The sequence below is a fragment of the Isachenkonia alkalipeptolytica genome (assembly GCF_009910325.1).
GTDB classification, from domain to species: domain Bacteria; phylum Bacillota; class Clostridia; order Peptostreptococcales; family T1SED10-28; genus Isachenkonia; species Isachenkonia alkalipeptolytica.
In genome coordinates, this window is sequence record NZ_SUMG01000006.1 from 1 (window position 1) to 57,671 (window position 57,671).

The 57,671-nt window shown below is 36.8% G+C and carries 36 protein-coding genes (1 of these 36 running past the window's edge); 4 read left to right on the forward strand and 32 right to left on the reverse strand.

Annotated features, from left to right (window positions below):
* Positions 1-158 precede the first annotated feature (158 nt).
* On the forward strand, positions 159-1,523 hold the full coding sequence (locus tag ISALK_RS06310; protein ID WP_160720295.1) for a sigma-54 interaction domain-containing protein: 1,365 nt from the start codon (positions 159-161) through the stop codon (positions 1,521-1,523).
* A gap of 574 nt (positions 1,524-2,097) precedes the next feature.
* Here the strand turns inward: ISALK_RS06310 and ISALK_RS06315 are convergent.
* The gene (locus ISALK_RS06315; RefSeq protein WP_160720297.1) at positions 2,098-2,841 is read right to left on the reverse strand and encodes a hypothetical protein; all 744 of its coding nucleotides are present in this window, start codon (positions 2,839-2,841) and stop codon (positions 2,098-2,100) included.
* A gap of 74 nt (positions 2,842-2,915) precedes the next feature.
* A complete protein-coding gene (locus tag ISALK_RS06320; RefSeq protein ID WP_160720299.1) occupies positions 2,916-3,587 on the reverse strand; it encodes an ImmA/IrrE family metallo-endopeptidase in 672 nt (223 codons plus the stop codon).
* Positions 3,588-3,714: 127 nt separating this feature from the next.
* Here ISALK_RS06320 and ISALK_RS06325 point away from each other — a divergent pair, with 127 nt between their 5' ends.
* Entirely contained in the window at positions 3,715-3,981 is a 267-nt protein-coding gene (locus tag ISALK_RS06325; RefSeq protein ID WP_160720301.1) for a hypothetical protein, read from the forward strand.
* Positions 3,982-4,137: 156 nt separating this feature from the next.
* Here ISALK_RS06325 and ISALK_RS06330 read toward each other — a convergent pair whose 3' ends face one another.
* Genes ISALK_RS06330 through ISALK_RS06340 form a run of 3 tightly spaced genes read right to left on the reverse strand, consistent with a single transcriptional unit; the run spans position 4,138 to position 10,329 of the window.
* Positions 4,138-7,371: a C-terminal helicase domain-containing protein gene (locus ISALK_RS06330; RefSeq protein WP_236660295.1), complete on the reverse strand. Its 3,234-nt coding sequence runs from the start codon at positions 7,369-7,371 to the stop codon at positions 4,138-4,140.
* Positions 7,368-9,146, reverse strand: a complete 1,779-nt coding sequence (locus ISALK_RS06335) for a phospholipase D family protein (protein WP_160720303.1) — start codon at positions 9,144-9,146, stop codon at positions 7,368-7,370. Before ISALK_RS06335 ends, ISALK_RS06330 begins: the two co-directional genes overlap by 4 nt.
* Positions 9,139-10,329 carry a DUF6361 family protein gene (locus tag ISALK_RS06340; RefSeq protein WP_160720305.1) on the reverse strand — a complete coding sequence of 397 codons (1,191 nt, stop codon included), beginning with the start codon at positions 10,327-10,329 and terminating at the stop codon, positions 9,139-9,141. The genes ISALK_RS06335 and ISALK_RS06340 overlap by 8 nt, the downstream gene beginning before the upstream one ends.
* Before the next feature lie 362 nt (positions 10,330-10,691).
* On the opposite strand from ISALK_RS06340, the gene ISALK_RS06345 reads away from it, so the two are divergent.
* Positions 10,692-10,979, forward strand: a complete 288-nt coding sequence (locus ISALK_RS06345) for a helix-turn-helix domain-containing protein (RefSeq protein WP_160720307.1) — start codon at positions 10,692-10,694, stop codon at positions 10,977-10,979.
* Positions 10,980-10,996: 17 nt separating this feature from the next.
* Positions 10,997-11,287, forward strand: coding sequence for a hypothetical protein (locus tag ISALK_RS06350; protein ID WP_160720309.1), 291 nt, complete (start codon positions 10,997-10,999; stop codon positions 11,285-11,287).
* 163 nt (positions 11,288-11,450) lie between these two features.
* Here the strand turns inward: ISALK_RS06350 and ISALK_RS06355 are convergent, their stop codons facing one another.
* From ISALK_RS06355 to ISALK_RS06480, 27 genes are all read right to left on the reverse strand, one after another.
* Positions 11,451-11,825 carry an HIT family protein gene (locus ISALK_RS06355; RefSeq protein ID WP_160720311.1) on the reverse strand — a complete coding sequence of 125 codons (375 nt, stop codon included), beginning with the start codon at positions 11,823-11,825 and terminating at the stop codon, positions 11,451-11,453.
* Entirely contained in the window at positions 11,825-14,272 is a 2,448-nt protein-coding gene (locus tag ISALK_RS06360; protein ID WP_160720313.1) for a DEAD/DEAH box helicase family protein, read from the reverse strand. Before ISALK_RS06360 ends, ISALK_RS06355 begins: the two co-directional genes overlap by 1 nt.
* A gap of 83 nt (positions 14,273-14,355) precedes the next feature.
* Positions 14,356-16,623 (reverse strand): SNF2-related protein, encoded by a 2,268-nt coding sequence (locus tag ISALK_RS06365; protein WP_160720315.1) that lies wholly within the window; start codon positions 16,621-16,623, stop codon positions 14,356-14,358.
* Positions 16,624-16,748: 125 nt separating this feature from the next.
* Positions 16,749-17,231: a hypothetical protein gene (locus tag ISALK_RS06370; protein WP_160720317.1), complete on the reverse strand. Its 483-nt coding sequence runs from the start codon at positions 17,229-17,231 to the stop codon at positions 16,749-16,751.
* 502 nt (positions 17,232-17,733) lie between these two features.
* Complete coding sequence (locus ISALK_RS15330) at positions 17,734-17,856, reverse strand: hypothetical protein (protein WP_306770708.1); 123 nt, start codon at positions 17,854-17,856, stop codon at positions 17,734-17,736.
* A gap of 64 nt (positions 17,857-17,920) precedes the next feature.
* The gene (locus ISALK_RS06375; protein ID WP_160720319.1) at positions 17,921-19,090 is read right to left on the reverse strand and encodes a PDDEXK-like family protein; all 1,170 of its coding nucleotides are present in this window, start codon (positions 19,088-19,090) and stop codon (positions 17,921-17,923) included.
* A gap of 49 nt (positions 19,091-19,139) precedes the next feature.
* Entirely contained in the window at positions 19,140-20,546 is a 1,407-nt protein-coding gene (locus ISALK_RS06380; protein ID WP_201756852.1) for a DUF6884 domain-containing protein, read from the reverse strand.
* 1 nt (position 20,547) lies between these two features.
* Entirely contained in the window at positions 20,548-21,348 is an 801-nt protein-coding gene (locus tag ISALK_RS06385) for a hypothetical protein (protein WP_160720321.1), read from the reverse strand.
* A gap of 33 nt (positions 21,349-21,381) precedes the next feature.
* Positions 21,382-22,530, reverse strand: coding sequence for a competence protein CoiA family protein (locus tag ISALK_RS06390; RefSeq protein ID WP_160720323.1), 1,149 nt, complete (start codon positions 22,528-22,530; stop codon positions 21,382-21,384).
* A gap of 104 nt (positions 22,531-22,634) precedes the next feature.
* Positions 22,635-23,117: a hypothetical protein gene (locus tag ISALK_RS06395; RefSeq protein ID WP_160720325.1), complete on the reverse strand. Its 483-nt coding sequence runs from the start codon at positions 23,115-23,117 to the stop codon at positions 22,635-22,637.
* A 159-nt stretch (positions 23,118-23,276) separates the two neighbouring features.
* The gene (locus ISALK_RS06400) at positions 23,277-26,561 is read right to left on the reverse strand and encodes an AAA family ATPase (protein WP_160720327.1); all 3,285 of its coding nucleotides are present in this window, start codon (positions 26,559-26,561) and stop codon (positions 23,277-23,279) included.
* Positions 26,562-26,604: 43 nt separating this feature from the next.
* A complete protein-coding gene (locus tag ISALK_RS15535) occupies positions 26,605-26,709 on the reverse strand; it encodes a putative endonuclease domain-containing protein (RefSeq protein ID WP_160720329.1) in 105 nt (34 codons plus the stop codon).
* Between the two features lie 19 nt (positions 26,710-26,728).
* Positions 26,729-28,315 (reverse strand): AAA family ATPase, encoded by a 1,587-nt coding sequence (locus ISALK_RS06410; RefSeq protein WP_160720331.1) that lies wholly within the window; start codon positions 28,313-28,315, stop codon positions 26,729-26,731.
* Between the two features lie 324 nt (positions 28,316-28,639).
* Positions 28,640-30,730 carry a UvrD-helicase domain-containing protein gene (locus tag ISALK_RS06415; RefSeq protein ID WP_160720333.1) on the reverse strand — a complete coding sequence of 697 codons (2,091 nt, stop codon included), beginning with the start codon at positions 30,728-30,730 and terminating at the stop codon, positions 28,640-28,642.
* Between the two features lies 1 nt (position 30,731).
* Positions 30,732-37,076: a DEAD/DEAH box helicase family protein gene (locus ISALK_RS06420; RefSeq protein WP_160720335.1), complete on the reverse strand. Its 6,345-nt coding sequence runs from the start codon at positions 37,074-37,076 to the stop codon at positions 30,732-30,734.
* A 17-nt stretch (positions 37,077-37,093) separates the two neighbouring features.
* Complete coding sequence (locus ISALK_RS06425) at positions 37,094-41,818, reverse strand: Eco57I restriction-modification methylase domain-containing protein (RefSeq protein ID WP_160720337.1); 4,725 nt, start codon at positions 41,816-41,818, stop codon at positions 37,094-37,096.
* A gap of 1 nt (position 41,819) precedes the next feature.
* The gene (locus ISALK_RS06430; protein WP_160720339.1) at positions 41,820-44,645 is read right to left on the reverse strand and encodes a DEAD/DEAH box helicase; all 2,826 of its coding nucleotides are present in this window, start codon (positions 44,643-44,645) and stop codon (positions 41,820-41,822) included.
* A 33-nt stretch (positions 44,646-44,678) separates the two neighbouring features.
* Positions 44,679-45,515, reverse strand: a complete 837-nt coding sequence (locus tag ISALK_RS06435; protein WP_160720341.1) for a DNA adenine methylase — start codon at positions 45,513-45,515, stop codon at positions 44,679-44,681.
* 68 nt (positions 45,516-45,583) lie between these two features.
* Positions 45,584-47,014 carry a DNA double-strand break repair nuclease NurA gene (locus tag ISALK_RS06440; RefSeq protein ID WP_160720343.1) on the reverse strand — a complete coding sequence of 477 codons (1,431 nt, stop codon included), beginning with the start codon at positions 47,012-47,014 and terminating at the stop codon, positions 45,584-45,586.
* A gap of 10 nt (positions 47,015-47,024) precedes the next feature.
* On the reverse strand, positions 47,025-49,004 hold the full coding sequence (locus tag ISALK_RS06445) for an ATP-binding protein (RefSeq protein ID WP_160720345.1): 1,980 nt from the start codon (positions 49,002-49,004) through the stop codon (positions 47,025-47,027).
* Positions 49,005-49,783: 779 nt separating this feature from the next.
* A complete protein-coding gene (locus tag ISALK_RS06450; RefSeq protein ID WP_160720347.1) occupies positions 49,784-50,875 on the reverse strand; it encodes an HRDC domain-containing protein in 1,092 nt (363 codons plus the stop codon).
* A gap of 179 nt (positions 50,876-51,054) precedes the next feature.
* Positions 51,055-51,405 carry a hypothetical protein gene (locus ISALK_RS06455; RefSeq protein WP_160720349.1) on the reverse strand — a complete coding sequence of 117 codons (351 nt, stop codon included), beginning with the start codon at positions 51,403-51,405 and terminating at the stop codon, positions 51,055-51,057.
* Positions 51,406-51,789: 384 nt separating this feature from the next.
* Positions 51,790-52,089 carry a hypothetical protein gene (locus ISALK_RS06460; RefSeq protein WP_160720351.1) on the reverse strand — a complete coding sequence of 100 codons (300 nt, stop codon included), beginning with the start codon at positions 52,087-52,089 and terminating at the stop codon, positions 51,790-51,792.
* A 589-nt stretch (positions 52,090-52,678) separates the two neighbouring features.
* Positions 52,679-54,430 (reverse strand): ABC transporter ATP-binding protein, encoded by a 1,752-nt coding sequence (locus tag ISALK_RS06465; RefSeq protein WP_160720353.1) that lies wholly within the window; start codon positions 54,428-54,430, stop codon positions 52,679-52,681.
* Between the two features lie 4 nt (positions 54,431-54,434).
* Complete coding sequence (locus ISALK_RS06470; RefSeq protein ID WP_160720355.1) at positions 54,435-55,268, reverse strand: ABC transporter permease; 834 nt, start codon at positions 55,266-55,268, stop codon at positions 54,435-54,437.
* Positions 55,269-56,249, reverse strand: a complete 981-nt coding sequence (locus ISALK_RS06475) for an ABC transporter permease (protein WP_160720357.1) — start codon at positions 56,247-56,249, stop codon at positions 55,269-55,271.
* Positions 56,250-56,266: 17 nt separating this feature from the next.
* A protein-coding gene (locus tag ISALK_RS06480; RefSeq protein ID WP_160720359.1) for an ABC transporter substrate-binding protein crosses the window boundary here: on the reverse strand, positions 56,267-57,671 show its 3' portion. Its footprint extends 149 nt past the window's final position; only the last 1,405 of its 1,554 coding nucleotides appear in the window; the start codon falls outside the window, past its right edge; it ends in the stop codon at positions 56,267-56,269.

Genomic DNA, 57,671 nt, shown 5'->3' on the forward strand with positions numbered 1-57,671 from the left:
TTGGAAATTGCCCGACTATGTAACACTGAATCCAATGAACGAAGAAGAGTTGATTGAACATTCGCAAAATATTTAAATATTATACATAGATAAAAACTTTATGCGACAACTATGTTGACAAACACCGCACACCGGAAATCTATGAACCACGAGAGCTTATGAATATTTTCGCCTCCATGACCTCTTTACTCTTTGACCAGCTACCCATTCCCATTAATTTCATCGATAAAGACGGACGGGTGATCATCATGAATGATGCCTTTCTCCAATACCTGAATCTGGACTTGGATGACGTTAAGGGAAAACATCTTTCCGATATTGATCCCTCCGTACGCCTGCCCATCGTGGTAAAAACCGGTGTGGCGGAAATTGGAGAGAAACACCGTTTTCACAACGGCAAATCTTCCCTTGTCCACCGAATTCCTCTTTTTCATCAGAAGGAGGTGATTGGGGGAGTGGGAATCATTTTAATCGAGGACCTTAACTTCTTTTATGAACTGAAGGAACATCAGGAGCGGGAAAACAGGGTTTCTTATCAACATAGCAGGAAAGCCGCGGATATCTACCGGGCGAAGTATTCCTTTCAACATATTTTGACCCAGTCCCCGCTGAAAAAGCAGGCAAAAGAATCGGCTAAAAAATACTCCGCCAACAATCTCCCGGTGTTAATTACCGGAGAAAGCGGGGTAGGAAAAGAACTGTTCGCCCACGCCATTCATCAATCCAGCACAAGATCCCATCGCCCCTTTATTCGGGTGAACTGCGGAAGCATTCCCGACAATCTGATGGAATCGGAACTGTTCGGATATACGAAGGGGTCTTTTACCGGGGCTAACAAAGAAGGAAAGGTGGGAAAATTTGAATTGGCCAATGGGGGAACCATCTTTTTGGACGAGGTGGGGGAACTCCCGGTACACCTTCAGCCTAAGCTTCTTAGGGTTTTACAGGAGGAAGAATTTGAACGGGTGGGCAGCAACGATATTTTGAAGCTGGATGTAAAAGTAATCGCCGCCACTAATGTGGATCTGGGGGAAGCCGTGGGGGAAAACAGCTTTCGGGAGGATCTTTATTATCGTCTCAATGTTCTCAATCTCCATGTTCCAAACCTAAGGGACACCCCGGAGGACATCCCCCTGCTGGTCAATCACTTTAGCACCCTCATGTACCAGCAATTGGGAAGCCTAAGGCTTTTCTCCCCGGAAGTAATGGAAATTTTCCGGGGGCACCACTGGCCGGGAAACATTCGGGAACTGAAAAACGTGGTTGAGCGCATGATTGTTAATTCCGAGGATGATACCCTGGGACGAGGCCATGTGCCCGATTATCTCCTTAAGGATCACACGAAGAAAAACCCCCCGGTCCAAGGAGATCAGTCTTTAAGAGAGGTGTTATATCAAACGGAAAAAAGGATGATTCTAGACACCTTAGAAAAGTGCGGCGGAAACAAGGCTAAGGCCGCAGAAAAATTGGGCATCCCACGAATGACCCTGTACCGAAAACTTAACGCCTATTATGACAAATAAATGAAAATGGGTTCTTCAAAAACGGATTTGCCACGGTTTCCACGGAAACCGAGCATCACACCCTGAATCCCGAGGGCGAGGTCCTCTTCCAGTGGGAAAAGTCCCTTGCCGACCCTCCTCGGATTCAGCACTTTCCCGAGGAAGGAATTTACCGGGGAGACTTATGGCTCTACTTCAACGAAGAGGGGGAAGTGATTTACTCCGGATTGCACTAGACAATGAAAAGACCTGTGAACTACAACAGCCGCTCGAAATTTTCGGGCGGCTGTTTTCTTTACATTAACCATCGTCTTCAAAAGCACCAAATCCAAGATCGAAAAAACAAAGGAATTTTACAGCTATGGCAGTTACCTCGGATAATAAGACAAACAAATTGGATGGAAACATGAAGAGACTACTTAGTAGCAAGAAAGCCGTACTTGGACCGGTGCAGGGAAAAACTAAAAATAGAGTAAGAAAAAGATAACCGCCTGAAGGGTCGAAATTCGATATTTTCAGGCGGTTCGTTGTTTTTTTGTTTTATGCAAAACCCTGTCTATCGGTTTTATGACCATAGTTGTTATATTAAACAATATTACTTCTCCTTCACCAGGCCCATAAAAGGTTCGAAAACCTTCTCCACAATTTCTTCAAAATCGATCAGATCATTGTGCTCCGTCTGGTCTACAGTTTTTAAATATACCAAAGGAACCTGCACATAGACTTCAAAATCAATCCAGTACCAGTCAAGGTCCGGAAGTTGTTTGATTTTCTCCCCCAACTCCTCTAGGTTTGTAGTTTTGTCGAAGCCTTTAAATATGCTTCCTTTCAACTCTTGAGCTTCAACCTCCTGTTCGCTCTTTAATAAGTACTTCACTCTGTGCCCTTCCTCATGTCTGACCTTCTTGGCATAGGGTTCAAAATCTCCTGTAACATAATGAGCACTGAGCTGAATATAAACAGGCAGCTTCGTTTGATTCCTCACTTCCAATAATCGTTTTTCAAACTTTCCATTTATCAACTCCTCCATCACATGATGCCAACGCCAATGATCATCGATCTTTAATAGGTTTACGGTTTTCGGCTTTAACATAGTAAGCACCGACCCTTTTATGCCTTTTTCCACCCAAAAACCGATAGATGCATGCTGAGGTTCTTTTGAAATCCTGTATTTTCCGTATGGGTATGCAGGCCAATCAGTAGATGGCACCAGCCACCACAGGGTGGTATCAGGCCTTCGATAATTCCAGGGCCTTGAAGTAAAGTGTTTTCCCTGATGATTCAGTTCTTTTAAGACGCCATGAGCCAAGGTTTGATTTGAAAGGTTTCGTAGTTTCATAGGACCTCCTTATCCTAAACGTATAGTATTATCCAAACACGTATTAAAAACTAAGACAACGAATCCTATCTTTATTATTGTAATATGATCTCTTTTTTCGGTTCTATCTTATTGCGGAGCATGCTCTCGATGATGCCTACAGCTTTAAGTACTGAATCAATACTTATGGCTGGTATTTCTTCATTCTTACTTAAGTAACCGCTCAAGTACTCAGCTGAGGGATTATGTATCCCTAATCTCTCACAAATAATCCAGCAAACGCTTTCTGCCTCAAACTCAATTGAACTGCAAGATAAACCCCTTCTATCCTTCCACCATTTATCATATGGTGCTCCCAGATGTCCACAATAAAGGTGTCCTAATTCATGTAACATAGTTGCGAATTTTGTAGTAGAAGGATGATTTTTGTTAATCACCATATTATAAAGAGTTTTTACCGTGATTTCTTTTTTTGTTCTCTTAATTATTAACTTTCTGCCACTGTTTACCCTTTGTATCCATCCAGCACCCGCTGTGCCTAGATCGGCTTCGGTGTAAAAAACACCATAGCTTTTCAGGTTTTCTTCAAGGGCACTACGCTTTTGATTAGAAATTTCACCCTTTGTTTGAAACGGGTTAATTAATTCCGACGGAAATTCTTTATCACCGAAGGTATTCGATAAACAAGCTGGAAATCCCTTTAAAATATCTTGATTTTTTATAAATATATTCCTTTTCCCTCCACCCTTGGACCGAGAAATAACCACCCCCAGGATGGACTAAGAAATAGCCCTCCGACCGTTATCAAGACTTGGGATTCATCCTATAATGTATTTAAAGATAAAGGATTTATAAAAACCAACCACCAAATATAAAAAAAAGGAGCGGATCACAGTGGAAAATATTATAGCCATGGGAAACGGATATGAAATGGTAGAAAATAAACTGGAAAGCCTAAAAGGAGGAAATAAAATGGAACGAGCGATGAAACTTAACAACGATTCTTTTGAACTAAGCATCCCCGAAGAAAATTCCAACAAATTAACGATTATCTTCAAAAGTGCCAAGTCCAAGATCGAAAAAACTTTACTACTACAGGAAGTTGAACGGGACATCGAAAAAACAAAGGAATTTTACAGCTATGGCAGCTACATCGGGTAAGCGGACAAACAAATTGGATGGAAACATGGAAAGACTACTTAGTAGCCAGAAAGCCGTACTTGGACCGGTGCAGAGAAAAACTAAAAATAGAGTAAGAAAAAGATAACCGCCTGAAGAATCGGAGATACCGATGCTTTGAGGCGGTTTTGTATTTCTTTAACTATTTTCCCCCAGGTTTGCACCTTTATCAAATGGACAAAGGTTTACAAATAAATCTTTCAGCTGTTCATCGTTATCACTATTTTTTAATATGTGCTCCAGTAATTCCTCCTGTCTTGCCTGACCTAAGGTTAAACGGTATAATGAAAGAATTTTTATTAACCGTTCATATCGTATAACGTCTTTACTCATTGGATACTGCGGCACCATTCGTTCGATTTTCACTTCAGGATTTCCGGCCAAACTCCAAAAAGGAATTAACTCACTGGATCCATCATGATTTTCAACTTCTTCTTCCCTGGCAGCATCAAATATTTCCTTCCATAAATCCTCTTTCACTGTTAGGTCCCGGTAATTTTGCGCAAGGTTTTGCCGAATGGCAAGACACTTGAAACGATTAATTCTTCCTTCTCTTTGCTCTAAATCCACAGGATTCGACGGGAGATTCCAATGAACAATTCTGCGGCAGTAATAATGAAAGTCCAGCCCTTCTTGACCAATAGAGGTGGTTGCCAACACAAAGGGTCTAAATGGTGAATTAAACGCATTTCGAATACTGTCTTTACGATTCGTTACTTTTCGGTCGCCTTCCCCTTTATAAAATCCTACGGCAAAATTCGATCTGATCCTAGCCACCTTTACCTTCTTACCCGATCCCTTTAGTATTTTCTTTTTGAAAGTATTATAGGTATCTATGGGATAACTGGCGGTATGGGCCACCATGGACTCCACCATAAGATCATTCAGTCTTTTCCAATCATTCGGCGTACTCTTCAAACCGTAGGATTCAGTTAACATATGGGTATATTCATCTATGACCGATTGAAAGTTTCCGTCTTTGAAATATCTTAGCACATTTTTCCAATGGGCCTCCGTAGAACTATCCTTATAGGATAATTCAATAATTGCTGTAGATTCTTGTATATTTAATCGATTGATCATTACTTTTGCTACCCGGGTTGCATATATAGGGTTCTTACGATTTGCACGATAGGCACAAATAGCCGGTGATCCGATAGTCATGTTCACCAGCACCTGTGCCAAATCATCAGGCATCCTTCCAAGGGATCGTTCACTGTTTTCCGTAAATTCTTTCTCAAGCTGCTCCATATGTCCATGGAACCCTTTTTGGCCGCCATCTTTCTCGTCTTCTCCTTCTTTAGTGATCAATTGCTCTTTATTATCCAGCCACTCTTTAACGTACTCCGGCGGATCCAAAAATATTGGAGCAAGGTAATACCAACGCTGATCTACCCGATCTTCCATCTCTTTGTTTTTTAAGTTGTTTAAATCCTTCGAGATATTCATTTTAAGCTGACGTTCAATTTCATCCAGAGACATTTTTTGATTCATGCAGTCTATGGGATCATAAAGGGATGCCAAATATTTTGATGGATAAAGCAATGCAAATAGGTTCATTGCATTCGGCTTCCCATCGGTTAAACTCAGCCTAAGCCTTGGTGTTGGAAATCGACTGTTCCCGGAGGAAAAATAATTTGTGTTCTTATGATTTTTATTCTTCTTGGCCAAACGTCCCACGGTTTTCCTTTCTGATTCATAGGACAATAGGGAAGCAACCATTCTCGGCACCATTTCCCAAGCCGAAAAGATCAAGGTCTTCGAAAAGTTCTTTGTATCGGCAAAAGGGCCTTGTAATTCATAGTAAGGCATCGAAGGCGGTACCCACAAAAGAAGCATGGCGTTATTATCAAAAACCCGTTCTTTAACTTTCTCTAATCTGGCATTAGTAGCTTCGATAGGACGGTAGTTCTTGATATCAGCACGTTTTAACCAAAGGTGCTTTTTATTGGCTTTAGGCAGTTCATCGGGGTTTTTCTCAAAGTATTGCTGAACTTTTTTCTTTACCATATACTGATCCATAAAAGAAAAAAGATATGGAGATGATTTAACATATTCGGAGGGAATCCCGTGGCGTTGCCCGGTTTCCTGCATGAGTTTTTCCCCGTTTATATAAGACAACACGTCCTTTTCTGTAACTTTCAGCATTTGATCCATGGACTGGTCGTCAATATAGTTAGCGCTGCTTTCATTCATCAATCTTTCAGTTCTGCAAATCCCACGGTACAAAGCGTCCTCTGCCTGCTTTTTCACTTCCAGTATACTGGTGTTTTCCAGCGCCAACTCCTTTAGCTTTACAGAGAAGTTATTCCACACTTCCCGAAATTCTTTTTGCTGTTTTTCCTTCAATAAAAAATCAATCACTCTATAGAACTCTTCATAATGTTCATCCGTATCATACTCACTGATCTCTTCCAAAGTGGAATAGAGTTTATAAGGTGTAGCCGATAGTAATAACACCTTCACTTCTCTGGAATTTAAGAACCGATCTACAAGAATGCCGGTTTCCGTGGCCTCGTCAGCACTGATTAATGATCGAAAACGCTGAAACTCATCCATTATCACTAAATCCGGCTTTAGCATCTCCACACTGATCCGAGCAAAAATCAATCGCAATCTGTGGATGAGCGTACTCGGCTTTATTGGCTGCTCCAACTGATAGCGATACGCCACAAAGAAATCTATCATATCTTGAACTATTGTTGATTTGGCAAACATCGCCCGTAGTTTTTGATCCATGATTTTAATATATTCACCATTATTCTTTTCATCACATTGCTTGACTTTATCCTCATAGCTTTCCCTTCCCCAAGCTGTCCATCCCTTTTTCGCACTGTGCTGTAATAATCGTTCCAGTTCTTTTTCATAGGGGGCGAAGAGATCCATACGTTTTAATACTGCGAACATCAATGCACGTTCTTCCATATTTCCCTGCCCCCCGGTTAAATTAAAGGAGGTGGAGGGGGTCAATGGAATCAACTGAATGTAGCGTTCTTTTATTGTACTATCATTTTCCTGTTCAAAGATCTTTAAATGCTGCATCGATAGTCTTGTATCAGTCACACCATCCACCGTGATATCCGATGAAACTTTTAACTTTTGTATATTCTGTGCAGCGATCGACTGATTAGAACAAATATAAACTACTTTAAATATTTCATTTTCCTGTTGATCAAGGGTCTCCTGATAAAGCTTTGCAGCCTTCGCCACCACCCCCTTTGCCACTAAGGTTTTCCCGAGGCCGACTTCATCAGCAATCAACACCCGGTTCTGGCCATTGCGGTATAAATGGTCCACCCGTTCTACGGTGGCCCGCTGAAAATCTTTTAAACCTTCCATTATTTCATTTTCGATATTCTGCAAATCCATCATTCTTTCCCCACCGCCTTTAAAAACGCTCCATATAGTTCCCTAAACTCCTGTGGAATAATTTTCTCATCGGAAATCATATCCATCAATCTTTGTATATCATCCAGCTTTTTCGGATCCGTCGCTACAGTTTTCAGCATTTTCTCGTAGATCGCCGGGACGGAATTTTGCATCCCAAATATTAATTGGTTCGTATTAAAGGTTTTATTCTCTAAGAAGGAAAGAAAGTAATCCTCTCCCAGCATGAAGGTAATGTACTGTAAAAATCGTTCCTTGTTATCAATGATTCGATTAACAATCGCTTTATCTCTTTCTTCCGGTATTCCCTCCACATGAATTTTCACTACCCGCTTTAAGGTTTCCCTTTCTCCATAAATGATCACTACAAAAAACATCGATAAATGATTCATTTTTAAGCCTTCAAATAATACCTCCTCTTTCAGCGGTTCCTCCCTATTCCCAAGGAGTGGGCGAATAAATATTGCCTCCTCTGTTTTTTTGTAATCTTTAAAAACCAACTTAAGCAAATAGTAATCCTCTTCTTTTATACATTCTCCGTTGACTGTTAAATACATCAGATCCTTGATGCGTTTTTCCAGATCCTCTTTTTTGTCTTCCTCTTCTTCTATTTCCGGCAGTGTCGTAATCCGTTCAAAGGGATTTTCTTTTTCCTCCTTACCGAATATATCATTTTTCAGATCTTCTACTTTCAGCCGGCCCCGTTTTGTTTCCAATTTCAATAAGAATTCTACATTTTTTACACAAGCCTGATGCGAAGCATTTAGGGAACCAATAAACAGGTCGGTGTTGGCCCCCTTGGTTTTAAGATATAGTTTCGCATGAATGTCCTGTTTTTGATACAATTCCTTTTCAGCATCCTCATCACTGTCTTCACTGATCGCATCCTCTCCATCAATAATAATTTCTTTCAGCGCATATACCCCGTAGGCCTCCAGATGTTCCGGTTTTAAAGCGGCTAATTCATCTCGCCGTGTAATCAGCGTACGGTCCGGTCTGATGAGTGCTTGATCTTTAAACTGATCCACCGTGGTTTTTGACAAAAATGGAGAAATCACAAACAGTTGATGATAACGATCAAACAAACCGGTATTACTAATCGAATAATTCGGTATGCCGATGGGATGGAAAGAGTAATCCTTGAACTTGTTATCAATGGAAAAGGCAACATGTTCCAACTCCTTTGCAACATCTCTCAGTAATTTTCGGTTTTGTTCATTTCCCGTAGCTTTTTTCACTGATTTTCTTAAGTAAATTAAAAAATCACTTAAGGCTTTGTTTTTTGTCTGTTCCTCTTCACTATAGTATCCATCTAAAGCGACGGCAAAGTCCCAGCTTCTGTCAAAGGTCAGGTTCCTACTGAGTACCATCAATCGATAAACCGCATTTTGGTCATCATCTTCATATTTCACAAACCAAAACTTCGGATGAAAGGAACCGCGGTTTTTTAGATTTACTTCAAATACCATTTTTTCTAATAAAGCGTATAGTGCATTGGACTTATTCGGAGCTTTGATCTGTCCGCCTTCACAAAATACCAGTACTTTATCGGAAATTTTTCTTAGCGCTTCCAATACATATAAGGGATCTTTACTCAGCTCATTATCAACACTATCGGAAAGCCCAAGGGCTATAGATGCACCGAGAAGGGTATCAAGGTCTAATGAGTAGGTGGTGCCAATGGCATAGGTCGTCTCATACCCTGCAGGCGGCTCTAACTTTTTTGAGTAATCCATCCGGTTTTGTGTCGGTTTAAACATTTAACACACCTGTCCCTTCGAATATATCCCGAATAATAACCTGGGTATTGGGCAAACGATATTCAAGCTTTCTTATCCCCACCCATTCTTTATAATTGAAATTACCGGGGTCTTCCGTCTTAGCTCTTTTTTTACCTTTCAGTTGGATTTCCCTCTGTTTTATGATTTCATCCATATTCTCGTAATCACGATTTTGCATGGCACTTTTTAAATCCAGTAAGAACTTGCGCTGCCCCATGTTTTTGACCTGTAAAAGAGAAAACATCCGTTCCAAATCATAGCTGCCGTGAAGGTGAATATCTTCTACCCAACGCTCCCAGGCTTCATGAACCTTCGGTTCGTTATAAGCTGACAGTATCAGATTATAACGAATATGGGCCCCTTCGATAAAGTCCGCGAAGGCTTTTGCCATCAGATAATCTGACTGTATCGAGGGCGGCATTTTGGAGAGGTAATCCATCAGATCTTCAAAAAACTTATATTCCAAAAAATCGGTATTCTGGGCTTTCAGCACATGACCCAGTAGACTTTTCCCTACCGTGCTAAGGATACGTTCTTTCAAAAATTCCGCTTCTTCCTTCGTCAACGCCATAGTTAGATTCTCCCGAAAATTTTCATGCCACAGAGGAAAATTCCAGAATTCAAAAAATTCACCAACATAAGCGTTGGCGTCGTCTCCGCTATTGGGATCCTCCTCCGTCTCCATCTTACCCATAGCCCTTGTCCTCTTTTTATTGAGTTTAAGCTTATGGACTATTCTAAAATAATTATTGATAGATAGTTGGTTTTCTTTGAATATAGAATACTTTCGAATTACGCTCCAGTAAATATCTGAAGGTTTTCGTTTCAAGTTCTTTCCGGAAATTTCACCGATTACACCCTTTACACCGGGGCCTTTTAACTGGTCAATAAGGCTTAACTCCTTCTGATGAAGTTTTTCCATCATTTTTTCCGGGGTTGCCAGCGGCTCTTTTTCTATTTCCATCATTAAATAGGGTACCAGCAAAAAGTACTTCGCCCGTGTCTGTATGGTAGAAGTTCCGGGGAAAAACAGATCTGCAAATCCATCTCTGATGGTCCCTATTCCCAACTCGTCCACGGCGCCGGGTTCTGAAAGTAAATTAATCACATTCAAGACTTTATTTTTATGACTTTTCGAAAAGTCTATCCATCCCAATTCCATTGCAATCCTCCTATCCAATTAGTTCACAGTCCCTTAGTATAGTTGCTTATATCTTACTATAATCTTTAAATTTATGTTATGGTATCTTTCCCATTACTCACAAATTCTACAAAAATGATAAAAGTCCTTCTATATTTTACGGTTTAATTAATTCAAGAGCCTTTCTAATTAACTGTTTAGAAAGCAACTTGTCATTTCGTTAACTTTTTGTATTTATTTTTTACATTTTGTATTTATCTAATGCTTTTCCTATGCTATAATAAATGTATAGCAACAATTATAAAATCGAATAAAGAGGGTGATGATTTATCGAGGATATTGTTGATTTTCGCAAACTTAATGCAACTCAAAAAGAGCATATTATGAAACAATTAGCTGCCAACCTGCCCACATTAAGAAAAACCTTAGGCTTTACACAAAGCGAATTGGCTGAACAAATCGGTACAACCCGACAGTCAATTGCAGTTTATGAATCCGGCAAAAGGATCCCCGGCTGGACAGTCACAGTGGCTTTATTGACTGTTTTTATCTTCAGTCAAAAGACTTTAGTCTTGCTATTCCCCTTAGATATATTAAGCAATGATATTTTTGATGCTATCCCGACATTAAATAATTATGTAGAAAAAAACATTCAAAATCGCAATCTGTAAAAATGAGGTGAAAAATAATGTCCGGACAAACTGTACAGGCAATTATTACCGAAAAGATACAACGCGACCTTACTAAGGTGACCTATGCTGTTTTGTTTTACGATACAAATGAGGAACAACAAGGTCTTATCCGAAAATGGATCGAAGATCGGGAAGATTACCATGAAGAAATTGAAGATAACGACGGGTTTATCAATTGGCTGATCGATAAAAGCAAAGCTATGGGAGTGAGCGCAGACATAAAGAGTTTGGATAAAATCGGAAAAGAACCCGTTATTTCTACTGTTGAAATTGATGACAACGAGTAGAAATAAGGATTCACCTATGAAATTGCTTTATTTTTATTAGTATGTAAATGTACTTGTATATTAGATGAGAAATGTACTATTAAAAGTTTTAGATAACGCTCTATAAAAAGCCGCTGACGGATTGCAATCATCAACCCGTCAGTGGCTCTAATTATATAATAATCTACCCTTTGTAGGGTACCAACTGCTCCTTTAAGTGCCGAATTCCACCCCGTGGATCCTCAACATCCCCTTTATACCGGGGAATTAAATGAATATGAAGATGCATGATGGTTTGTCCTGCGTCTTCGCCGATATTAATTCCAATATTGTAGCCGTCGGCATTGAACTTTTCATCCAAGTATTTTTTTCCCTCATGAAGTAAATCGTAAAGCGCCACTACTTCTTCTTTAGTTGCTTCAAAGTATGTTTTAAAATGCCGTTTTGGGATAAAGAGCATATGCCCTTCGTTTACAGGAAACTTGTCCATAATGGCAACGGCAAGATCATTTTCCAAGATGATTTGATCTTTGTTGAGATTACAAAACAAACAGCTCATTAATCTTCCTCCTTAAATCTTCTCGCAAAATACTCGTGTTTTCGTAGTTTTAAAATATCTTTCATATGACTCTTCAGTGTTTCATTCAAAAATGGCTCAAGCTCCTTCTTCAAACTGAACACCTTATTTACTTCATCATAGCTGAAAAAAGAGCTTTTCGAAAGAAAGTGGACAGGATTCTTTACCGCCAACTTCTTAAAGTCTTCGATGTCCCAGGTTTCCCAATTTTTATGATTCTTATTATTCAAGTCTTTCTGATGGAGCTTATGGTTTTTATAAAATTTCATAAAGCTCTCCGCCACTTCCTCGATTGAAACCTGGCGGCGCATCTCATCTTTTTGAGTAAATGGCTCAATTGTCGGTATTTTATAAGATTTAGACATTGAAGTTTTTTCCAACTCGCGAAGAAATTTCTCCGCCTCGGTCCTTAGGAATGCCTCTTCTTCAGCACTTAGTTCATTTATTTCCTGTAAAAAGTCCAAGTAACTTTTTTTCAGATAATGCTTATGATTAAGATCCGTACCTTCCATTAAGTCCATCCTTTTCGGTCTTCTTCCAAGCTCCGCTTTTAGTCGATAGTATTCATCTTTCATTCGGATTCTTAACGGGTCTCGTTTTTTCATTTCTTGAAACAGATCAATTAATCGAAAATCAAATTGTACATTGCAGCCCTCCGGATATTCCAAGTCTTCCGGTGTAATATAACTTTTTTTCCGTTCATTAACTGCCTCCATGGGATTCTTTCCAGCCAACAAAAGAGGAATATAGTGGGCGCTCTTAAAATTCCCGATAAAATCCAGTACAGTTAAATACTCTTTCCCTTGAAATTTTCTAAGCCCCCGACCAAGTTGTTGTAAAAAGACGGTATAGGACTCTGTGGGCCGAAGGAACATAACACAATCCAATGAGGGAACATCCACCCCTTCGTTAAAGACATCCACCGCAAACACAACTCTAATTTCACCGCGCTCCAGTGCTTTTAGGGCATCATCCCGGTCCATTACAAAGTCTTCTTCACTTCCACGACTGTGTACCGCCGCAGAAGGTATGCCTCTTTCATTAAAATATCCTGCCATAAACTCTGCATGATTGATCGAAGAGCAAAATCCAATGGTTCTTTTCTTGCCAAGGGTTTGATAATGCTTTAAAACCAGGTCTGCTCTTCTCCCTTTGCTTAAGGCCTTTTCCAAGTCTTCCGTTTTATACTTCCCTCCAACTCGCTCAATATTATCATAATCCGTATCATCATAAACTCCATAATACTTAAAGGGAACTAAGAGATCCCTATCGATTGCAGATTTTACATCTACTTCGTAGATAATGTTATCATCACAGTATTGGAAAATATCCTGGTTATCCATTCGGTACGGTGTAGCCGTAAGCCCCAGCAAGAACTCCGGTTGGAAGTATTCAATAATCTTTCGATAACTGTTCGCCGCAGCATGATGAAATTCGTCCACGACAATATAATCAAAAGTGTCTTTTTTGAAGTACTTTTCATTTAAGTATTCATCTTTACCAAGGGTCTGAACACTACCTAAAACCAGATCCTTTTCTGTTTCTTTTTCCGACTGATTAAAATACCCCACACTGATTTCCGGTCGAAGGCTTCTAAAAGTTATTTCCGTTTGGTTTAAAATCTCTTTTCGATGAGCGATAAAAAGAACCCGTTTAAAATCCATGGTATCAAAAGCCGCTAAATAAGTTTTCCCTACACCAGTGGCAGCAACAACTAAACCTCGATCAATACCTTCTTCTCTCGCAAGACCCAGTTCATATAGTGCTTCTATTTGTGCTCCCCGGGGTTCCGGAAGATTTTCATTAACCAATACACCGTAGCCTTCTCCTTCTTCTGCGATCTTATCATTTTGCTCTTCTACTTTAATTTCCGATAAGTGTCCTTTTTCACTGAAAATGGTTTTCTTCCAATTGGATGCGTACTTACGGAGAAACTCATCCGTCAGAGGTATACTGTCATTTTGATATAACTCGTCAAAATTCTCTTCAAACGACTGAAAGTCTTCGTTGTTTTTTTCTTTTTGCAATCGGTAATTCCATTCCAACCCGTTAGTTAATGCAGAGCGTGACATATTGGATGAACCCACAAAAATAACCCCTTCCTTATCCCATTTTAAAAAATAAGCCTTAGGATGAAAGGAAATACTGGTGTCATTAAATATTCGAATATCTACCTGATTTCCCAGTTCCTTTTTTAATAAATAGAGTGCTTGAGGTTCTGTGATCCCGAGATAGGTACCCGTTAGTATTTTTATATTCACGCCTTCTAATGCTTTTTTCTTTAAATCTTTAATAAGAAGTTTCACGCCGGACTCCATTACAAAAGAGACAAGGAATTTAATTTCTGTTGCATGGAATAAATCCAGCTTTAATTGGGTGTATAAATCATTGCTTCTTCCGGTGATCGCATTTTCTGAATATGTAGACATAGAAACTTCCTTTCTTGAGTAGATTGTTCTACTAAATAAGATACAGCCATAAGGAAATAAGCTGCGCTATCACAGTATTTATTTTAACCTATTTCACTACCGATCCTTTCTTTCTCCAATTTAATTATTGTATTGATTTTTTCTTCATGAATACTATTCTCATCCTGTGTGTTGAGTTCTGCAGCATCCGAATGTTTTGCATAGGAATCAAATACTTCTTGTTTTTCAGTTAAAATATCCATGATTCTCTCGTCTACACTATTTTCTGTTAAAAGTCTATGCACCATTACTTTCCTTGTTTGACCCATACGGTAAACACGACTTATTGCCTGTTCTTCAATGGATGGTTTTAATTGGGGCTCGCATAAAATAACCACACTTGCTGCTTGTATATTCAATCCAATACCTCCAGCTTCCACTTGCGAGATTAGTATATTTCGTTCCTTATTCTCACTGAATGCATCAATAATCTCTTGTCTTTTCTTTGATGACACATCTCCTGTTATAGGCGTATAGGTATTATCTTTCAGCGTTTCATGAATAATATTTATTACATCTCTAAAATACGAGAAGATAACGATCTTTCTTTCATTATTTTCTGCTTCTTTACAGATTTCCAATAACCGCTTTAGTTTATTTGATTCACTGCTACTCCAAGCTGCTCGTCTCATACTCATAAATTTGGATGAGTTAACCGCAGCAAAGTAATCTTTTTTAGCATAAACATCAAAATGGGACCATTCATTTATCTCCTGTTTATCTGGAAGTTCTTTTAATACATCGTTTCTATTTCTTCTTAAATACACTTCTGCTATTTTACTTTTAAATGTATCAACCTGGATAATTGTTTCGAAACTATTTAAGTTATTTATAATTCTAGGGTTCAGAATTCCAATCAAATTTTTCATTTCTTCTAGATTATTTTCTAAAGGTGTTCCAGACATGAACATAATGTAATCGCAATTGTCTATAACTCCCATCACTGCTTTAGTACGCTTTGTATCTGAATTTTTTATATAATGAGCTTCATCAACAACCAGACAGTCAATGCTAATATCATGGGGTATACCGAGACTTCCAAGCGTGCCGTAGGTTGTGATACCGACCCCGCCATTATCTATCCATTGTCGCAGTTTTCGTTTACGTTCATTTCCATGCAACTTATACGTTTCTAATTTACTATGTTGAGCAACCTCTCTTTCCCAATTTATCAATACACTTGTTGGAACCACCGCTAGAAAGTGGGTATGCTTATTTGAAGATAGATGAGCCATTACTGCAATTGCTTCTATGGTTTTTCCTAGACCCATCTCATCTCCAATTAAAACTTTCTTTTGAGTTAAGCTGTACTTCACTCCAAAAGTTTGGTATTGTCTTAATTCTACTTTTAGTTTTGAAATATCCAGCACGATATTCTCAATTTTTTTACTCAGACTATCTGGAATACCCCCAGTATTTTCTACATTAGCAACGGCATTTCCTGTGATTTTTTCTATAGTCGAATAATATGCTATTGAGTTTTTTTCAAAATCATCCCAAACACTTTCCATTTCAATATCCCCGTCATACAAATATTGAGCATTCTCATGATTCCATTCCCGGTATTCCATAGATTGTCTAAAAACATGTACTTTGTTATATTCACAAAAAAGTACAGATCCTTCCGTTTCCATTTCATCTTCCCAAACTTGTGGGTTTTGAATCTTTCTGCAATAAGTAATACTTGTTGTAATCTTATTTCTTTTCTTAGCAATTCTATCTCTAATTTTCTCTATCATTTTATCATTTTTTCGGATTAAAAATATTAATCTAACAAGTTCACGCGTATAATATCTATCATCTCTTAAATTGATAACAAGATGGGTTTCATTATGTATTGTTTCTTTGATTTTATTAGCAGCATTTAATATTTTTCTTTTATTATCCTCTCCTATCCCATGTATCTGACGTATGCCATAGGTGGTTTCTCTTATAAGTTGATCTAAATTAGTAAAAGAAGCCTTTTTAAGCGCAGAAATTCTTATACCTTTTTCTATATCGCTAAGTTTTTCTATTGGTATTTTTTTTAACTTCTGTCTAACTTGATCGTTAAGATTGCCTTCATAATTGCTTTTTATTTTTCTTTTGTTATTTTGATGATTTCCCATTATTTCCAGTGATTTATCAAATAATTTTTCTACCTCATCTAATTCATTTATCCTTTCTTGAAATTCTCTCTCTCTTTTAATTCTTTTTTGTTCTCGTTCAGCTGCTAATCTTCTGATCTCTTCTTCTCTTAACCTTTTTGCTTCTGCTCGCTCATGAAAAAATTGCATTATTATATTTTTTACCTTAGAGAAAACATTAAACATAACATCCTCCTTCTGCAAATATCCAGGTTATGCAACTCTATTTCAGTCTTCGGATCTATGACAATACACTCTACCAGGTGCGTGCTGTACCCTCCTTATTAAAGAAACCTTTTAACCATACAGTTCTACTCTAGTTTTGAATTCCAATACTCAACATAGGTATCAAACCCCTCACAGATAAAATCAATATGCTGCTCCATAGGGATAAGGTATGCTTTAAGGTGTTCTTGACCTTCTTGCTTTGCCTTAGCCAATCGATGATGCCCATCAATTAAATTATAGCCTCTTGAGAAATAGTCTTTCGATACAGAAGGATATCCATGATATAATCGATCCGGAGCAATTTCCGCTAATAGTACCGGCCTCTTTAAATTAGCTGATTTTATGTAATCAGGATTCATATCTCCATTACAATAATACTTATGGTACTCATGAACATCAATTTCCACTACTTGAAACTTTTCCGGGAACTGATCAATAAACTCATTAAGCTTGGTGATATGAAATATAAATATACCGTTCTGAAGATACTCATCCCCAGGTTCTACTACGTAGTTCTTTCTATTAGCACTGACCTTTAGCTTTCTACTAACTTTCTTATCAACCATATTATCACCACTTTCTAAGAGTTTAGACCTTTTTACATCAGTGCTATTAAATCATAAAAAAAATGATTCAGTTAGTTGATATAAATTCTCGTATTGCTAACTTACAAAAGAACCGTTCACTATTTAGTTATTCTTTATATTCCTCTGATCTATCAAATAAATCAGGTGAATAATAATATTTTCCATCTTTTATAATTATCTGAACGTCATTATTGTGGACCGTTTCTGATTCGTTTATTCTGTTCAGTTTGCTCTGCGTTTGAGAATTAATTTTTTCCAACCAGTCCTGGATCTAATAATTGTACTTTAATCTATCATCGATCATCCCAGGGATATGAACAACAAAACCTATAAATCCACTTATAGACCTTCTGTTGTTGTTCAAGTCTATTTTTAATGTCTCAACCTGATTTTTATGCCACCCTTCCAATTTTATTATAGTTAAAAGGATACGGTTTGAAAATTAAGAATACGATCCTAAAAAGCATTTTCCTAAATTTCTTTAAAAGTACTTATCGGTTACCTCTCCAAGTTTTAGATGTTTGCAGTTTACCTCACATACGAACCGTCCCATTGTGAGGCCTAAAGACTTTACATCAATATTATTTACATTGTAGTTTGACATGTTATCTCTCCCTATTGAATTAATCTTAATTGGTTACCTATAAGTTCAGTTTTAGCAGTAAAAACTAATAATTACTTAGAGCTTTTTCAATGGCCTCCTCAATAATTTTCCAGTTGCTTAATTCTTCAATCATTTTATTTTCATCCTCAGAATCCAGCCTAAAGGGATTCCCAATTTCTTTATAAATTATTGCAATGCCTCGTTTATCTGGTCGATATTTAAAACCATTTTCATAATAACTATCCCATATTTTCTCATATTCTTCATGAAACAGAGCGAAAAATTTCTCTTTATCCTTTCCTTCCACATCGATCATATATTGGAGATTATTTTCCGTTAAAATATTTTTACTAGATATAAGGAACTCATGGTGTATAAAAAGACCCTTTCGATTCCAATGTTTCTTATATATTTGTTGATAGCCTCTATCATGTTTCAAATTATAGACCCATGTTTCATCATCCTTAAATAATTGTTCAACCAACTCTTCGAATTCTTCAAAAACTACCTTCGCGTCTTCATCATGTGCACTTTTGAGTTTATTAATCGTATCTTCATACTCCAAGTATAGTTTAGTATGTTCTGAAATCTTATCTCGACTTTTGCCCATTATATATTCCTCCACATGTAAGATAAATTCTTGAAAAATCACATTCTCTCTGATACCTTCTCTATAATCAAAAGTTACCCTCTTTAGAACATCAGCTAATTGACTGTAAGAAATTGGCTGAAAATCCTTTGAAGCTGGTATTTTTCCAGCAGGTGTCAAATACAGAAATAGATACTTATGCTCCGGAAATTTCTCATGAATACTATTCGTATAACTTAAGGTTTGATTCTCTGATTCATTAGAGAACACTTTGTTTTCAATTGCGATAATTAGTTCATTATTGATTTGAATTAAAATATCTAAACGTCTTTTATTTCGAAATGTAAACTCTCTTGTTACTTCTATGGTATTACATTCTTTTAAATCCAGAATTTTCAAGAGTTCTTCATCATCGCCACAATAGTTTTCTATCAACTTTACTAAAGGGTCATTACCTATCCCATTTATATTGGGATCTAAAATATAAGCCAGAAAATCACTAATAAAATTTTCATCATAGCTTTTGCTAAAAATACTAGGAATAGTTTTGGTTTTTTTCTTCCTTTCGGGTAAATAGCCAACTATTTTGTCCAATACTTTCATCGAGCTTTCAAGGCTATTGATTCCCTCTATTTCTACTGCCATAGATTATCACTCCCCATTGCTTTCTATCAAATTGATCCTTCCTAAAAAGTTAAACAAAGTACCGAATTTTTATCGTTGAGCTATAACCACTGGGTGTCCTATGAAGTATTTCATCCCCGTCCTTTATCTTTTGATACATCACGCTACACACTGAAGGCATGCTATCTTTCATATTAAGTTGTTTATGAATGTCCCCAGATACAAGATCTAAATAAGGATAGCCACTTTCCCTCGCCTCATCAAATAGTTTCTCAATATATTCCCTGATATCATGGGCGGTTACTTTTGTGTCTGTTTTCTTTTTTTGTTTCATACTTTTATTTTCCTCTACAACTACTACTTTCTCCGGTTCATCTATAGTTTTTATCAAGGGCTCTTTAGATGGATACCCTGGTTCTTCGGACTGGCTATTGAATAACCATTGGATCCTTTTCATTTCTTCATCCGTTAATAATGCTCCGTTCAATCCATTACAGTTCCATAACCCGCTGGATTTTATCTCTTCTACCGGACTACTTAGGCCTAACCAGCTAGTGGAAGGTTGAAAATCCTCGGTATGATTTAGTACCGAAATCATCCCCTCTTCTAAACGAAGTCGCTCTTTTTCCGTATTTACTGGAAAACAAACAAAGGTTATGTTGTTTTTTAAATAATCACTAATGATCTCTTCTAGTTCTTTTTCTTTTTTCTTATCAATTAAGTGATTATACTCCTCTTTTATCTCTTTATCGGAAGTATTCTTATCCCATATTTTTAAATAAGGATCCTCCTTTTTATGAAGCAAGGCTCTACCAATGTTTTTTCTAAATATACTTCCATTGGCGTTTTTATTGATGGAATGATTTTTCAGTCGTTTAATTAACCGATCCGGCCTTAGATGGGTTCCGATCCTAACAATACGATTACGTCCCTTGTAAAGCTCTCCTCGCTCAAACATAATATAAATACCATTGTTATAGGGAAGCTTATCAATCTCATTCCAGTGTAATGGAACCGCTTCATTAAACATTCTGTGAAGCTCTTCGCCTTGACTACTTATCTCATCATCTTTTATCAGCCGTTTCAGTTCCGGAATCCAATTACCTAGAGATTTTCCTTTCAGCGGCAAATGATAATTTTTAATATAAGGCGTGAGATATTCGTGGTATTTGGTACCGGCAACGATGAAAAACTCATCCCTTTCTACATCTGAAACCTTTTCTAAGTCAAGCAAAACATTTTTCGCCCAATCTCGTCTTTCTTGGCTGCTTTTTTCTGTTAGCGTTTCATTATAGGGTTCAATAATTTCGTCTTCCGCGATCAATCCATGTTTTGCAGAAAAAATGAACACACTGTCTGCAATATTTTTAGCGTATTCATATGCTAACTTAAATCGTGGGCTTTCGGAATACATTTCAGCTGCTCTACAGCTATAATCCTTTTTCATGCTAGTACAGGATAGTAAGGCGATTTTCATGTTAAAATTCACCCTCCTTTGATTTCTCGATAAGATCCTCATACGCAAATAGGGGTATATCATACAAATCTCCAAAGTTATCATAAATGGTTTCAGAGGACTTAATAATATTAATCAAAGTATTATTTTTCAGTTCATTCATTCCCATTTTCTTCGCAGCGTCAATCACTCTCTTATCTGTTACACAACAAAACTCTCCAGGAATATGTTTATAGACCCCTTGGCATCTTAATTCTCTAAGGATTAATGGTATTTTAATTTTCATCTTGTTTTCCCTTGCACCCAGTCCTTTTACGTTACTGATGTACTCTATAAAAATCCGGTAATCATTACTTAATTCAGACCTTTCTAGATGTTCTTCAATTCGATTCCAATTCTTTGCCAGTACCATACAACTATCATAAAAATCTACTCTGAATGATATCTTCCTCCTGCTAACAATACCCTCATAATGAGCAGTAGCATATTTCGCTGCGTTTTTACTGTTCTTCTTCTCTTCTTCTACAAACTTCTCATCAAGCCAATGTTCAACATGGTGTTTCTTTTGTTCTTTAAGATAAGTCACAAAAAAAGTAGCATTTTCCCACTGTCCGGTTCTTGACCAGGATGAGGCTAAAACAAAAAGGAGGAATCGATCTGATGTATCATGCAGGTTCAGTTCCATTTTTTTCTTATCCGGTAGCACGAGACCAAAATCATGAGTCCAGCCTTGATATTTGTTATCTTCATCCAGATTAATATATGAAAGTTGGTTTTTCTTTTCAATAACTGCATTTTTTAGAGATTCAACGGATACTTTCATAAAGCACCTCCATTTATCTTTCCTCAGAGTAACTTATCTTTTAATTCCACAAGCATTACAGACGCCCGCTTTACTTCCAAAAGAGTACGTATACATCTCCTTTTCTTTTTTCAGCTCGCCGCACCGTCTACAATGGAACCATTTGCTTTCTACTTCTTTTTTTAACTCTTCTTTACTCTTCTCTGCATGGATATTATGAACTCCCTCATTCTCTTTCCATTTTCCATTCCATTTACCGTTCGTGTGATCTTTTAATCGCTGATTATTATGTAAATTTACTTCATCTTTCTCAAAGGTCATTCTTCTTATCTCTTCATCTCTTTTGCGTTGCAGTTTCCTCGCGTCCTCTAACTCTTGAAGCTTAACTTTCGCTTTTTTAAATGCCAATCCTAATTCTATTTCTTCTTCGAAGTAAAAAGTTTCTTGATCAGTTGTAATTCTAGCATCCGAAAGACTTCCTTCTATTATTTTGCGGGGATAGAATAATCCGGTGTGATGAGTATCCGAAAGGGCTCGGGAAATACTAACTTTAACTTCCTCTGCATTGAAATAAATTATAGTACCGGATGCCATATCTTTATTAGGGAGCTCTGAAATGAGTCCTTCTTCTAGTATTAAAGTTCTCCAGCTTCCAATATAAAACTTGTCAACTTCATTTATTTTCTTCATTTTTCTAAAGATTGGTTTGAGTTTTATACAATCATCTATGTATTCCAAGTAGTCTGAATCGATGACCCAGATAATCTGTATATTGTTTTTTTCATAATAGTCATTTCTTTTCTTTATCTCTTTTTTCTTAAGGTGACCACCATAGTACTCAATGATTAACCGTTTCCCATTTCTAAATTCAAGTTCAAGATCCGCAACAAATTGCTCCTCTTCAAAAACGCGATTCACACTGACGTGACTTAATCCATATTGATCAATATTGGTAAGGAAGTTTTGATACAACAAACCTACACCTTTCATATGCTTTTCAGTGTCGTTGATGCTGGGACAATTCCCTTTTTGACTATGGGCAAAGTGATGGATCTTCTCATCTCCAAATTTACAGATTACCGGTTCTTTACATAGAGGACATACTGCTTTATTGTTTAGAAGCTTTCGCATTTCTTCCTTACGACCATGCCAATCCTCATCAAGGGAGTAGTATTGTTCGTTTTTGAAATTAGCCGTTAACACTTGATCACCTCGTTATCATTGTTTTGGTTGGTTATAATGCAACTTCTGTTATGATCCCGCTTTCTCTTGGTAGACAAATTCATTGACGTCTATACCGTACAGTTCTACTTTAGATTTGAATTCCAATATTCAACATAGGTATCAAACCCCTCACACATAAAATCAATATGCTGCTCCATAGGGATGAGATATGCTTTAAGGTGCACTAGACCCTCTTCTTTTGCTTTAGCCAATCTATGATGCCCATCTATCAAATTATAGCCTCTTGAGTAATAATCCTTCGTGATCGATGGATATCCATTATATAATCGATCCGGAGCAATTTCCGCTAATAGTACCGGTCTCTTTAAATTAGCTGATTTTATGTAATCAGAATTCATATTCCCATTACAAAAATACTTATGATACTCATTAACATCAATCTCTACAATTTTAAATTTCTCCGGGTAGTTATCAATAAACTCATTAAGCTTTGTGATATGAAATTTAAATATACCATTAGGATAATATTCATCACCAGGTTCAACTACGTAATTCTTTCTATTTAGATTGACCTTTAGTTTTCTACTAATTTTCTTATCGATCATATTATCACCACTTTCTAAGAGTTTAGACCTTTCACCGGCGGCGCTATTAAATCACAAAAAACTGATTCAATTAGTCGCTATAAACGTTTTTATTGCTATATCACAAAAGAACCGTTCTCCTGTGAGCTCATATTCTTATTTAAACATTAGGCACTACATTTAACTTACTATAAATAATGAGTCTAGTGCTCTGGTATAAGCTATATATTTTTGATTTCGACTCATATTTTGATCAAAAACAAACACTGCATCGAACTCCACGCCTTTAACTTTAAATGACTCTGCTATAGTCACATTATGAAATGATTTGAGAAATCCTAGATCATATTCGTTAAACTGCCGCTTATCATTATATATTAATGCAATTCTAGTATTTTGGTCCTTTTCCATCTCCTCTTTGACATTCTCAGCTATATCACTTTTTTCGATATGTTTCACCTCAGGACCTTCCATACCGATAGACCGAAAATCATAACCGAATATCTGATTTATGAAATCATTGATTTGGGCTGTATTTCTATAGTTTTCATTAATCTCATAGTAATTGGCTTCAAAATTTTCCAATAATACATCCCAACTTTCCAGGCCTATAGTGTTGATTTTCTGATTCTTATCGCCAAAAATATTTAATTTCATTTCATCGCCATTAACATTACGTAGTAACTCATAATCTCGGACATTAAGATCCTGTCCTTCGTCGATAAAAAGAAACCCATCGGGATTTTTATTAACACCAAAATATTTATGCATCCAAAATAATAATAGGAATAATTCATGTTTACCGGATATTAAGGAATTGGACAATACTCCAAAACGATTCCTAAATTTATCTAAAACTTTCTCAAACGTATCTATTAGCAGCAAATTAGCTTTACTCAACTTTTTTTGATATTGAACGGTATTTATGATTTCGTTTACCGAAATGATTTTATTTTCAATAACCTCTACTCTAATTTTTGTTGTTTTAATTTCTTCTTCGACTACATCACAATCATTTTTTGAATCTCCACTAAACCTCTGTAAATCTTGATTTAACCCATCTATGATCTCCATTAAAACTACGAGATTTTCTTCGTCGATTTCTATATTATCATTTCGGGAGACTAAAAATTTCTTTGAAATATTCTTTAGATTTTTTGTATCTCTCTGTATTTTTTCAATCTTGGCAAGATATTTTAAGCTGTCACAGCTTACTTCTCCTTTTGATTCCAGAGATCCAATACTATATACTATCCCCTTTATTTGATCAAGCAATCTCGATTGTTTTAAAATTTCAGTAACTAAGATGTCTATCTTCTCTACTTTTTTTTCTTGTATTACATCTTTCAGTTCATCACTCTCATGATCTCCTTTTCCTATGCCATGTTGTAATTTGAATGTTTCAATCTTTTCACTTATTACTTTTTCTAAAGTCAATTCACAATAATCTTTAGTTACGTAGTTTATCGTTAGGTTATTATCGATTTCTCTAAGTTCAGAGTAAAATCCATTAATAATTTTTCCTTCCTTTTCTCTTTTTTCCATTGAATACTCTTTAATCTTTTCTTCTTTTTGCTCTATTCTTTTATCGTTAATCGTTAATTTTAAGTTTTCAAATAAGCGCCTTAGTTTGTTACCTTTTAGGCTCTTTACTGCTATTAATTTGTTTTCAGTGCGTAAATTATTAATTCTGTCCTTGGTTTCCGATATCATTCTATTCATCTCATCTTTGTTAAGTATAAGCATTTTATCTTTATGTCTTGCACTGTCTTTTAGTCCTTTCAAGGTTTCTATCTCATTAAATATTTTAAAACTATCCTTCTCTAAATTTTTAAACCTGATACTTAAATCAGTGATGGAGCCTGCTAAATCGTTCAAAACTAATACTGCACTATGTAGCTTGTGCATCTCTTTAAACATTGCATTTTTATCCTCCAATAATTTTACTACGCTTTCATATTCACTTTTAAGTTTCAATAAATAAGTTTTAATGTCATGGCGCATAAACTGCAACGAGTTATCTACTTTTGTTTTTAAGAGTATATTTTTACTATTTATATTTACTCCGAAATTCTCCATTAAATTTTCTGAGAAATCTACACCAGCATCTTTAGTTATATATGCTTTGAATTTATCATATTCATTCTTTAGTTCAGTCATCGCATTATCAGAATAGCAAAATGCCTCATATTCCGGGGGGTGGGTTTCATCATTAACTGCTTCAATTTTCCGTAGTCTATCATTGACTATCTTATTATACTTTATTTCTAGTTCATTGGTTGTTTTCCCATTAACATCATTTTTCTTAGTATAATTCAGTGTTTTAAGATATTTATACATAGCCTCTTTATAATAAACATTCAATGATTGTTTCTTAACATGTTGGATATCCAACACATGGGTGACATCATTAATGAACTTATCAAAATAAGTACTTGGCGTTATAATTTTTATTTTATTCTCAGGAGGTAAAAACTCGTTGTATTTTAAATAAGACAATCGATGCAGTAAAATCATAGTCTTACCTGATCCTGCACATCCTTGAACAACTATGTTTTTCTCAGGATCGCTCCTGATGATTTTATTTTGATTCGATTGAATAGACTTTATGATGTCACTTAGTTTATGATTTTTCCTATGATCCGCCAACACTTCCATTAAAAATGGATCTGCAGAACCTTCGCTGTAAAAGCCATCACCCATTATGTAAAGATCAGAAAAATCAAAAGGATTTCTTGTGAATCTTCTTTTGAGCATCACTGTAGACTCATATACTAGGGATCTATCTAATTTTGCCGCTTCTATTGGTGTCGCAGTTCGAAACATTTTATCACGATTAAAGTTTAATTTTTCATTTTCATAAAATAAGCTTGCCTGTGGTGCTCTCCAATTAATGAATTGATTATTTTTATAAGTGAAACCTACTGAAGCTTTTGTTACATAGAACTTTTCATGATAGTCATTGCGCCAAAAATCTTCATAACCCTTTTTATAGTAGTCAGTTAATAAATCAATTCTCCCAAAGAAATCGACTCTAGTCTCTTCATATAATTGTTTCTCTTCCTTTAAATTTTGAAGTTTATGGTAGTATTTAGCAACAATACAATCCACATCCTCTTGTTCTACGATTTCTCCTTCTGGCGCTTCGCTTATAATTTCATTAAGCCTTTTGCTTTTTTTTTCTTCATAGTGAGTAGTGATATTTTCCTTGTTGAACTGATAGCGAACATCATTATAAATTTTCTTTTTTTCGATATCTTCTTTCTCAAAGAAGATTACAGTACCTATGTTTTTTCTATAGTACTCTTGATATCTTTTGCCTTCCTTTTCTTCAACTCTTTTACCATCATTGCTCGTAACAGTAAAATGAACGATTTCTGTAGCGATAATTTTGTCATCCTCTAGATGATCAACAATCAATTTATTACCTTTTTTATTGTAGAGAACATCGGCTACCTTTATCATTGCTGACCACCTCGTCATCAATTTGAAGTTTTAACAACACTCTTTAAAAATCCCCATCCAATGCGTGCATAACTTTTTCAATCACAACATTTGGTGTTTCCAGCACATCTTTCGCCGGAACTCTAAGGACTTTATATCCTAAACTCATTAACAAAGTATCTCGTGAATCATCTTTGACTTATTTTCGGGATTTTTAATATATCCGCTAGATTATTAAAGCACTTAACAAATTCAGCAATGAACTTGTCGTATTCCTCACTATTATATAGAATCCAATAATCAACAAGATCGTAATCATTAAAAACTGCTTTGTGATCATTAAACCATTTTTTTTCTTTGTCTCTAAGCTTTTCGCCATCAAATATCGTTGGTGGATTTTGAACATAATAATTTTTGGTTGGTGCGCCTGTTGCAGTCGGCTTAAAAAATTCATGATCACCAGGTAACTCAATTATAAAGTTATATAATAATTTTTCTGGATTAAAGTTATTATCTTGGCCAGGAAGAAGCATGAAATGAAATCCTCGAGGAAATTGCTTTTGATAATCTCCATCCAACATAAAAAGCACTTTGGAAAAATGTTTGTGTGATAGCTTAGCCATTGACATAAGATAATCACAACCCATTTGAGCCGATTTAATTTTAATATGGTCAAGGTATTTAGCTAGTAGTTTTTCAAGAAGCCAAGCAGCTTCATCATCTTCTACAATGACTTCCAATTTCCGCCGACTATGAATTTCCATTTTTAACAACATATCCGACTCAATGATACTATAAGATGGGCTCATCATAATTTCTAGAGATTCATTATCTGTTGTAAGGTATGCTATCTCAATATTGTTATTTTTATCCAAATTATTATTTAGGGTTTTTTCACTAATTGTCTCTAACAAAGAAAGGCTATGAGTTGTGAAAACAAACTGTAGATTTAATTTTCTAGCTTGTTCGCTCATAAAATCTAATAATTTTAATTGCGCAAGTGGATGAAGGGTGGCATCTATTTCATCAATAAGAACCAAGCCTCCCTCGTATTCTTCTCTAAGCATCTCCTTTAATCGAGCAAAGGCTAATACAGTAAGTAGAATTTGACCAAGATTATCTTGTCCCGCTGAATTAGTCAAATAATCATAACTGGACGTGTTTATACCTGTTCCATTTTTGGAAGCCTTTGAGTAATTTACGGATTTTAAGTTTTCAAAATCATGTTTTCCTATTAAAGTTAATATTTTTTTATAATTCTCCCAAAACCATTGCTTCTCATCTTCATTTTGGAATGTACTTTCTTTTGCTTGTATATCCTCATCCTTTGCTTCGCCAATAGGGTACAGACGACTTAAACCTAAGTATATTACCGGATGTTTAACTTTTGCTTCAGTTACTTTATCATTCTTTAACTCTTTTTTGGGGATTACTCGAAAGCGAGTTTCGTTTTGCTGCCAAGCAATTCTAAAGTCTCTGTAATCAATATATTCATCATTTTCTTTATTACTAAAGTAGACTGAAAATTTATCTGATCCAGATTTGTCAAATTTACTAGATCCTTTGAATATATCACTGAAGTCTGTCTTGAATTGTCTTTTTGTTAAATCATTTGTCTTTTCCAGCTGCACAGAGTTTCCAAGCATCCCCAAAATAGTAGATTTGCCTACAGCATTTTTCCCAGCAATAGCCGTAATCATCTTACCGAGCTTAATTTCTCCTGACTCAAATATACGAAAGCCATTAAACTTAATAGAGCTGACATACTTAAACATATAATAAACCTCCAATTGTAATTATAACTAATTTAGTTCTTGAAAAATAAAACGTTACATAAATTCTCAATGCTTTCAATGACTTTCTACTCTGCTAGTGTTGTAGAACATTGGATAAGTAAATTCGTTCTATGTCTTTGTGTCAAAGTGTCAATAACTTTTTTAGAATATTCTTCCGTATAAAAATTGTGATTCTATTTTACGGAGTACCCCTTCGCTTTCTCTAATAGAATTATACAAATATTTTCTTCAGTTATATGAGTATTAGTAACTCCTATTGTTCTTTTAATATCCCAGAAACTTCATTCATTATTAAAATTTTATTTACAAAAACTCCGAAGCTGTCCCATAACTCGTTATATAAGTCGCCTCTTGAGCTCTGGTCAATGCAACATAAAGCAAACACTTTTCAGCAGTTCTTGCATCTTCTCTTGCAACAGGATCCTCTTGATCAATCGCAGCTGTTAAAGGAATGATTCGGTTGTTAGCGGCAACTACAAAAACTTGCTGAAATTCCAAACCTTTAACTCTATGCATTGTTGCCACTCGAACACCTTCTAATGCTCGATCATCAATCTTCGACCTTTTTATTTCGTATGTCCTGAAGCCTGCATTATTTAATTCTCCAATATAATCCTTTAGTAATTTATGGGTTCGTGCGACAATACAAATATTCCTTAAATCTACACCACTTTCGGTAAGTTCCTTTAGTTTTGATGTTAAAAAGTCAATCTCTTCCCTTGCATCTTTAAAGTTTTTAACGACAGGCAGTTCTCCATGGGTCAATGACTGATAAGTCCGGCCATCATCATTACCTTCATCAAGATCATCAAATTCGATTCCCTTCAGCATTCCAAATGCAAACTTTCTAATTTCTTCAGTTGTTCGATAGTTGATTTTCAAATAGCTACTTCGGCCGCGAATATTAATACCGGCTCTTGATAATACAGGTTTGTTTTTATAGATCCTTTGGTGAGCATCACCTACAATAAAGAGGTCATTCTGATGCTCTTTACCAGCTAGTGCTCTTAGTAACCGATAAGCAGGCATACCGAAATCCTGACCTTCATCAACAATAATTGACTGGTATTTCATTCTTTCAGGAGTCCTTTCTAGTATTTTTCTACATTCGTGCATTGCAGTCTCAATGTCTCTATATCGATTTTCTTTCATTAGGTTTTGATACTCTTCAAAAACTTTCCAGACTTCCATACGTTTTTTTCTATCTAAACGCGTACCTCTACCAACGCGTGAAGCTTTCAAGTATTGCGATTTTGTATATGCTTCTTGTGCATTCACTACTTTAGACCACTCTTCAGCAAAAAATTCTGGTGAGAGATCTACATCTATAACAGCTGTGTCGATTGCTTCTTGCCAAATTTCAGCAAGCTTGTCGTCATAAACTATGGTGTAGTCATAATCCTGTTCTCTTAGAAAGCGTGTAACCCATCCATCAAGATGCACAACTTCTATACGCTTCTGTTCACTAGGCTTGCAAATCGATCGTAAATTATTTTTTATATCATCCGCAAGGTTAGCAGTGAAAGTAGTGAAAAGTATTTTTTGCTTCTCTTTCATTTGACTCGCTAACCATTTAGCGCGATGCATAGCGACAACAGTTTTACCCGTCCCTGCACCACCAAGTACTCTTGCAGGTCCATTAAACTCTCTTTCTACGACTGCCCGTTGGGTAGGGTGAAGAAATACACGCCATTTTTCAAGCGGCGCTGCCATAATCTCTCTTAACTCTTCTTCACCCTCCACAATCACAAAGGATTTTTGTGAACGTGGCTTCTGTAAAGCTTCCGTAAAGTCTTGAGTTTTTTCCTCTTTCCTTTCAACACTCATCAAATCAATTACTTCTTGTACAGGAAAACCATTTACAATCCATTCAAGCCCTTCAAAAGCATCTTCAGGAATCTTTGAAGCTAAATCATATAACTCTTCTGGTGTTTCAATTCTTTTTACCATTTCAATCTGTTCAGAAGGGACTCCCAACTCTAACAGATCATTTTCCTTCACATGTATAAATAATCCAGTTTCAGGTGCAGGTTTTTTTTCTTCTACTGTAGAGTACTCAACATCATAGACTTGAACATTTCCTGTATGTCTATTTATCTCACACTTTTTCCGTCTTGCCCAATCATATGCGTCATCATGGTGGTCCACCCAGAGCAGAAGATATACACCTGTTTCTTTTTGACGAGCTACAATACCACGATAGGTGTCATCGATTCGAACTGAATGAATCTTGTTGTCCATGGCATCATGGATTTTTTCAAAATTAATACCAGAAGATCTGGGATTATTTCTAAACTTGTTCATGAACTCGGTAACTTTACCTTGAGCTTTACGTGGTAATTTAGAAAAAGCGGTCAAAAAATCCGAAGAAATTGCTATCGTTGTTTGTGCCATTTTATTTACCTCCCTTATTCAGATCAGACGGTTTTAAATTTTGGATATCAAAAGCTTTCCAACCTAATTTTTCAAATACGGGTTTATATTCGTTTTGTTCTGGTAACAATATCGCTATCTTACGCTCTTCCCATGCTAATTCTGCTTGAGCTATGATCTTTGAATTCTCATTTTCAAGTTCAAATCCCACTGATGAAGGTGGCTCCATATTATTTTTTATTAAGGAATCTACTAAAATAATAATAATCTCTTCATCAAGAATTTGTTCTTTGACTAATTCCCATTCCTCTGCATTAGCGCTTAGGCTAAACTGTGCTGATTCGATTTCAGCATAATCAGTGATCTCCAGTTCATTATATATATCCTGTTGCAAACCAGTCTCTGTAAATGCCATGAAAGTGTCTAAAAACTGCATCACATTATAAAAGTGCCAGAAACCATTCCAGTCAGCCTCATACCGATCACTTCTAAATTCCTTTTGATCCTCTAAAATAGCATAAATCGTTACTTCTTGCCTTTTGTTTTTTGTTATAGCTTCGGTATTCACCCCTGCTACTACTAACATATGAGAACTTTTACCACGTGGGTGCCACAAACTAAAAATCGTTTTTCTAAAAGGAAATGATTCTATATTATCAGATGTATACTCTAATAGAGGTGAGAGTTTTTGCCTCCATTCATTAAACATTAATTCCTTCGAGATGTTACTCATATCTAGTACCGACCATGAAAATGCTTTTGCATAAGCCGACAACATCTTTTCTCCTTTATCTGCTTCAAGGTATTGCATTAATATCTCAAAGGAACTACCGAAACCTAATTTCATATTTCCAAAACCTTCACTTTCCAAGGTACGTATGAACATTTGACTTCCTGAAGGCATCTCTTCATATCTTAAGGTTGGTGTTATTTCATTACCTGATGGATTAATAATTTCATGGATATCTTTCCACGTTAAAGTCCAAACACGATAATCTCCACACCGTCTTATTGCTTCTCTCTTGAGAGTATCATCAGCAACTCGATCCTTGTGATATAGAAATCCATCCATAAAAATAGCAATCGGTCGATGATTTGAAGATTTTCTAAGTGGACGTATAACAAAATCAGGCTTTGAAGTGACGGATACATTGTCTGCACTATCCAATTTCACCTGAGGTTCTACTACCCATAAAAATCCATTAATCGATACTTGATACCCTTCTTTATTATTAACAAGGGTCTTATCAACTTTTACACTCCGATTAGTTTCAGTTTTTCTTCTTAATGCTTCAACAAATCGTAATTCAAGTTCACTTTCAAAAAGTGAATTGATTTTTATATTTCCTAAATTAGTTATTTCTTCAATATTCTTCTGCCCACTTAATATGAAGTTAAGGAGGTTAACTGCGACACGTCTTGAAATCACACCAATCTTTTGACTTTGTTGATAAGCATAAATGCAATGATAACACCCATCTTTTTGAATATCCTCTTTGCATGAACAACTTTCCAGTACATCTAGTGCATTCTCAAAAATATCTACTAATGCATTTTCATTTTGCAGTAATTGCTTTAGATAACCGGTGCCTCCAGGCACAGAATCATAAATTACAAGGTACTGTTTTCGATAGGCACCCTCGTCAACGGGCACTTCACTTATTGTGGCTCTTAAATGATCTACATTCCCAAAGTATTCTCTCATCCCAAGCATAAAAGCAGCTGTGAATGATTCTTGTCGGATATTAGATGTATCCATTGTTGTTGCTGGTACTAACAAGCGTAAAGCTTCAGTCTCAAATTCACGATATAGAAACAGGCATTCCTCAAAAGGGTTTTCTAAGGAAGCATCTTGATTTCTAGCCTTGCAACTAAATGTATGGTTGGCCTTACCATTTTCCTGCTGAACTTTTCCACAATGCTTGCAAATTGTAAAACCTTTACGAACATCTTCAACTCCAGACACGGTAAGTTTCTCACCAAAAGTATCAGCCTCACCAAAGTTAATTTCTCTCATTTTTGCTTTCTTTACAAATTCATAACCAAAAGGAAACTCTTCATTATCCATTCTAAACGCTTTAATAACATCATTTTCTTCATCAACATCAACTAACATTTGCTTCATATAAAAAATATTTTGCCGATCATCGCTTTCGTCATCTATTAAGGATTTTGTATAGTCTGTATTAGAATATACCATTTGTACTTTCAACATACTCCTTACTTGTCCACCATCAGCCCATCCAAGGGATCCACAACGGGGGCACGATGCCTTGCTCACTCCATATCCTTCGATATCCGCATGAGAACAATTAGGACAAAGCCTCCATTTTGCAGTCTTAGATGAATTTAAATCGATTTGATCGATCTTAAGTTTCCTTCCATCCACATAGAAACTATTATGGGGTGCAAATTCACTAATCGCAGATGAAGCAGATCGATTGTATTCGTGAATCAGTTTCTGGTACTTTCTTTTTCCCCTTACCATTTTAGGCTGATCGTCTTCTTCTTTTCGGTATAAAATCGCTTTTAAAATTATGCCTGCCTCAGGGAAAGCATAGTTAGGTAGCAAACCTTCATCAGAAAGAAAATTAAAGATATTCTTATTATTAATATCCTTAACTATGCCACTTAGTGCGCGTCTTTCACTCTTTAGATCTTTTAATTCATCTTCATAAGATGAATCCTTTGGTTTTCCTTCCAATTCTTTTATAAGTTTTCCTAATTCTTTTACATTGTTTCTTATAGAATCCCTATGCTTTTTTAATTGTTCAAAAGCATCTAGAATTTTTAAGTGCATAGGACTTTCATTCTTGCTATCTCCCTCAACGAAGACTTTTATCTCATTTATTGCATCTGCATCCAGCTCTCCTTCTCGAAAAAGCTCTGTAAAAGTCCTAACAAGTTTTGAAAGGTTGTTTTGTATATAATTTAAAAAGTTGAATGGGAAAACTGTATTCGATTTTTTCGAAAGATTACTCAAACAAACACTTATTTTTTTCGGAATCGCCTGCTCATCAATTCCTTTTTTGATCCAGCTATCAAGACAATAGGCTACAAATTGTCGTTCAAGAACTGCTGATGCCCGTAAAAAAACTTTTGGTGGTATAATTGCCCCCGATAACATTTCCTCTGGTTCAGCATAGTAATACAAATCATGAGGTTTTGCGTTGGCTACTGCCAATGTAAGAGCGTTACCATCTTTTCTTCCCGCACGGCCAGTTCTTTGCATGAACTGCGCTTGGCCTGGCGGCACACTACAAAGTACAACAGTTGAAAGATCTCCAATATCAATTCCCATCTCTAGTGTCGGTGTACACGAAAGTAGATTTGGATCCCATGGAAAACTATCTTTTTTGCTTCGTTTAAAGTCCTCTTCTAAAGCTTCTCTATCATCACGCTCTAACAATCCAGTATGCTCTTTAGCAATTACTCTTTCTAGGTCGGCATTGTTATAAAGTTTGTGATAATAGTTCATTGAGTTTAACTCAACCTCTTCTAAACGTCCTCCACATTTTGTGAGCCAGCAGGGTGCATTGATCCAATATGAAAGGTTTTCTTCTCCAACATTTACTATGTTTCCACAAGTATTACAACTTAGCTCCTTCACTTCCGTAGTAATAAATAGTTCTTCTTTATTGAGACCCCATATTTGATCAGAATTTTTTGAAGGCAAGGTAGTCAGTACGTTCTCTTTAATAAGTTCTGAAAAGATAATCATCGCCATACCGTCGAATACATCTTCTCTTACAAATTCCTCTTCTATACATGAATGGATCCAATCAGTATATTTTCGATCGGTTGCCTTATCAAAGTAGTACGTGTTTTTGAAATAACCTTCATCTTTGATAAGAAAGGTTGGTGTATTCCTTCCGGCCTGTAACCCTGGTGTCCATTTTGTGTAGTCATGTGAAAGCAAATATGGCCTGCCATTCTCCTGCGTGTAGCTATAGAATGATGTATCGTTAAAAGCACCATTTCGTCTAACAAGATTTAAAAATCCGACAACCATCTTCATAAATACCTTCAGTTCTGAATTATTAAGTGCCGCAAGTTCATTAATAGCCCTCGTTTGAATATTTTTACTAACCTTAGTAACCATCTCGTTATTAAAAATAATTGTAGAACATCTCGATTTTTCCAAGGTACGACCGATTTGACTCGCAGACCCATACTCCAACATAATTTCATAGTTAAGTCGCCTTTCAATTTCCCTAATCAGTTTTTTGCTATTTTCATTTTGAGTGAGCTTCCCATTAACTAACATGTTTTCATAAGTTGTTTTCCAAGTCATGTTCGGGGCAATAAAATAGCTAACAAACTCTTCCTTTGTTAATTGTGAATACCAGTAATTAATAAATCCTTTCGAGAAATCTTCCAAGTTTAAACCTTTACCTTTAAAAATGGCAAATCTTTGTATTGCACTTCTAAGTCCAAATCTCCAGGTCCTAGAATTGAAAAATCCTGCACGATGGGCTGCATCCTGAACATTATCTGAAAACGCCAAGGTTTTTTTATCATCATTAAATCTGGATGCAAACATTTGTGAAACACTTGCACTAATAGCAGTCGCACTTCTAAGTCCAATGATGGATAAACCTCTTTTGCTACTACAAAAAGGACATACATATTGTTTTCTATTTTTCGATCCGCTTGTCTCTAGTTTTGAAGGGATAATCACATCTAATAACTTTTCTCCACCTTCATTACAAACATGATTTTTCTCAGGTCCTACCTCCAGTTGAAGACACTCTGGACATAGAGAGGCTTCCAAAAACTTATGTTTAGTCCCATCATACTTATGGGGAAAAACCATTGTAATATTGTCATCTTGTTTAAAATATAAATTGTAAAAAACATTCAGATTCTTTAGTGTCAAATTACCTCTTTCGTTTGCAATCGAGACCCAACCTGTTTCACCACAATCACGACAATTAACCACAGGAAGGTAATTTTTTGCCTGTTGTTCGTTAAGATCAGAGGCAATGGCATATTCAATATCATCCGTTGTTACTTTAGCCAACAATCTCCGGAGTTCTCGCATCCACAGTTGCACTTGCACTGTCAAAAATGGACAGAGATTTAACTCATTGCCGGTTCTAGCATGGGAAATCAAAGCAAAAAAAGCATCAAGAAATTCCGGATGATTTTTTATATCATCCAATTCCGGATGGCTTATATATAGTTCCTTATAAATTGTTTCTGTTTGAATATATTGGTTATCGGTAAGCGTTGTTAAGCTTCTCATAAAACTATGTTCCATCAGTCGACGCCCAATTTCTAGCCTAGTATTGGGTGTCATTATATTTGATTTGTCAAAATTATCATCAAACCATAGCTCTGTAGCAAGCCTTAAATATTCACTCTCATCTCCGTCTTCGATAGTGTCTTTTAATTCTTGTAATCTATTTTTAGAAGGGAATGTAAAGTCCTTAACCTCGAATTCTGCAAAAAAGTCGACTGCCGATTGACGGTCTTCGATAACTACCGCATCTTCATCGAAAGATTCGCCAAAAACATTACTTGCATATCTTGATATATGCTTTGCATTTTCTTCAGATCCCATGGTTGCTGAAGTACCAATACAGCAAAGATGACCTGCAGGGGTATAAAGCCTAGATTTTAATCGTCTTAATAAGCATGCTAAATCGGTACCCTGAGCACCATCAAAAGTGTGAAGCTCATCGACAGCTATATATTTAAGAGTTTCTGGATCGTTCTCTGACCATAAATTTGCATCTTTCGGTCTCACCAAGAGATAATCGAGCATTTTGTAATTGGTCAATAGAATATCAGGAGGGGCATTTAACAAGGTCTCATGATCGGTTATTACAGAATCTTTGCCCATAATTCTTTTAGGGTGTTCTTCACTGCCACCTACATACATACCTGCAGTGACATTACCTTTTAATTTTGGATTCTCATTAATCAGTTCGGCTATACGCTTAGCTTGATCCGAGGCTAGTGCATTCATAGGATATATTATCAGTGCTTTGATACCACTTTCTCCACGATGCTTGTAGCAGTATTCTAGGATCGGATAAAGAAAACATTCTGTTTTACCCGATCCTGTCCCTGTAGCAACTAAGGTAGACTTCCCATCTTCCCCGGTTAACCTTTGAAACGCTTTCAGTTGGTGATTATAAGGTTTGTATTTTTGATTTATAGCCTCAAAATAATCTGGTATTTCATCGGCCACACGGAAGGGGAGTTTTACTGAAATATAGGGTTCATGAAAAACTGCGCCTTTTGTCTCCACCAGCTTTTTCAGTGAACCTAAAAATGTAGGATTTGTCATTAAAAAAGTTGTTTCAATGTAATCAGAAAGTCCTTGTTTTAGCTGACTAGCCAGGGTTGATGGTAACATCCATTACACTCCTTTAATTATTCATTGTATTTTTCTTCGAAGAATCTCCATGCGGTTTCATAGTCTTTTTCTCGATCACAACGATCAAATGGGGCAACATATTCTATGCTTCTTTCTACAGGCCCTCCGGGCATTGTATCATCCAAATATGTTTTAGTGAAAGTTCCACTCTCTGCTTCTTTTATTTTTTCCCATACCGACCTTGGTAAACCTACGTTTGTTAATGCTCTATTTGTGGTAAAGACAATTCTTCCATTTTTGTCATACCAAGTATTTGCCTCATTATCTTGTAAGACTGGGAATTGTATACGATAAACGTTGGTCAATTGATCAAGTCTTAATCCTAATCCTATTGACGTTAAAACATCAATCTCAATTAGTGCTTGCCTTCGTTCAAAATCTGAAGTTAAGGTGTTCTTTTTTTGCCACTTATTTTTAACATTACTAAAAAAATGGCTCTTAAGTCTATTATCTTTTTTGGACCATTCATCTTTTTCTGGCAAGTTATCCATCGATTCATCCCATAAAGTTGAATATGCTTTATTTAAGCAGTTCAGCAATCTTGATCTAATTATAATCCGCTTTGCAATATAGTCTAATTTTAAAATTGGAAGGTTTTTAAGTGTTTCAAAGTAAACGTCCTCCTTACCTATGTTTTTAATGATGGCATCATATACTATTGAAGATAATAGGCCAGTGAATAATAATAGGTTATCATTATTTTTAAAACTTAAGCCTGTGATAGTATGAATATGACTAGTCTGTGGTGCAACTATTGCTGGAATTAAAGTTCTTTCACCACTAAGATTCAATCTTCTTCTCATTATTACCTTATATTCATTGAGATAGTTGGTACCCCAGTTTGTTCTTGGAGAATGATCAAAAAATTCATTTTTACTTATACCTGGTACATAGTTGGTTCTTTGACAATACAGTTCATCAATATAATCTATATCTATTGATTCATAATCACCTTTTTTTTCTGATATACGTCTTGGTGTTTTATACAACGGATTTGAAACACCTATGTGTGGTCCAGAGTATATCATCTGATAAAGTCCTTCAGGAAACACCGTTTTACGTTCAATTAAGCCTGATTTTTGATCACCTGTTTCTTGCCACATTTGGGTGCTAAATACATTTTCTGTATCTTTATTTAACTTGAGTGAATAATTAGCTATAGTATCGAATACCTTAATTAGTTGTACCGCATGTACTGCTGGTAATCTGGCAAATAGATAATGATTATTTCCGTCAAATAATTCCGAAAAAACCATAAGTTCATTTTTGGTTATCTTTATCATTCTATCGTTATGCCCATCAACACTCCAATTCCCATCGTTATCTTTTATTCCAGGTACTTGGCCCTCTGTACTGTTCAATTCATAACATTTATCAATAGTTTTAACTTCAATTAAATTGGCAATAGTCTCAAATTCAATGCGTTTCTCGTCGCCATAAATATTGATACTATAACGTTCACGATGACCAATTTCGAAATAGTTTTTTTGATTTTGAAACTGAAAATGTTTTCTCAACCTAGTAAACATTAATGAACGCAACTTTCCACCTTTTGATTCTGTGTATACACCTTCTGGATGCAGATAGGCCACAATTCCATTTTTACAACTATAATTCCAGCCCAATGGTAAGAAACATTTATATAGATTGGTTTTTAATCCTTCCAATTCGGAATAATTTTGTATTTGATTCAAATAAGTTTGTAAGCCACTTGCATGGTTATACTCATTTAAATATAATTTGTATGCTTCATCACTTTTTAGTTCAATCTCTCGTAACTTTGATGCCGCAGTTGCTGAAGTATTTCTAATAATAAAAGATGGATTGAAATCTGATAAAATGTTTTTTTCATTCCACTCAATTTTTATCCACGGTGGGTTACCAAGAATTAGATCAAATCCTCCATTAACTTCGAAAATATCCGCAAATTCCAGCTCCCAGTGCATAAACTTATTCTGCTCTGCTATCTCTTTAACTAACCTAAGTCTTCTACTATTTTTACAAAGTGCTTCTAAATCAACTTCCGGTAAGTCTCCATACACTTTTGATATGTGTTCTGCTAGTTTTTCATTTTCAGTTTCTAGAAATGATATTTGTCCTAGCATAGGAGTCTTTGAAACTGAAACAATTCCCCCTTCTAGGATTAACGACATATCGTATAAAAATTCACTTCTCGAAGGTAATTCGTCTGCTTGGTCAATTGGCCAGAACCATAAAGCGCACCAGTAATCCATTGCAAATTTTAACCTTGCATAAGGACCGGCATTACTCATTTTTTCGGATTTATACATTTCTTTAAAAATACGATCTTTTTCTCTTATGGTAGTTTTTGAGATGTCCCTATCTTCTTCATATCCAAAAATTGATAAGGGATCCGTTGTTTGCTCTTTGATACTTCTCCTAAGCTCTACTTGTTTATGCCATAAATCATCAATAATCCTTGAAAGCCTTAGTAATGACTGTATTTCATCCTCAGAATGTGGTTTTGTAAATGTTTTATTCCACTTATCCATCTGTTTGATTTTTTCTGGCTCTAAGGATTTAATAACCTTATCTTTATAATTTGCCATCCCAGGGTCTCCAGTAAGAAAGTGGTATACTTGCTTTTTAGGCATGCGATTTTTCCCTGGTTTGACTCGTTCTGGTTCATTCATGTACCATTTTGTTGGACCTTTAGCAGTTTCCAACTGTTCGATCCTGTAGACCTGTTTTCTAGCACCAATTAAAGAATTACCGTTGACTAGTTGCATACCAAACCATGGCACATATCCACCTTCATAAATAGTATTAAGCCATAAAGAAACCTCCGCCAATTCTACTGCGATAGGGTTGAGATCAATTCCAAATGTATTTCTATCGGCAATATACATCTTTACTTTTTGCAGTTCTTTAAAGCGATCTTCATAAGAAATCGAAACACCCGTTTCTTCTTGTTTTTTATTAAGATAAGCTTCCGCAAGCTGGTTAATCGCTTCATTTAGGAACGCTGCGCTTCCCATGGCTGGCTCGCAAATTGTCAGCTCTATTATTTCATCTGCAGATTTATCCTCTAATAGCTCTTTTAGGGCATACTTTACTAAGGACTTTGTTAAGACTTCCGGAGTATAATAGGAGGCGGATTTTTCTCGCTCTCTCCCTGCAAGACGATAAATAAATGACCCTTTATCATATTTTCGTAGTTTCCCTTTATTTTCCCCTTTTTCATATCTCACTCGTTCTTCTTCAGTATAATTATTCAGCTCATTTTCAGTCACAAAGTAACCAACGTCCAACTCATCAAATTTATCTTTGGCTCTTTTAACTTCATATAGATCTTCTTCGGCAATGAATCCTCTATAAGAAAGTAAAGACTCATACACCGCTCCCATTTGGTTAATGCCGAGGGCGGAATAGGAAATCCTTCCTTTCCTTTCGTTTTTTTTGCCTTTTGGCCGAGCAATACTCATTAAGGTAATTATCCTCAACATAACTTTGTTTCTTAATTTAGCGTTAGAGATTAAAGGTGTAAACTCGCGATCAAATATATGCGCTTTTAATGGTTCAATGATAAAAACATCATGCAATGAATCATTCCCTAAAAGTTTATTTAACTCTTCTTCTGTTTTTGGATAACCGTTATAAATTAGTTCAAAGAGTTTACTTAACGTATGATCTAAATAATACCCATTACCCACTTCCTCAATTTCTTCCCGGACATTGTCAGCAATATCTCTAAGACCTTCTAAGGAATAACCTTGTACATAAGTTTGTGCTTTCATAGGTGCATATCCCAGTTCCGGTCTTGATTCAATAAAAAGTACAAAAAGCATTCTATACATGTATCGTAAACATTGTGTGCTAAGTTCAGTAGGATCTACAGGGTGCTTCTCTATATCAATACCCTGTCTAAATTTCATATCATAAAGAATCTCATTACCTAATAACTCAATAGATTCTCTTAATGCATATTTTAAATCCTTCGAAACCCCGGCAGCATTTTTATGAGACACCTCATCCAATTCATCATGTAACGGAATACCTTCTTCTGGACAAAGTGTATCCTTATGGAGTAATACTGCCATTGCCTGAAGTGTAGTTTCTTCTCGTCTTCCAAATATTTCAGCTAAATCGAAATGTATATAACGCTTTTCATTCCATTTATTTCGATCTATTAAAGCGATTTGATTCATACCAACAAAAATTACCCATCTTGGCGGTTCATCACTAACAAAAAGAGCTTTAGTAGCAAGTTCCTCGTTATTCAAGTTGTCAAATAATTTATGACTCCCATTGTCTTGATCCTCTGCAGTAGGTAAAAAGCTGTTTCCTTGCATGATATTGTCATCAGTTTCTTCAGAATGTCCAAGAACCACCCAGAGAAGTGGTGCTCCGTTGGTTTTTTTAATTTCCAAGTATACCGGGACTGTCAGGTTTTCAGCAACCTCTACTTCCAATGGATTAGCATTCCCAAAACCCAAAGCATTCAAATAACAGTCTGCCATTTCCTGAATCATTGGATATGCTTGTTTCCCTCTTGTACGGTAATACTTTTCATGCAGAGTACTGTATTGTCTACTGCACTCTCTAATCAATGCCCAAGGAGTACGTGTCTCTTCTACTTCCTTCGCTTCTTCCCTCCATTTACTAATCTGATCTTTTGCGTTTTCGCCAAAGGTTGTGGCAAAATAATGATTTGTATAGTATTCGTTATAGTTATTGATCCCTGTAGTATCAACCTTCATGTTATTCCACCCCCGTAATTACTGCTATAATCCGTAAATAGGGATTATCTTCTATTTCTAATGTATCAGTAACCCATTCTTCAAACTCATTAAAGGTTTCTTCAACCATTCGTTCCTTTTCGCTTTTTTTACGCTCGTTATCAACAAACGAAAGCTGGTAGCTTTTATGTTTCTCTTCAAGCTCAGCGAGCTTGTCTAATTCAACAGTGATTAATGGATCTATTTCATTTTTGTAACGATGGTAATGATTATTTAATTCTTCTTTTGCTTTTGCTACAGCCTTAGGAAGTAAAGCCTCGGCCTTGTTCTTTTGCACTTGTGTAATATTATTATGATTTGGCAAGTTGTTTTTTCCCGTAATTCTGGTTTTTCGTTTCACTTCCTCCATATTTAGAGATTGTGTAAATTCGCCATTATTAAACTGAAGTCCGAACCATTCGTCAACAACCGGAGTTGATTTTCTATTGGGGATTGTACCTGAGATAATATAAATATATTCATTCGTTGCTAACAGATCTTTAATACCGATCATGGGAGCTTCATTTCTTTCAAACAATAAACCACTTTTGTCATTGATCCACTGGAAAATCGGATGAAGTTCCCAAAGATATTGTGTTTGTGGCCATGCATTCTCAGACATTTGATTTTGCAGACTCCGTGTCATCTCTTCCATACAGAACTCTTTATTAGGACTTAATCGTATATTTCCCTTCTCAGGTAGGGCTTCTTCAGGCATTAAAGCTTGTAACCGACGAGACAAGTCTTGTGTCACCTTTAATTCCACACCTTCCACGGTTTTGAGATCGTTTATTCTATATTCTTCGCTTTGGGTGAAGTAATCAAAAGAAGCGTTTAAATAATCTAAATCGCTATATAGGGTTGCGTCGAATTTTTTCTCAACATGTTTATTATCATCGCTAGCACCCTTCATCAGTAATTCCAAGGGGTCAAATTCCTCTTGTGTTGTTTCTATTTGTCTATTAAATGCCTCTGGGCCTATTTCATTTTCTATTGCCTCTGCTGTTACAAGTTCTTCTTCTTGTACGTCAAATTTGCCGAAAAGGACAGTAGGGTCGCCAATATTTTTATAAGCCTGCTCTTCTTTCTCAAGTAAGATCCTTATAATTCTTAGATCCCCTTTGATTTTTTCATTTTTACTGTTGATCAAAAAATACCGGATATCAGGTTTTTCATTTTGGCCATACCGATCGATTCTTCCATTCCTTTGTTGAAACACCATTAAAGACCACGGAATATCAAAATGTATAAGCCTATGACTAAGATAGTGCAGGTTAATTCCTTCCGATGCCACATCGGAAGCCACAAGAATACGAATGTTCGAGCTTTCTCTTCCGAAATCTTCAACAATTTTTTGCTGTTCGCTATCTTTCATTCCACCATAAAGTTCTTGAACTGCATCTTTATTTAGCTTTAGATCTTCTCGTAGATGTTCAACTAAATATCGCATGGTTTCAATCCGCTCGGTAAAAATTACAATTCTATCATTAGAGACTTTTCCATTCCATCCATATTCTTTACTATGAATTAGTTGTAATAGGGTTTGATACCGAGAGAAGTCTTTTGGAGTGATTGCTTGAAGTTTATCTCTCAACATTTCTAGCTGTTCAATATCTTTTATGTCTTCTGATTTATATCGTTTTCTCAGTTTTTTAAGTCGTTCTTCAATACTCTTGATGCATGCAGAAGGACTGGAAAACATGGACTTTTCAAGACTTGTTTTAAAGAGCTGGCCACCTATACGATGTTTGTTCATATCCATTTCTAACTTTAGTTCAGCAAAAACATCAAAAGCCTCTTCTTCTCTATTAGTTGCATCTACCTTTTCAATACTAATTTCTCTCTCCTGGAAAGACCCCTGCACTTGATCTTTAACATCATTCTTAAATCTACGCACACAAAGTCCTTTAATATCATCTTGACCGTAATCACTGGGGTTCGCTATAGCTGTTGGATCAAGCATATTCATCAATGAAGCAAAGCTCTCCGATTTGCCATCGTGGGGTGTGGCAGACAGCATAATCAACGTATCCGATCTTTTCGATAAAAGCTGAGCCAATTTCGAACGTTGTGCCTGTTTCTTTCCTCTTTGTGCTACATTATGGGCTTCATCAATAACTATGATATCCCACCAGGCATTTTCTAAATGAGTCCGGTATTCAACATCTCGCTTGATTGTATCAATTGAGACAATTGTTTTATCATAATAGAAAAATGGATTGTAGTTTGATGGAAGTTCGGCTCGTACTTTTTGAATTTTATCTGAATCTAGACGAATAAGTGGAATCGTAAATCGATTCCACATTTCTTTTTGAAATTGTTTCATCATACTTTTTACGGTAACAACAAGAATTCTTTTTCCTTTTCCCCGAGCTATTAGCTCAGACATCAATATTCCTGCTTCTAAAGTTTTTCCTAGACCAACAGTATCAGCAATTAGTATTCTTTGTCTGGTTTTTTCCAAAGCAATTTGTGCAGGTTCTAGCTGAAATTCCATTACATCCATCGCTGCTTTATGTCCAACATGAAGAGCAGTGTCAGTGGGGGTCTTTTTTCTCCACTGACTTTCAATAAATAGCTTTGTTCGTTTAAAATTGGGGGATTCATCTTCAATTAAATGAATATTCGCTGGATCTACAGTTTCAATTTCCTCTAAATCAGTTAGAAAAAATGCTTGGTGATCCTTTACCAATGAAGAAATTCCAATACAGTGTAATGTTTTTTGTTCCAGACTATTTATTTCAACTTTTTTAATCATCCATTCTTCATCTCTTATTAGCACGCGCATTCCCGGTGCGTATTCTGTCATATAAAACACCTCTTCTATTTTCCAGTCTATGGTCTAATTATCGGTTTGCATTTCTAAACCATGATAAATCATGACTTCTTTCTCGCTCCTTTTAATACTTGCACAGTAGGTAATATCATATTCCTTCATGATCATATCGCTATAGATTTCTACGATTTCTTCTTGGTTATCATAGGTTATTAAATATGGTGAACTCACATTTTTTTGAATAGCATTTTTAAGTTCAACATGATCCTCATGAATATAAAAGTTTGTGTATAGCCCTTCGGCTTTTTTATAATAAGGAGGATCAAAAAAGGTCAAACTGTGTTCAGCTAAGCTTCTTACCTTCTTATTGATAAAATCTACACCATCAAGGTTATATATTTCAATTCTGTTTCTGTGTTCTGCAATTTTTTCTATTCTCTGCACTAAATTAGTTTTATTAAATCGACAATCTATTTTATACTGACCTTTTTGTTCAATCCCTCCTATTACTCCTCCTTTAATTATTCCAGATCGATTGACTCGATTCAAAAAAAAGGTAGAGAATCCCAGATCTAACAATGTCGATTGCTCTTTGTTTTCTTGAACTTTCTTTTGTAGCACCCAGTTGGGTATAGTGACCTCAGTATCATTAATTCTATTAATAAGTTCTTGAGTATGGTGCAGACAACTATACCAAAAAGCATAAATAGACCTATCATAATCGTTTAAAATGATTTCACCAACATCACCACGAATCAGCAAGTTCAAGGCCAATCCGGCCCCCCCTGCAAAAGGCTCTACATATGTGCAGCCTTCTAAATTATTGTCGGTAATTATCTGTTTAATTTCTTTGTATAATTTCGCTTTTCCTCCAGGATATCTCAAGGGAGAATAATCAGCCACAATATCACCTCATTTATAGTTCTCTGTTACATTATCTCGTGAATTCCTAAAGGTTGCAAGAACTAATCTTATGATCCATTCTGTATAGTCTCACTCACCATGTTTTTAGTCAATATATCTAAAGCTTGCGCGCCTGGCTTTAGACTTATTGCTGTGTATCGATGGGCTAATGCTATAGGTACAACAGCATTTTCAAATAAGTCACACTCAAAATGATCAATAAATGAAATCGCACTATTCAAAGTTTTATAATTCTCTAGTTTCTGTCTATTTTTATTGTATTCTCCGGTTACATCTTTTTCTTTAAAAGGAAAAGGTAATGAAAAAACAAAAGATCGTCCGGTTTTGCTTTTATACATGAAATCCTGCCCATAGTAGGTTTCATATCCAAAACCACTCTTTGATGGATTTCGTGAAAAAGCTACATACTTATATCTTAGTGCATCATCAACTAACAGTAATCTGTTATCTTCGACATGGTTATTAATTACGTACATGAAGTCCATTAGCTGGCCTGTTTTTTGTAGTCCTAAATATAATAAAGGACCGAACCCTGCGTTTAATTGCTCCTCATTGATTTTCCAGAGGTATTGCATAATCGCTCGACTCAACCAAGCTGCTGTCCCAAAAATTGCAAGAGGACCATCAATAACAAAGCTCAAATTTTGAAGCGTAGCAAGTGAATTCTCACTGTGATAGTTTTTAATATGACGAATAAGAAATATTGGCATCAAGTGCTCCAGTACAATCATAAACCTAGAAATCGCACTACCATTGCTCTGATAGTTTTTTACTTCCTCCCAAATTCTTAAAGCATCGCTGGGATAAAGCTCTATTCCACATTCTGGATTTGGACAAAATTGTTCTTGTTCAATATCTTTTAGTTCAATATTCTCCTGATCGCAATCAGAGTTTGGGCATTTATGCAAAATTATTACATTAGGATCTTTGTTTTTGCTATCTGGACGATATGTGGCAAGTTCAAACAAGGTACTTCGTAAGCTTGTTTTATAGTCACTTTCGTTCATTCTGCAATCTAGTAAATGTTTATCTATATAGTACCTAAAACTATCAACTACACTATCTTTACCTTTTTTTATTATATTCGCACTAGGCATGGTAAATGTAGCTGTGGAGTTATTGTCTTGCATCTTCGCAACTTTAAAAGGGTCCACAAATTTTGTCCCTTCAACTCCCATGTTGCTATATTGATCTAAATCTATTAATAGTGAACCGATTTTTATATAGCCGACTTTCGTACTCGGTAAAAATTGATCTATGCTAGATTCATAATAGCTTCCATCTACTGAAACTATTTTATTAGGAAACTTACTTTCCTCAGCTCCCTCAATTTGAATAAACTGTTGGCTTATTTTTTCAGTCGCTTCCGCAGAAGGCTTTTCTAGATAATTGGTATCACTAATAAAGTCCTGTACATCCTTACTGTTTAAAATGTTAAAATGGGAAGTTTTATTTGCATATTCTCCTTTATACGGCATCCTGTCACCTCTATTCTTCAGTAGTGGCCGGACTAGGATTGAACAAATCAATCTGAACCGGAACGACGAAAGGACTTGACAATGTCTTCACTCTTGCAAAACCGACATCTTGAGCTCTGAGTAGTGATTTACTAAAGTCTTCAAAATCATAAAATTTTGCCAGTTCGTTTATTTCTCTTATATTGTTTAGATGAGAAATAATCCAGTTCTCAGTGTTGGCTAAGATATTTGGATGAATTGATGAAACCTCCTGTGTTGCATATACCAAAGAGATTCTATATTTTGCCCCTTCTTTTGCAACCCTAGGCCAAGTTTCAGTGAGGTCCATACCTTTTCCAATGAGGTTATGGGCTTCTTCCACATAAATTACAATATTAGGAGGATTTTTCCCTTCAATGAATATATTCATCGATTTATTAAATATATCACTTGCAATCTGTTTGCTGATTTTTTCTCTAAGCGTCGCTTCACCAACAGATAAATCGAGAATAACAATTTTCCCGTTTTTAAGATGATTATAGATTTCTTTTCCAATTTCATCTTTCCGTCTTGCAGAGTGATATTTTTTATATGGTGTTATAAGCTTATAACCAGAAATAAAATTTCCGGAAGTGTTCTTTCTAGCCAAAAGATTAATTATCGAAGCTAATTCATCATCTACCCAATGCTTTCCACTTGAACTAAGTAGCGCTTCTTCTTTGTTTGCTTCTCGCAATGCAAGCATCCAGTCTGAACAAGTAGCGAGATCGAATCCATATTTAGGATCACTAAATTCATTATTAGCTTTATCAAAGACTGCCTTCTGTACTTTTTGATTCGCTGTAAATTTCACTTTGAAATTATCTGGTTCTTCAAAACCTGCCTTCGAAAGCAAACACAAATATGCAGCAGTTTTTATTTGCCAACGTTTGTATTCACTGGAATTCTTTTCTTCTGGTTCATCAAAGGATGCCTCTTTAAAAACATTAATATCTGCAGCATTACTTACTTTATCCTCTTCCAACTTCTCTCTTATTAAATTGAAACCTTCTTGTATATTATAGTAAAAATTATTTTGTAACATTTCAAAACCTGGAGTATCAACCATGCGATATCGAATTGTATCTTTTTTATAAATTTCTGATATAGAACCTTTATCTTGCATATTCGCATTTGCATACTCTCCATTGATATCGTATATTAGCTGTCCAATAGGTTCATCGCTTTTATCCGAAACATTTTTTACAGCTGATACAGTATGTTTTATCAGGTTTGACTTCCCAGTTCTTGTCATACCTAAAACCCCAGTACGCCTTGCAAGAAAGTCTGAGGGTTGGACAAAAAATGGAACTTTATCCTCCTCTGTGCTTCTATGCAGTCGATCAGTTGAAGTATAACGTACAGTCCCAAGTCTAATAGGGTCTATGGGCTTTTCAAAACCTAACTCTTTCGCATCCTCAATAGATTTTTTCTTTCTTATAGGATCCACATGATTAACAATAGTTTTGAGCGCTTCCTCAGTAGGTTTGTGGACATTCAACTTTGATGAAGCAGTAAAAGACTCTAAATCACTTCCAAGATTCAGTTCGCTATTTTTAATATAGAATGTCCCAAGCACTCTACATCTTAGACCACTAAATTGAACCATAGATTTAGTTATATCATCAAAGTCATTTTCTGGTTGTGTCTGGTATTTTTCTTTTTGGTTTTGATAAAAATCTACCTTTAACTTTAACATATCATCATTTTGAGGCAGTTCTGCGGACCCTAACACCCTAAACAACATTACTTCTCGTTCCAATTCTGGTATTTCCCCTAGAGCTTGAGGATTGAATGTCGCCGCAGTTAGAAAACAGTTTTGCGGAATACCTTTGACTTTCATTTTCCATGCATCGTTAGTTATAATTAAAACTTCATCGTAATTCATAGAATAAACCCAGCCTACAAAGTTGTCTTCCTGGATTATCTGTGCCAGTGGGTTGCTATTAACAATTTTTCCTGCAATATTCATTTTATCCCTCCTGATATTTTAAGATGAAATAGGTTACTCGATCGTGATTCCTATTTAAGCTATAAATACTCTTGCCAAATTAGTAATTAGTCCCTACATGAAATATTCTATATGTATAGGTTGATTTCCTGCTTATTCCAGCTATTATTTTACGAATTTTCCATTTTTTAATTTTTCATCTCCTAAAAAACCAGCTTTCGATGGGTTTTTAGTAATTCAAAACTATCTTGTGAACATGAATGTTAGATTAATTATTTTTACAGTAGCTGATTCAACAAAGACCACTTCACTCTTTTCTTTTCAGTATTCAACAACTATATTATTAATCAAATAGGAAAATCTACGAAGGTTTCTCGTTATCATTAATAGCATAATCATAAAAATACTTAAATATTGCACTATATTTCTTAATACCATCTAACTCCGTTTCTTTTATTTTCCAAAACCTTGAATAAGGCTTTTTTTTCTGAATGTTTCCCTTTTGTTTTGTCTCAGACTGGGGCGGCTCTTTGTGAAATTTTAAGCGGTACACCAATTCTTCAGCATAGCAATAATTTCAATCACATGCCTATTTATGATAAATTTCACTTTATCATCCCTCTGTACTGTTCTATATAATCACTTTAAAACCCTTTAATTTAACAAAATTCTCAACAAAAACCCTTCGACATTTTTCGCATGTTAAAAGCCCCATTTATAAGAAACCGGAATTTGCGGTTACCTTAAATGAGGCTTTCCTTAGTAAAATTTCTGTAATGATGAACTTGCAATAGATTAATTTAACCGTTTGTTATCAAAATCCCTAAAATCTCTTTTCCATACTTCTCAACCTTCTTCGGCCCAAAACCATCCACCTTCAGCAAAGCCTTTTTATCTTTTGGATTTTTACTAATCAAATCCTCCATCTGCTTATTATTAAATACGTAATATGGTTTAATCTTTTCTTCTCGGCTCTTTTGTAGCCTAAAAGCTTTTAACTTCTCCTCTATCTCTGTTCTGGAATCTTTATTAAAGGTTTTTGTCACCGCTTTGCCTTTACCTTTTGATACTTCATTTGGTTTTGCTACCTCTTTAGTTGCAGGTGTACTTTCTACTTTTCTTTCCGGTTTTTCTGCCGGGGTTTTGGCAGCAGCCATTACATACTTACTATAATCAAACTCTTTCTTTTGATGCATAGATAAAATCGCCTTCGCCTCTTGTTCCAGATTTTTGTCATTATGTGGTGCCTCTTTTGATTTGGCCAGCTTATCCTTTATGTAGCGGTTCAGTTGATCAGCCCGGATCACCTGCTTTTTAATATCCTTATTGGCATAGCGTACATTCAATACGGATTTGGGGTTTGCCAAAACAACTAAGGATTGAAAAGTGGTGTCAAAGAACTTATTGAATATAGCTTTTTCTAAAATATTCCCTTTCCTTTCCATTTGCTTTTGACGAATAACTTCCAAGTGCCGTTCATTTTGAGTAACCGGTGAATAAATCCCTTCTTTTATGGGTTTTCCAAATAGGTTATACTTTCTAATAAAGTTCCCTTCCCGGTCAATATCAATATCCCCGATAAGATTCTTACACTCCACTACGAAATTTATCTTTCTGGTAACGATTATGTAATCAATTTGAGCGGATAGACCATTGGCTTCAATATACATATCCCGCATAATATACATCGGCATCCCGCTATTTTTCAGTTCAAAGGCTATGTTATCCTCGCCGAAAAGACCGATGGAGAGTAACTTGATTTCCTTTTCAATCTGCTTTTTCATGGATGGATCCACTTTCGGTGCGAGCTCCTCCAGTTTTTCTAAGTGCTCCCTTGTGCTGGTAGCCTCTTTTAGAAACACCGGCTCTTTCATTTTGTCGAATAATCCCATCTTTTAACACTCCTTCTGTAGATTTAACCATATTGATTATAATCTTTGCTTATTTTCAATGCCAAGACGGCATTACTCTTAGTATACTAGAAATTAGGTTTAATTACCTTATTTTTCAAAATCTAACCCCAAAATTTTGCAACATTTCCTGACAAAACTTCGACACATTATCAGTTATCTTAACTTTTCTTATCTAAATCCATTTCAATATCTTCACCGCTTGCAACTGATGTTGTAGTTATAGAATTGTTTTTTACTTCGTGCTCATTATGTTTTATAAATTTTAGCAATTCATGGGTATCATCGGAATTTTTTTGAGTAAAATCGATAAGTTCTGCAAAACCTTTAATAAGAAATCCGATTGTAACACTTACAAATAATACACTTGCATATATTAAAGCAATTAAACCATCATCTAGCCTAACAAACTCATTAATACCGATACCGAAAAATATAATAGGGGTAAATATCCCTGCAAAAACTATGACTATGCCTATCACATTCAGAACTACCGCTGTTTGATTCCTCATAAAAACAACTCCTTTAAAATTTATTCATTAGATATTGACCTTCTAAAAAATATCGAACCTCATGTGGGAACGATTAGGAGTGACCCCTTTATTCCCCCATTTACTCCAGCTCCCCTAAATTCCCCAACCGATTAACATATTCAATATGACATTACCTTCACTTAAAACAAACTTATGTATCGCCGTATCTCCGCAGCTTATGGATTGCTCCGTCATCATGAGTAGATTCAGCAGGGACCGGTAAAGCATATTGATCATCCCTCCGTGGGAGATAATACAAATTTCAGCATCCTGTGGGTATTCCCCATTCCATTAATTCATCCACTAAAACGATCCTTTTCCCCGTCTCATCGCTAATAAACGCTGCCGTCTCTTTTGCTCTTTTTAACCCCACCACATAACCAAAACAAAAAATGACCAAGTGGAGACCGGTATACCTATAAAACAATTAATCCCAATCGTTGTAGCAAAGCTTTTTTTCTCGATATTTTTATTAAGCTTATATACGAATATAGGCAAAGCCCAAAATAAAAGAAAGCTTACCACCGTTAGGGTGGTTAAGTAGTATAAAGGAGACATTTCTCCTATAACTCTAGGTAGATAATAAGAAATACGCTGACCATATACTCCAAGTATCGTGGCGAGAAGCATGCTACTATATATCAAAATACTTGTTTTCTTCAAATAATCACCCCCTACTGATATCTGTCTGATGCTTCAGTGAATTTTCCATCCAATACCTTTCCTGTTTCCGGTTCTCGGGTTATATAATTGTAGTCGATTTTTAGCACCTCCCAATACTATTCTATAAAACCCTCTACAAATCCTTTATTTTCAGAGAATTTTTCTCCAAAAACCTTCTATCTTTTTCACATGCAAAAAACCGGTACACATAAAAAAGGACACCTTTTGAGGAGTCCGTATTTTTTTAGTTCAAATCATTCATCTTTTTCTCATAATACACGATAGTCATTTTTTCGTTATAGGGAGATGCTCCTACTCCAAAAACGATAACTTTTTTCCCTTTTAATTTCGCATAATGCTTTTTTAGAAAAGAAATACCTGCAACACCGGTGGCATAAAAAACTGATTGAATTAGTTACTTTACACGTTTGTATTGCTAGCTCACAAAACCACCGACCGGTTGTGAGTGTCTGTATCAGCATGAAGAAAATGACGTCCCCTTTATCGATCCGGTGGAGGAATGGATTGAAAACAACCGGGATAAAGTGGACGATATCCTTGGAAATGAACAGTAGTTTCAGAAAAAACCTTACCTCTCCCCTCCCACATCTATGGAGGGGAGATTTTTCAACAGTGCCTTAGCATAAGAGGTTTTGGGATCCGTAAACACTTTTTGCACACTACCGGATTCCACAATTTCTCCTCGATACATAATACATACTTTATTGCTGATTTTTCTTGCCAAAGCCAAATCGTGGGTGATATAGAGCATAGCAAAACCATACTGATTTTGCAGTCCCTTCAACAGCCGCAGAACATTGGCCTTAGTAGAAGGGTCCAGCATGGAGCTGATTTCGTCAGCAATCAGAAGCTTCGGCTCCATAATGAGGCCCCGGGCAAGGGCCAGTCGTTGTCGTTGACCGCCACTTAAGCTGCTACACCGTCTCGACATAAAATCCTCTTTTGTTGAGAGCCCCACACTTTCTAATAGCCTCTTTGCCGCATCTCTTTTTTGCTCCTCGGTGTCCTCCCCCAGTAGATTAAGGGGTTCTAGGAGAACTTCCAACAGGGTAAACCTTCCATTGGTAGCGGAGAAGGGGTCCTGAAACACCATCTGCACCCCATTTTTTCTACGGATAAAATTATTTCCTTGAAGACTTTCCCCTTCGAACTCCACCACGCCGGAATCCCTCCTTAGCATACCGCTTAGGATGTTGGCAAAGGTCGTTTTCCCCGAGCCCGACGCTCCGATTAGGGCAACAATTTCTCCGGACCGTATGGAAATACTGCAGTCTTTACATCCTACCACCTTTTCTTTTTTCACGGAGTAGCTCTTATGAATATTCACAGCCCGCAGTAAGGTTTTAATCCCTTGGAAATTGCAGGCAACCTGACGTTCAATGGCCACGTATTCCAGCTCCGGTTGTCGGATGGCGCAGATTTTTTCTTGCTGGCAACAACGCTCTCGAAACACACATCCTCCCTTTTCCAACTCTTTCCCCGCCAGTTCCTTTTCCCGGGTTACTTGGGGTACCCCCCACAAATCCTGATAGGGATTCATATCCACCGAAGCGTGCAACAATCCCCTGGTATAAACATGCATGGGATTTTCCAATACTTCCTTGGTGATGCCTTTTTCCAACACCCGCCCTTCATACATAATCATGATGTTATGACTGAGTTTATTCATGACGTAAATATCGTGGGAAATTAGAAGCATGGAGAAATTCTCCCGCCGGTGTAATTCCTGTAATAAGTCTAGGATTTCTTCCTTTCCCATAGCATCCAAGGCCGTGGTGGGCTCGTCCACGATCAATAGCTCCGGATCACAGGATAGGGCCATGGCAATCAACACTCTTTGACGCATGCCTCCCGATAATTGATGGGGGTAGGCCTCCATCCACTTTTCCTGTAGCCCCACCTTCTTACAAAGTTCTTTAAGCTTTTCCTTTTGCTGCTTCCGGTTGAGATGTAAATGCCGCTTAATTCCTTCCAAAATCTGCTCCTTAATAGAAAGGACGGGGTTTAATACATCCAGGTGGTTTTGGTATACCAGGCTGACTTTTTTCCACCGCAGCTTATTCAAGGCTTTAGAATTCATATCCATGATTTCTTCCCCTCGAAAGCGAATACTCCCCTCCACCCGGGTCTTTTGGTTATGTAACTGCAGAATGGCCAGGGCAATGGAGGTTTTCCCGCTGCCTGACTCTCCCATTATGCCTAAAATTCGTCCTTCCTTAATGGCAAAACTCCCTTTGTTTACGGCGATGACCGATTCCCTTTCCGAAGGGTATTCCACGGTCAGATCTCGAACTTCCAATAGAACTTTTCCTTTTTCCACCTTCTCACCTTCCCAAGTAAATATTTTCAACCTCTTTGCTGATAAAGGATACCGAAAGTACCAACAGGATAATAAACAACAAGGGAGAGATCACCCACCATTTCCAAAAATCCGTAAAATAAATTCCCCTAAAGCCCAGGGCATGGTTCAAAATCAGTCCCCAGCTTTTGTTGGTGGGGTCTCCCAGTCCCAAAAAAGAAAGCCCTGCCTCCGCAACCACCGCCCGGCTGATCAGTCGAATGAAACTGACCATTAAGAGGGCAAAGATTTCCGGCATAAAATGCTTCCTTGTAATATAGAAAATCCCCCCGCCATAACTTTTGGCGATGTTGATAAAGGGTTCCTCCTTTAAGGAAAGAATTCTTGAACGAACCATCCGGGCGGGTCTAGCCCAGGAAAAAAGGCTGAGGACCAAAACAATATTCACAATACTCGGTCCGAAAAACCCTCCCAGCACCACCATCGTCGGAAGCTGGGGCACCACCAGCATCATATCCACCAGGGCCATGATTTTTTCATCGACACCGCCGCCGTAATATCCGGCGATAATCCCCAAACTGCCACCGAGGGCCACGGAAATCAAAGCGGTACTCAATCCTACAAGCAAGCTGATCCGGGTTCCATAAACCAATTGCGCCCATAGGTCAATACCCAAATCATCGGTTCCCAGAAAATGGTCTCCGGAAGGGGGTACCAGACCAGGCCCGGATGGGATTTCATGGGGATGGGTTGTTAAAAGCCCGGCAAAGACTGCCAGTATCAAGAAGCTTGTTAGCACCCCCAGGGCCACCTTTCCACCAAGAGAAAACTTTTTCATTGTGTTTGTTAGTCGTTCCATTTATATCACCCTAGGGTCCAGTCTTTTGTATATCACATCGGATAAATAGTTCATCGACAATACAAACAAAGTCATAAAAATAAACACCCCTTGAATTAAAGGATAATCCCGAAGGGTTACCGCCTCTCGCATCAACCTTCCGATGCCCGGATAATTAAACACGTTCTCGACCAGCAAGGCTCCACCCATGGCCTGCCCGAAGCTTAAGAAAATCCGAGTGACAATGGGAAGAAAGGCATTTTTCAACCCGTGATAAAAAAGAATTCGAGTACGACTCAAGCCTTTTGCCTTTGCCATCATCATGTAGGGTTTGTCAATGATGGATACCATGGTGTTTCTTGCAATCAGATAGAATCCCCCCATACCGGTAATGGTAAGGGCCGTAATGGGCAGTAGGGAATGATGGAGAATATCCAGGATCTGTTCTCCCCGGGAGGCGTAGTCTCGAAAATGGGTCATCCCTCCGGATAAGGGAAACAGATTTAAATAGGCACCGAAGAAAAATAATAACAAAAGACCGATCATGAACCCGGGAATCTCCGAAAGGGTGATAAAAAAGGAATACAAAAACTGATCAATTCCGGTATTTTTTTTATAACCGGAAATTACTCCAAAAAACACACCAATCAATGCACTGAGCCCCACGCTAATGCCCACCAAAAACAAGGTCCAGGGAAGACGATTGAAAATCACCGTGCCCACATCCTGTTTAAACTGAATGCTATAGCCCAGATCCCCTTGTAGAATCCCGATCATATAAGAGGCGTATTGATGGACCAAGGGACGGTCCAGGCCATAGTAGGCTCTGTATCGCTGAATATCCTCTTCGGAATAGGTGGTATGGACCTCTCCCTCATCGGCGGAGAGCACGGTGAAGGGGTCCCCGGGCATCAAGCGGGGCAAAAAGAAATTCAGCGTCAGAATCAAAAGAATCGTCACTGCGTATTGAGAAAGTTTCATTTTTCTTCGATTAGGCTTCATGGTTCAACGTTCCTTTTCTAGCGGATTTCCTCCAAAAAGGATAATTTGCTGTGGATGGGATTATGATGATCGAACATATAGACCCAGTTGTCATACCCATCTCGATAATAGACTCGATATCCCTTAGTATTGAACAAGGGAAGCATGGGAACTTCCTTTGCAATCTCTTCTTGCAGGGCAAAGATTTTTTCTTTTCTTTTTTCCGGATCCATTTCCACCAGTTGAGCCCTGCCTAAGTCTTCTATTTTTTCGTTATGAAACCCGGAGATCCGATAACGACTTCTAAGACTGTCGCCGTCACTTCCCCAGCCTCCGTGACCGGTTAGAAGGATTTCATAGTTCCCCTCCTGCAGAGCACTGTCCCGGGCTTTGCCGTCGATGCTTTCCACCTCGATGTCAATACCCACTTCAGCCAAGGACAGTTTCAAAAGCTCTCCGATTCGCACCTCACGATTGTCATTTCCTGTCAACAGAGTGAAGCTGTATTCTTCTCCCTCCAACAGTTCCTTTGCTTTTTCGGAATCATAGTCATAAAAACCTACCCTCTCATTGTACCAAATGTGGTCCGTGGGCAAGTACCCGGGGCTTCCCGGGGTCGCCGCCCCTCTAGCCACTTTATCGATCAAATTATCGGCGTCAATGCCGTAGGCAATAGCTCTTCGCACATCTTTATTTTGTAAAACTTCCTGGTCCTCTAAGTTAAACACCAGCCGATATCCCCAAAATCCGGGATCTTCCAATATTTCTACCTCGGAGTTCTCTTGGTAACGTTCCAGTAGGTCCTCATTGATACTTATCATATCCACCTGTCGATTTTCAAAGGCCATAATCGAATCACTAACGGGAACAAATTGAATCTTTTCTACCCCTGGTTTCGGCCCCCCATAATTTTCAAAAGCGGTAAATTCGTAGGTTCCATGTTCACTGCTGTATTCCGTAAGTTGAAAAGGTCCCGAGCCGATCAAGGCCTCCTCTTCATCATAGGTTTCCGGATTCTCCACCTTTTCCCATATATGCTTGGGAATGATCCGCACCCTTCCGATCTGCTCCAAACTTGTTGCCGTGGGCTCATGGAGTTTGAACACCAAGGTATCATCCTCTAGAATCTCGATGGAGTCTACAATGGGTTTTCCTTCCAACAGCACCCCGTTCCAAACCGGAGGATGCTCTTGGAAATACTCGAAGGAAAACTTTACGTCCTCGGCTGTTACGGGCTTTCCGTCATGCCAGGTGTCCCCTTCTCTTAAGGTAAAGCGATAGCTCCTTTCATCCTCGGATAACTGATAATCCTTAGCCAACCAGGGGATTAAGCCCTCTTCTCCATACTCCAACAAACTATCGAAAATCAGAGCCATTTTATAGCCGCCGGGTCCTCTGCCATAATGAAGAAAAGGGGTGGGCAGACCGTAGTCTCCCCCTTCC

Excerpts from the sequence above, each read along its gene's own strand:
- ISALK_RS06415 (WP_160720333.1), bottom strand. The coding sequence starts at position 30,730 with ATGGCACAAACAACGATAGCAATTTCTTCGGATTTTTTGACCGCTTTT.
- ISALK_RS15535 (WP_160720329.1), bottom strand. The coding sequence starts at position 26,709 with ATGAGTTTAGGATATAAAGTCCTTAGAGTTCCGGCGAAAGATGTGCTG.
- ISALK_RS06420 (WP_160720335.1), bottom strand. The coding sequence starts at position 37,076 with ATGTTACCATCAACCCTGGCTAGTCAGCTAAAACAAGGACTTTCTGAT.
- ISALK_RS15330 (WP_306770708.1), bottom strand. The coding sequence starts at position 17,856 with ATGTCAAACTACAATGTAAATAATATTGATGTAAAGTCTTTAGGCCTC.
- ISALK_RS06350 (WP_160720309.1), top strand. The coding sequence starts at position 10,997 with ATGTCCGGACAAACTGTACAGGCAATTATTACCGAAAAGATACAACGC.
- ISALK_RS06365 (WP_160720315.1), bottom strand. The coding sequence starts at position 16,623 with ATGTTTAATGTTTTCTCTAAGGTAAAAAATATAATAATGCAATTTTTT.
- ISALK_RS06455 (WP_160720349.1), bottom strand. The coding sequence starts at position 51,405 with ATGAGGAATCAAACAGCGGTAGTTCTGAATGTGATAGGCATAGTCATA.
- ISALK_RS06380 (WP_201756852.1), bottom strand. The coding sequence starts at position 20,546 with ATGAAAATCGCCTTACTATCCTGTACTAGCATGAAAAAGGATTATAGC.
- ISALK_RS06475 (WP_160720357.1), bottom strand. The coding sequence starts at position 56,249 with ATGAAGCCTAATCGAAGAAAAATGAAACTTTCTCAATACGCAGTGACG.
- ISALK_RS06360 (WP_160720313.1), bottom strand. The coding sequence starts at position 14,272 with ATGTCTACATATTCAGAAAATGCGATCACCGGAAGAAGCAATGATTTA.
- ISALK_RS06440 (WP_160720343.1), bottom strand. The coding sequence starts at position 47,014 with ATGCCGTATAAAGGAGAATATGCAAATAAAACTTCCCATTTTAACATT.
- ISALK_RS06310 (WP_160720295.1), top strand. The coding sequence starts at position 159 with ATGAATATTTTCGCCTCCATGACCTCTTTACTCTTTGACCAGCTACCC.
- ISALK_RS06315 (WP_160720297.1), bottom strand. The coding sequence starts at position 2,841 with ATGAAACTACGAAACCTTTCAAATCAAACCTTGGCTCATGGCGTCTTA.
- ISALK_RS06470 (WP_160720355.1), bottom strand. The coding sequence starts at position 55,268 with ATGGAACGACTAACAAACACAATGAAAAAGTTTTCTCTTGGTGGAAAG.
- ISALK_RS06345 (WP_160720307.1), top strand. The coding sequence starts at position 10,692 with ATGAAACAATTAGCTGCCAACCTGCCCACATTAAGAAAAACCTTAGGC.
- ISALK_RS06430 (WP_160720339.1), bottom strand. The coding sequence starts at position 44,645 with ATGACAGAATACGCACCGGGAATGCGCGTGCTAATAAGAGATGAAGAA.
- ISALK_RS06445 (WP_160720345.1), bottom strand. The coding sequence starts at position 49,004 with ATGAATATTGCAGGAAAAATTGTTAATAGCAACCCACTGGCACAGATA.
- ISALK_RS06340 (WP_160720305.1), bottom strand. The coding sequence starts at position 10,329 with ATGGAATTGGGATGGATAGACTTTTCGAAAAGTCATAAAAATAAAGTC.
- ISALK_RS06395 (WP_160720325.1), bottom strand. The coding sequence starts at position 23,117 with ATGATCGATAAGAAAATTAGTAGAAAACTAAAGGTCAATCTAAATAGA.
- ISALK_RS06355 (WP_160720311.1), bottom strand. The coding sequence starts at position 11,825 with ATGAGCTGTTTGTTTTGTAATCTCAACAAAGATCAAATCATCTTGGAA.
- ISALK_RS06425 (WP_160720337.1), bottom strand. The coding sequence starts at position 41,818 with ATGAAGGTTGATACTACAGGGATCAATAACTATAACGAATACTATACA.
- ISALK_RS06335 (WP_160720303.1), bottom strand. The coding sequence starts at position 9,146 with ATGTTTAAACCGACACAAAACCGGATGGATTACTCAAAAAAGTTAGAG.
- ISALK_RS06385 (WP_160720321.1), bottom strand. The coding sequence starts at position 21,348 with ATGAAAGTATCCGTTGAATCTCTAAAAAATGCAGTTATTGAAAAGAAA.
- ISALK_RS06330 (WP_236660295.1), bottom strand. The coding sequence starts at position 7,371 with ATGATGGATTTGCAGAATATCGAAAATGAAATAATGGAAGGTTTAAAA.
- ISALK_RS06370 (WP_160720317.1), bottom strand. The coding sequence starts at position 17,231 with ATGGTTGATAAGAAAGTTAGTAGAAAGCTAAAGGTCAGTGCTAATAGA.
- ISALK_RS06410 (WP_160720331.1), bottom strand. The coding sequence starts at position 28,315 with ATGTTTAAGTATGTCAGCTCTATTAAGTTTAATGGCTTTCGTATATTT.
- ISALK_RS06450 (WP_160720347.1), bottom strand. The coding sequence starts at position 50,875 with ATGGGATTATTCGACAAAATGAAAGAGCCGGTGTTTCTAAAAGAGGCT.
- ISALK_RS06400 (WP_160720327.1), bottom strand. The coding sequence starts at position 26,561 with ATGATAAAGGTAGCCGATGTTCTCTACAATAAAAAAGGTAATAAATTG.
- ISALK_RS06375 (WP_160720319.1), bottom strand. The coding sequence starts at position 19,090 with ATGGCAGTAGAAATAGAGGGAATCAATAGCCTTGAAAGCTCGATGAAA.